At 65.4% G+C, this 56521-nt stretch carries 55 protein-coding genes, 1 tRNA gene and 1 pseudogene (1 of these 57 cut by a window edge); 31 read left to right on the top strand and 26 right to left on the bottom strand.

The window, feature by feature from the left end; all coding sequences use genetic code 11:
- The 6 genes in view from rho to H5395_RS10965 are tightly spaced (at most 9 nt apart) and all read left to right on the top strand, a layout consistent with a single transcriptional unit that may run on beyond the window.
- On the top strand, positions 1-519 hold the final stretch of the coding sequence (gene rho, locus H5395_RS10990) for a transcription termination factor Rho (RefSeq protein ID WP_182792682.1). Its footprint begins 753 nt before the window's first position; the window shows 519 of its 1272 coding nt (coding positions 754-1272); the start codon falls outside the window, past its left edge; its stop codon occupies positions 517-519.
- Positions 520-526: 7 nt separating this feature from the next.
- Positions 527-1777, top strand: a complete 1251-nt coding sequence (gene mnmE, locus H5395_RS10985; protein ID WP_182792619.1) for a tRNA uridine-5-carboxymethylaminomethyl(34) synthesis GTPase MnmE — start codon at positions 527-529, stop codon at positions 1775-1777.
- A 9-nt stretch (positions 1778-1786) separates the two neighbouring features.
- The gene (gene mnmG, locus H5395_RS10980) at positions 1787-3646 is read left to right on the top strand and encodes a tRNA uridine-5-carboxymethylaminomethyl(34) synthesis enzyme MnmG (RefSeq protein WP_182792618.1); all 1860 of its coding nucleotides are present in this window, start codon (positions 1787-1789) and stop codon (positions 3644-3646) included.
- Entirely contained in the window at positions 3643-4221 is a 579-nt protein-coding gene (gene rsmG, locus H5395_RS10975; RefSeq protein ID WP_182792617.1) for a 16S rRNA (guanine(527)-N(7))-methyltransferase RsmG, read from the top strand. Before mnmG ends, rsmG begins: the two co-directional genes overlap by 4 nt.
- The gene (locus H5395_RS10970; RefSeq protein ID WP_182792616.1) at positions 4214-4999 is read left to right on the top strand and encodes a ParA family protein; all 786 of its coding nucleotides are present in this window, start codon (positions 4214-4216) and stop codon (positions 4997-4999) included. Before rsmG ends, H5395_RS10970 begins: the two co-directional genes overlap by 8 nt.
- Positions 4992-5870, top strand: a complete 879-nt coding sequence (locus H5395_RS10965) for a ParB/RepB/Spo0J family partition protein (RefSeq protein ID WP_182792615.1) — start codon at positions 4992-4994, stop codon at positions 5868-5870. The genes H5395_RS10970 and H5395_RS10965 overlap by 8 nt, the downstream gene beginning before the upstream one ends.
- A 3-nt stretch (positions 5871-5873) precedes the next feature.
- Here the strand turns inward: H5395_RS10965 and hemW are convergent, their stop codons facing one another.
- Genes hemW through rph form a run of 3 tightly spaced genes read right to left on the bottom strand, consistent with a single transcriptional unit; the run spans position 5874 to position 8352 of the window.
- Entirely contained in the window at positions 5874-7037 is a 1164-nt protein-coding gene (hemW, locus tag H5395_RS10960; protein ID WP_182792614.1) for a radical SAM family heme chaperone HemW, read from the bottom strand.
- On the bottom strand, positions 7034-7642 hold the full coding sequence (gene rdgB, locus H5395_RS10955) for an RdgB/HAM1 family non-canonical purine NTP pyrophosphatase (protein WP_182792613.1): 609 nt from the start codon (positions 7640-7642) through the stop codon (positions 7034-7036). Before rdgB ends, hemW begins: the two co-directional genes overlap by 4 nt.
- The gene (rph, locus tag H5395_RS10950; RefSeq protein WP_182792612.1) at positions 7639-8352 is read right to left on the bottom strand and encodes a ribonuclease PH; all 714 of its coding nucleotides are present in this window, start codon (positions 8350-8352) and stop codon (positions 7639-7641) included. The genes rdgB and rph overlap by 4 nt, the downstream gene beginning before the upstream one ends.
- Before the next feature lie 78 nt (positions 8353-8430).
- On the opposite strand from rph, the gene hrcA reads away from it, so the two are divergent.
- From hrcA to H5395_RS10895, 11 genes and pseudogenes are all read left to right on the top strand, one after another.
- A complete protein-coding gene (hrcA, locus tag H5395_RS10945; RefSeq protein ID WP_182792611.1) occupies positions 8431-9486 on the top strand; it encodes a heat-inducible transcriptional repressor HrcA in 1056 nt (351 codons plus the stop codon).
- A 93-nt stretch (positions 9487-9579) separates the two neighbouring features.
- Entirely contained in the window at positions 9580-10056 is a 477-nt protein-coding gene (locus tag H5395_RS10940) for a nucleotide exchange factor GrpE (protein ID WP_234450963.1), read from the top strand.
- Between the two features lie 83 nt (positions 10057-10139).
- Positions 10140-10733 (top strand): S-(hydroxymethyl)glutathione synthase, encoded by a 594-nt coding sequence (gene gfa / locus H5395_RS10935; protein ID WP_182792609.1) that lies wholly within the window; start codon positions 10140-10142, stop codon positions 10731-10733.
- A 95-nt stretch (positions 10734-10828) separates the two neighbouring features.
- Complete coding sequence (locus tag H5395_RS10930; RefSeq protein WP_182792608.1) at positions 10829-11956, top strand: S-(hydroxymethyl)glutathione dehydrogenase/class III alcohol dehydrogenase; 1128 nt, start codon at positions 10829-10831, stop codon at positions 11954-11956.
- Positions 11957-12035: 79 nt separating this feature from the next.
- Positions 12036-12683 carry an ATP-dependent Clp protease proteolytic subunit gene (locus H5395_RS10925; protein ID WP_182792607.1) on the top strand — a complete coding sequence of 216 codons (648 nt, stop codon included), beginning with the start codon at positions 12036-12038 and terminating at the stop codon, positions 12681-12683.
- Positions 12680-13201, top strand: coding sequence for a GNAT family N-acetyltransferase (locus H5395_RS10920; RefSeq protein ID WP_182792606.1), 522 nt, complete (start codon positions 12680-12682; stop codon positions 13199-13201). The genes H5395_RS10925 and H5395_RS10920 overlap by 4 nt, the downstream gene beginning before the upstream one ends.
- On the top strand, positions 13198-14031 hold the full coding sequence (gene fghA / locus H5395_RS10915; RefSeq protein WP_182792605.1) for an S-formylglutathione hydrolase: 834 nt from the start codon (positions 13198-13200) through the stop codon (positions 14029-14031). The genes H5395_RS10920 and fghA overlap by 4 nt, the downstream gene beginning before the upstream one ends.
- Before the next feature lie 171 nt (positions 14032-14202).
- Positions 14203-15999 (top strand): annotated as a pseudogene (locus H5395_RS10910) (methanol/ethanol family PQQ-dependent dehydrogenase); the annotation flags it as partial.
- A gap of 466 nt (positions 16000-16465) precedes the next feature.
- Entirely contained in the window at positions 16466-17182 is a 717-nt protein-coding gene (locus H5395_RS19480; RefSeq protein WP_182792604.1) for a c-type cytochrome, methanol metabolism-related, read from the top strand.
- 2 nt (positions 17183-17184) lie between these two features.
- A complete protein-coding gene (locus H5395_RS10900) occupies positions 17185-18003 on the top strand; it encodes a substrate-binding domain-containing protein (RefSeq protein WP_182792603.1) in 819 nt (272 codons plus the stop codon).
- A complete protein-coding gene (locus H5395_RS10895) occupies positions 18000-18527 on the top strand; it encodes a rhodanese-like domain-containing protein (RefSeq protein WP_182792602.1) in 528 nt (175 codons plus the stop codon). The genes H5395_RS10900 and H5395_RS10895 overlap by 4 nt, the downstream gene beginning before the upstream one ends.
- Here H5395_RS10895 and H5395_RS10890 read toward each other — a convergent pair.
- Both H5395_RS10890 and H5395_RS10885 read right to left on the bottom strand, forming a co-directional pair.
- Positions 18524-19456 carry a PQQ-binding-like beta-propeller repeat protein gene (locus tag H5395_RS10890; RefSeq protein ID WP_182792601.1) on the bottom strand — a complete coding sequence of 311 codons (933 nt, stop codon included), beginning with the start codon at positions 19454-19456 and terminating at the stop codon, positions 18524-18526. The two genes, H5395_RS10895 and H5395_RS10890, sit on opposite strands and share 4 nt — an antisense overlap.
- Positions 19453-19998, bottom strand: a complete 546-nt coding sequence (locus H5395_RS10885; RefSeq protein ID WP_182792600.1) for an SRPBCC family protein — start codon at positions 19996-19998, stop codon at positions 19453-19455. The genes H5395_RS10890 and H5395_RS10885 overlap by 4 nt, the downstream gene beginning before the upstream one ends.
- 251 nt (positions 19999-20249) lie before the next feature.
- Between H5395_RS10885 and H5395_RS10880 the strand changes: the two genes are divergently transcribed.
- The 7 genes from H5395_RS10880 to H5395_RS10850 all read left to right on the top strand — a co-directional run bounded on the left by H5395_RS10880 (position 20250) and on the right by H5395_RS10850 (position 25951).
- Positions 20250-21398, top strand: coding sequence for an ABC transporter substrate-binding protein (locus H5395_RS10880; protein ID WP_182792681.1), 1149 nt, complete (start codon positions 20250-20252; stop codon positions 21396-21398).
- Positions 21399-21404: 6 nt separating this feature from the next.
- On the top strand, positions 21405-22367 hold the full coding sequence (locus H5395_RS10875) for a YVTN family beta-propeller repeat protein (protein WP_182792599.1): 963 nt from the start codon (positions 21405-21407) through the stop codon (positions 22365-22367).
- 21 nt (positions 22368-22388) lie between these two features.
- Positions 22389-22946, top strand: coding sequence for a hypothetical protein (locus H5395_RS10870; protein WP_182792598.1), 558 nt, complete (start codon positions 22389-22391; stop codon positions 22944-22946).
- A 30-nt stretch (positions 22947-22976) separates the two neighbouring features.
- Positions 22977-23738: an ABC transporter ATP-binding protein gene (locus H5395_RS10865; RefSeq protein ID WP_370576443.1), complete on the top strand. Its 762-nt coding sequence runs from the start codon at positions 22977-22979 to the stop codon at positions 23736-23738.
- Complete coding sequence (locus H5395_RS10860) at positions 23735-24532, top strand: ABC transporter permease (protein ID WP_182792597.1); 798 nt, start codon at positions 23735-23737, stop codon at positions 24530-24532. Before H5395_RS10865 ends, H5395_RS10860 begins: the two co-directional genes overlap by 4 nt.
- Complete coding sequence (locus tag H5395_RS10855; protein WP_370576442.1) at positions 24529-25113, top strand: hypothetical protein; 585 nt, start codon at positions 24529-24531, stop codon at positions 25111-25113. The genes H5395_RS10860 and H5395_RS10855 overlap by 4 nt, the downstream gene beginning before the upstream one ends.
- Positions 25114-25180: 67 nt before the next feature.
- Positions 25181-25951, top strand: a complete 771-nt coding sequence (locus H5395_RS10850; RefSeq protein ID WP_182792691.1) for a hypothetical protein — start codon at positions 25181-25183, stop codon at positions 25949-25951.
- A 48-nt stretch (positions 25952-25999) separates the two neighbouring features.
- Here the strand turns inward: H5395_RS10850 and H5395_RS10845 are convergent.
- The 7 genes from H5395_RS10845 to fdnG all read right to left on the bottom strand — a co-directional run bounded on the left by H5395_RS10845 (position 26000) and on the right by fdnG (position 35095).
- Positions 26000-26095: transfer RNA gene (locus H5395_RS10845), tRNA-Sec, on the bottom strand.
- Complete coding sequence (selB, locus tag H5395_RS10840; protein WP_182792596.1) at positions 26096-28009, bottom strand: selenocysteine-specific translation elongation factor; 1914 nt, start codon at positions 28007-28009, stop codon at positions 26096-26098.
- On the bottom strand, positions 28006-29373 hold the full coding sequence (gene selA / locus H5395_RS10835) for an L-seryl-tRNA(Sec) selenium transferase (protein WP_182792595.1): 1368 nt from the start codon (positions 29371-29373) through the stop codon (positions 28006-28008). Before selA ends, selB begins: the two co-directional genes overlap by 4 nt.
- Positions 29373-30290, bottom strand: a complete 918-nt coding sequence (gene fdhE, locus H5395_RS10830; protein ID WP_182792594.1) for a formate dehydrogenase accessory protein FdhE — start codon at positions 30288-30290, stop codon at positions 29373-29375. Before fdhE ends, selA begins: the two co-directional genes overlap by 1 nt.
- 34 nt (positions 30291-30324) lie before the next feature.
- Positions 30325-31011 carry a formate dehydrogenase subunit gamma gene (locus tag H5395_RS10825; protein WP_182792593.1) on the bottom strand — a complete coding sequence of 229 codons (687 nt, stop codon included), beginning with the start codon at positions 31009-31011 and terminating at the stop codon, positions 30325-30327.
- A complete protein-coding gene (fdxH, locus tag H5395_RS10820) occupies positions 31011-32021 on the bottom strand; it encodes a formate dehydrogenase subunit beta (RefSeq protein ID WP_234450750.1) in 1011 nt (336 codons plus the stop codon). The genes H5395_RS10825 and fdxH overlap by 1 nt, the downstream gene beginning before the upstream one ends.
- Positions 32018-35095: a formate dehydrogenase-N subunit alpha gene (fdnG, locus tag H5395_RS10815; RefSeq protein ID WP_182792592.1), complete on the bottom strand. Its 3078-nt coding sequence runs from the start codon at positions 35093-35095 to the stop codon at positions 32018-32020. The genes fdxH and fdnG overlap by 4 nt, the downstream gene beginning before the upstream one ends.
- Before the next feature lie 211 nt (positions 35096-35306).
- Here fdnG and selD point away from each other — a divergent pair, with 211 nt between their 5' ends.
- A complete protein-coding gene (gene selD / locus H5395_RS10810; RefSeq protein ID WP_182792591.1) occupies positions 35307-36350 on the top strand; it encodes a selenide, water dikinase SelD in 1044 nt (347 codons plus the stop codon).
- 9 nt (positions 36351-36359) lie between these two features.
- On the opposite strand, the gene H5395_RS10805 is transcribed toward selD, so the two are convergent.
- Together H5395_RS10805 and efp are read right to left on the bottom strand one after the other, a co-directional pair.
- Complete coding sequence (locus H5395_RS10805) at positions 36360-36803, bottom strand: hypothetical protein (protein ID WP_182792590.1); 444 nt, start codon at positions 36801-36803, stop codon at positions 36360-36362.
- Between the two features lie 61 nt (positions 36804-36864).
- A complete protein-coding gene (efp, locus tag H5395_RS10800) occupies positions 36865-37431 on the bottom strand; it encodes an elongation factor P (RefSeq protein ID WP_182792589.1) in 567 nt (188 codons plus the stop codon).
- Between the two features lie 77 nt (positions 37432-37508).
- On the opposite strand from efp, the gene epmA reads away from it, so the two are divergent.
- Positions 37509-38546 carry an EF-P lysine aminoacylase EpmA gene (gene epmA, locus H5395_RS10795; RefSeq protein ID WP_182792588.1) on the top strand — a complete coding sequence of 346 codons (1038 nt, stop codon included), beginning with the start codon at positions 37509-37511 and terminating at the stop codon, positions 38544-38546.
- Between the two features lie 245 nt (positions 38547-38791).
- On the opposite strand, the gene H5395_RS10790 is transcribed toward epmA, so the two are convergent.
- From H5395_RS10790 to H5395_RS10750, 9 genes are all read right to left on the bottom strand, one after another.
- Complete coding sequence (locus H5395_RS10790) at positions 38792-39421, bottom strand: response regulator transcription factor (RefSeq protein ID WP_182792587.1); 630 nt, start codon at positions 39419-39421, stop codon at positions 38792-38794.
- On the bottom strand, positions 39418-40722 hold the full coding sequence (locus H5395_RS10785) for a histidine kinase (RefSeq protein ID WP_182792586.1): 1305 nt from the start codon (positions 40720-40722) through the stop codon (positions 39418-39420). Before H5395_RS10785 ends, H5395_RS10790 begins: the two co-directional genes overlap by 4 nt.
- Before the next feature lie 49 nt (positions 40723-40771).
- Positions 40772-41461 (bottom strand): ribulose-phosphate 3-epimerase, encoded by a 690-nt coding sequence (gene rpe / locus H5395_RS10780; RefSeq protein ID WP_182792585.1) that lies wholly within the window; start codon positions 41459-41461, stop codon positions 40772-40774.
- Positions 41462-41788: 327 nt separating this feature from the next.
- The gene (gene mnhG / locus H5395_RS10775; RefSeq protein WP_182792584.1) at positions 41789-42151 is read right to left on the bottom strand and encodes a monovalent cation/H(+) antiporter subunit G; all 363 of its coding nucleotides are present in this window, start codon (positions 42149-42151) and stop codon (positions 41789-41791) included.
- Positions 42148-42429 carry a K+/H+ antiporter subunit F gene (locus H5395_RS10770; protein ID WP_182792583.1) on the bottom strand — a complete coding sequence of 94 codons (282 nt, stop codon included), beginning with the start codon at positions 42427-42429 and terminating at the stop codon, positions 42148-42150. Before H5395_RS10770 ends, mnhG begins: the two co-directional genes overlap by 4 nt.
- On the bottom strand, positions 42426-42911 hold the full coding sequence (locus H5395_RS10765) for a Na+/H+ antiporter subunit E (RefSeq protein WP_182792582.1): 486 nt from the start codon (positions 42909-42911) through the stop codon (positions 42426-42428). The genes H5395_RS10770 and H5395_RS10765 overlap by 4 nt, the downstream gene beginning before the upstream one ends.
- Positions 42908-44533, bottom strand: a complete 1626-nt coding sequence (locus tag H5395_RS10760; RefSeq protein WP_370576441.1) for a monovalent cation/H+ antiporter subunit D — start codon at positions 44531-44533, stop codon at positions 42908-42910. The genes H5395_RS10765 and H5395_RS10760 overlap by 4 nt, the downstream gene beginning before the upstream one ends.
- Positions 44530-44874: a Na+/H+ antiporter subunit C gene (locus tag H5395_RS10755; RefSeq protein ID WP_182792581.1), complete on the bottom strand. Its 345-nt coding sequence runs from the start codon at positions 44872-44874 to the stop codon at positions 44530-44532. The genes H5395_RS10760 and H5395_RS10755 overlap by 4 nt, the downstream gene beginning before the upstream one ends.
- Positions 44874-47852, bottom strand: a complete 2979-nt coding sequence (locus tag H5395_RS10750) for a monovalent cation/H+ antiporter subunit A (protein ID WP_182792580.1) — start codon at positions 47850-47852, stop codon at positions 44874-44876. Before H5395_RS10750 ends, H5395_RS10755 begins: the two co-directional genes overlap by 1 nt.
- Positions 47853-48532: 680 nt before the next feature.
- Between H5395_RS10750 and H5395_RS10745 the strand changes: the two genes are divergently transcribed.
- The 4 genes from H5395_RS10745 to H5395_RS10730 all read left to right on the top strand — a co-directional run bounded on the left by H5395_RS10745 (position 48533) and on the right by H5395_RS10730 (position 53374).
- Positions 48533-49801 carry a tyrosine-type recombinase/integrase gene (locus tag H5395_RS10745; protein ID WP_370576440.1) on the top strand — a complete coding sequence of 423 codons (1269 nt, stop codon included), beginning with the start codon at positions 48533-48535 and terminating at the stop codon, positions 49799-49801.
- Between the two features lie 588 nt (positions 49802-50389).
- Positions 50390-50599: a helix-turn-helix domain-containing protein gene (locus H5395_RS10740; RefSeq protein WP_182792579.1), complete on the top strand. Its 210-nt coding sequence runs from the start codon at positions 50390-50392 to the stop codon at positions 50597-50599.
- On the top strand, positions 50596-52707 hold the full coding sequence (locus H5395_RS10735; RefSeq protein ID WP_182792578.1) for a phage/plasmid primase, P4 family: 2112 nt from the start codon (positions 50596-50598) through the stop codon (positions 52705-52707). The genes H5395_RS10740 and H5395_RS10735 overlap by 4 nt, the downstream gene beginning before the upstream one ends.
- A 133-nt stretch (positions 52708-52840) precedes the next feature.
- The gene (locus tag H5395_RS10730; RefSeq protein ID WP_182792577.1) at positions 52841-53374 is read left to right on the top strand and encodes a helix-turn-helix domain-containing protein; all 534 of its coding nucleotides are present in this window, start codon (positions 52841-52843) and stop codon (positions 53372-53374) included.
- Between the two features lie 147 nt (positions 53375-53521).
- Here H5395_RS10730 and H5395_RS10725 read toward each other — a convergent pair whose 3' ends face one another.
- The 3 genes from H5395_RS10725 to H5395_RS10715 form a co-directional block, all read right to left on the bottom strand.
- Positions 53522-53704 carry a hypothetical protein gene (locus H5395_RS10725; protein WP_182792576.1) on the bottom strand — a complete coding sequence of 61 codons (183 nt, stop codon included), beginning with the start codon at positions 53702-53704 and terminating at the stop codon, positions 53522-53524.
- Positions 53705-53717: 13 nt separating this feature from the next.
- Entirely contained in the window at positions 53718-53957 is a 240-nt protein-coding gene (locus H5395_RS10720; RefSeq protein WP_182792575.1) for a hypothetical protein, read from the bottom strand.
- A 319-nt stretch (positions 53958-54276) separates the two neighbouring features.
- Positions 54277-55566, bottom strand: a complete 1290-nt coding sequence (locus tag H5395_RS10715) for a sorbosone dehydrogenase family protein (protein ID WP_182792574.1) — start codon at positions 55564-55566, stop codon at positions 54277-54279.
- 399 nt (positions 55567-55965) lie between these two features.
- Between H5395_RS10715 and H5395_RS10710 the strand changes: the two genes are divergently transcribed.
- Entirely contained in the window at positions 55966-56475 is a 510-nt protein-coding gene (locus H5395_RS10710) for a hypothetical protein (RefSeq protein WP_182792573.1), read from the top strand.
- The last annotated feature ends 46 nt before the right edge of the window (positions 56476-56521 follow it).

The following is a 56521-nucleotide window of genomic DNA, read 5'->3' as shown; positions in this document are numbered from 1 at the left end:
ATCGAAAAGGCAAAGCGGCTGGTCGAGCACAAGCGGGACGTGGTGATTCTGCTGGATTCGATCACGCGCTTGGGGCGGGCATTCAACACGGTCGTGCCCTCCTCGGGCAAGGTGCTGACGGGAGGTGTCGATGCAAATGCGTTGCAGCGGCCCAAGCGGTTCTTCGGCGCCGCGCGGAACATCGAGGAAGGTGGTTCACTGACGATTATCGCAACGGCGCTGATCGATACCGGCAGCCGCATGGACGAAGTGATCTTCGAGGAATTCAAGGGCACCGGCAACAGCGAGATCGTGCTGGACCGGAAGGTGGCCGACAAGCGGGTCTTCCCTGCGATGGACATCCTCAAGTCGGGCACCCGCAAGGAAGAGCTGCTTGTCGATCAGAAGGATCTGCAGAAGACCTATCTGCTGCGGCGCATCCTGAACCCGATGGGCACAACGGATGCGATCGAGTTCCTGATCTCGAAGCTGAAGCAGACCAAGACCAACGCCGATTTCTTCGAATCGATGAACGCCTGAGAATGGCATGTCCACGATCTACGCCGAAGCGACGCCTCCTGGCCGAGGCGGAATCTCTGTTGTCCGCCTGAGCGGACCCGAGGCGCGTCTGATTGGCGAGGCCCTTGCCGGACCGCTGCCCGAGGCTCGCAGGGCCGAGTTGAGATCTCTGCGGGATGGCGAGTTGATCGACCGGGGCCTGGTCATTCGTTTCGACCAGGGATCGAGCTTCACTGGCGAGGAGGTCGTCGAGTTCCAGATCCATGGCGCCCCCGTCGTGGTGCGTCGGCTTGAAGCGGCATTGCGGCGGCATGGCGCCCGTATGGCGGAACCCGGAGAGTTCACCCGCCGAGGGCTGATGAGCGGCGCAATCGCCTTGAGCGAGGTCGAAGCCCTGTCCGATCTTCTGTCCGCCGAAAGCGAGGCTCAGCGTCAGCAGGCGATGCGGGTCATGTCGGGCGAGCTTGTCCGATGGACCGAGAGCCTGCGCGAACGTCTTGTCCGAGCAGGAGCGTTGATCGAGGTTTCAGTGGATTTCGCCGATGAGGAAGTCCCTGAAGACGTTCCAGCAGAGGTGTTTGATCTGCTGAAAGGTGTCCGTGGCGATATTCTGGCGGCACTTGCCGGCTATCCTGCAGCTGAGCGGATACGGACAGGTTTTGAAGTGGCGATCGTCGGTCCTCCGAATGCGGGCAAGTCATCCTTGCTGAACCGGATTGCAAGACGGGAATTGGCACTGGTCAGCGATGTTGCCGGAACGACCCGCGATGTGATCGAGCTTCATACCGATCTTGGAGGATTGGCGGTCACGTTCCTGGACACGGCGGGACTTCGGAAAACGCAGGATCATGTCGAATTCCTGGGAGTCGAGCGGGCGCTGGATCGGGCGCGTAATGCAGACCTGAGAATACACCTGTCTGAAGATGGACAACCTGTCCAGGATCTTCTGCGGCATGATGACTTGGTTCTTCGTACCAAGGCCGATCTCGGGGGAGATGGGATCTCGGCTGTTTCCGGTACGGGCATTCCCAAGATGTTGGAAGAGATCAAGGATCGGCTGAGTCAACGCGTGGCCGGGGCTGGCGTCATCACGCGGCGACGGCAGGCAGAGTGTCTGGAGAGTGCAGCGGAAGCGCTTGACATGGGATCTGATCTGCATCCCGAGCTGCTTGCAGAGACTGTGCGGCATACGTCACAGCGGCTGACCGAGGTTGTTGGTCGCATCGCAGTGGATGATTATCTTGACGAGATCTTCTCACGCTTCTGCATAGGGAAGTAGGTGCTTCACGTGAAACATTTTGATGTTGTTGTGATTGGGGCAGGTCATGCGGGGCTTGAAGCTGCAGCTGCCGCGGCCCGCTTAGGAGTGTCAGTGGGCCTTGTGACGATGCGTCCCGAGGACGTGGGAACCATGTCGTGCAATCCGGCGATCGGTGGTCTCGGGAAAGGGCATCTTGTCCGGGAAATAGATGCACTGGATGGGTTGATGGGTCGTGTCGCAGATGCTGCAGGGATCCAGTTCCGTCTTCTCAACCGGCGCAAGGGGCCTGCGGTTCAGGGGCCACGGGTCCAAGCTGACCGCGTATTGTACCGGACAGCTGCCGCCGCAGAACTTGCCAAAGTTTTAGGGCTTGAGCTTGTAATTGGCGAAGTGTCGTCCCTTACCATTGAGAACATGCGGATTAAGGGTATAATCCTGGCCACAGGCGACGAAATCAAATGCGCTACAGTGGTCGTGGCCGCAGGCACCTTCTTGAATGGGGTGATCCATATCGGGGATGTCACTCGACCGTCTGGCCGGTGGGGGAATGATCGTTCTGCAGGCTTGGCGGCAGCCTTGCTTGAACTGGAACTTCCACTCGGGCGCTTGAAAACCGGAACACCTCCAAGGTTGTTGCGCAGTTCCGTAGATTGGGACAGCCTGCAGCAGCAGCCGGGAGACCGTCATCCAGTCATGATGTCTTTCATGACTGTTGCACCGGAAGCACCTCAAGTTGCATGTGCGATCACCCACACGAACGAAAGAACCCATAAGATCATTCGCGAAAATCTGCATCAATCAGCGATGTATGGTGGCCAGATCGACAGCAAGGGCCCACGCTATTGTCCGTCTGTGGAAGACAAAGTGGTGCGGTTCTCTGAAAAGACCAGCCACCAGATCTTTCTTGAGCCTGAAGGTCATGACAGCGAACTGGTCTATCCCAACGGGCTTTCAACCTCTCTGCCAGAGATAGTTCAACTGGAATATGTAAGATCGATTCGGGGCCTCGAAGCCGCCGAGATTGTTCAACCAGGCTATGCGATAGAATACGACTACATCGATCCCCGGGCCTTGCACCCGACGTTGGAGTTGAAGTCGGTCAGTGGCATTTATCTTGCCGGTCAGATCAATGGAACCACAGGCTATGAAGAAGCGGCAGCCCAAGGGTTGGTAGCTGGTCTCAATGCGGCACTCTCCGCTCAAAGCAGACCACCTGCTGTGTTCAGCAGGACGGAAAGCTATATCGGGGTGATGATCGACGATCTACTAACGCGTGGCGTGACGGAACCTTATCGGATGTTCACGTCGCGGGCAGAGTTCCGTCTTTCCCTTCGAATCGACAACGCGGATCGACGTCTGACTCCGAAAGGGATTGAATGGGGTCTTGTGGGGGAAGAACGTGCAACAAGATTCCAAGAAAAGCTGAAACGCTTCAAGAACGTTCAAAGGTCCTGTCAGGCTATCAGCTTTACACCACAGGAACTCGGAAGGCGTGACATCATTGTTCGGCAAGACGGAAACCGTCGGACGGTCTTCAGTCTCTTGGGCCAGAGTGACGTAGATTTTTCCAAAATCGTACCTTTGTTGCCGACCGACATCGCTGGTGACAGGGAAGCTTTAGATCTTGTCTGCAACGAAGCGATGTATGCGCAGTTCACAGAGCGGCAGCAGCGTGATGCGGCCGACATTCGCCGATATGAAAGCCTCCTCATTCCCGCCGAACTCAACTTCGATGAAGTGGCAGGATTGTCCAAGGAATTGCGCATGAAACTGGCCGGTCATCGACCCGCAAACATCGCTCAAGCCGCTATAGTTGAAGGTATGACTGCGGCAGCGCTGAGCCTTCTGATCGCCCTTCTACGTACGCGATCGGGAACTGCGGCATGAATGCTTCACGTGAAGCGAAGCTGGAGCAGTATGCAGCACTGATCAGAAGATGGAACCCAAACATCAATCTCGTGGCACGGTCTTCCGTCGATGATCTTGAAACGCGCCACATCCAGGACAGTCTTCAACTGAACGATCTCGCACCGTCCACTCAAGGCTCATGGCTGGATATCGGCAGCGGCGGGGGATTGCCGGGCCTGATATTGGCCATTTGCCGCCCTCAGAACCCTTTCCGGCTTGTGGACTCGGATAACCGCAAGGTTGCTTTTCTGCAGACCGTTATCCGCGAGTTATCGCTTTCGAATTGCACGGCCGAGGCAGCGCGCATTGAAAACCTAGCTCCCGCGCAGGCTCTCATCGTTAGCGCGCGTGCGCTTGCACCTCTCAACCGCCTCATGCCATATCTCGACAGGCATCTGGCGCCAGAAGGAACCGCTTGGCTCATGAAGGGTCGCAGTTGGCAAACCGAACTTGATCCCGCGCGAAACTCTTGGCGCTTCGAGTTGCAGGTCCATCCAAGCAATACAGAGGACGGCGCGGCCATCCTGCAGATCTGGAATGTTCAGCATGTTTGACCGCACCATCATCGCCATCACCAACCAGAAGGGCGGAGTCGGAAAGACGACCACAGCCATCAACCTTGGCGCTGCTCTGGCTGAAATCGGCGTGGATGTCACCATCATCGACCTTGATCCCCAAGGAAATGCCTCCACCGGCTTGGGTGTTGATCCCGACAAACGTGAGACCACCAGCTACGATCTGCTGACCGGAGAGGTCGAGTGGATGAACGCACGTCATCCGACCGGCTTGTCGAACCTGACCATCGTTCCGGCCACGCCCGACCTTGCATCGGCCGAACTTGACATTGCCTCGCGGGCGCGCCGGACGCATCTTCTTGCCGATGCGTTGCAGCAGGCGACCGGCACCGTGCTGATCGACTGTCCCCCGGCCCTTGGCCTGCTTACCCTTAACGCGATGGTTGCTGCGGACAGCGTGATCGTGCCTCTTCAAGCTGAGTTCTATGCCTTGGAAGGACTTTCGCAACTTCTACTGACAATTCGGGAAGTCAGAAGCTCTGCCAATCCACACCTGCGGATCGAGGGTGTTCTTCTGACCATGGCGGATTCACGGAACAACCTGTCGCAGCATGTCGAGGCAGATGCCCGCAAGACATTGGGTTCGCTTGTTTTCAGAACAGTGGTGCCCAGGAACGTCCGGGTTTCAGAGTCACCATCTCATGCTCTGCCAGTGATTCACTATGACCCATCTTCCAAGGGCAGCGCTGCTTATCGCGCCTTGGCAAATGAACTGATCGACCGGAATCGGGATCAGGGAAAGGCAGCACATGGCTGATCCAAAACCCCGTAAGGGAGGCCTTGGACGAGGCCTGTCCGCGCTCATGGCCGATGTCGAACTGTCGCCGGGAACCCAGTCGCGCAGCACCCTGAATGTTCCTGTCGAACAGCTCATCCCGAACCCGGACCAGCCACGCCGTCAGTTTGACCCCGAAGCACTGGCTGAACTCGCGGCCTCCCTGCGCAATCGCGGCGTGCTGCAGCCTCTGATCGTCCGTCCTCACCCGAGTGAACCGGATCTCTACCAGATCGTTGCCGGAGAACGCCGGTGGCGTGCGGCCCAGATTGCCCAGTTGCATGAACTTCCGGTTCTTGTCCGTGAGCTGGATGATACGGAAGTCCTGGAAGTGGCCCTTATCGAAAACATTCAGCGTGCCAACCTCAATCCGATCGAAGAGGCGGCTTCCTTCCGCCAACTCATGGATCGGTTTGGCCATACTCAGGAAAGGCTCGCGGAAGCCTTGGACAAGAGCCGCAGCCATATCTCCAACCTGCTGCGGCTGCTGAATCTGCCCGATCAGGTTCAAGGCTTTGTGCGGGATGGAAAAATCAGCGCAGGCCATGCGCGGGCGCTTATCACCGCGCCAGATCCCATCGCCATGGCGCGAAAGGTGATCGACCGCAACCTTTCCGTGCGAGAGACAGAGGCCCTCGCCCGCCAAGTGGCGGAACGTCCCGCACCTGTTCCGAAGCAGGAGAAAGACAACAAGGATTCGGATACCCGTGCCTTGGAAGCAGATCTCTCGGCCCATCTCAAGATGCGCGTCCGGATCGACCATGCCGGTCAAGACGGTGGACGGGTGACGGTGACATACCACGATCTGGAACAGTTGGATCGTCTGTGCCAACTCTTGGGCGCTGGTGCCTGATACTCAGGCGAGTGCCCGCAGGATCGCATTCAATACCGGGCGACCTTTTGTTGTCACCTGCAATCGACCGGGTGCCAGGTCGATCAATTCCAGTTCGACCAGTTCTGCGATGACATTGTCTGAAAGGGGTTTTCCAGCAAGACGCGCATAGCGGACCAGATCCAGACCTTCCGCCAGTCGCATCGACATCAGCAAGTATTCCGTTGCCTGTTCGTTCCGCGGCACTGGCACGCGTGGAACTTCTCCGGCACCTTTGCGGACAGCTTCAAGCCAAGCGCCGGGCGCGCGGGGGGCCTCGGTCGCCCAACGACAGCCATTCAACGTCAGCCGTCCATGCGCCCCGGGTCCGATACCGGCCCAATCGCCCTGCCGCCAGTAAACCAGATTGTGCCGGCTCTCGGCCCCTTCCTGCGCATGGTTCGACACTTCATAGGCCGGAAACCCGTTGGACAGGCAGATTTCCTGCGTATCCAGATACATATCTGCTGCGAGGTCATCATCGGGAAGCCCCTTCAAGCCACCCGCCGCCGCGCGGGCACCAAAGGCAGTACCGTCCTCGATCGTCAGTTGATAAAGCGACAGATGATCCACCGCCATCTCCAGCGCTTCTCGCAACTCGGCCCTCCATGCTGCCCGGGTCTGAGCCTGCCGCGCATAGATCAGGTCGAAACTCACCCGAGGGAAGCAGGCCCGTGCAACCTCGAAGGCGGCGCGTGCTTCGGAAACACTGTGCAATCGCCCAAGCCGCCGCAGGTCGGCGTCATTCAACGCCTGCAGGCCCATGGACAGGCGATTGACGCCAGCCTCTGCATAGCCCTGAAAGCGGCCGCGTTCGACACTGCCCGGATTGGCCTCAAGGGTGATCTCGATGTCATTGGCAAAACCCCAGCCCGCCCGAGCTGCATCGATCACAGCGCCGACCACCTCCGGCTGCATCAGCGACGGCGTGCCTCCGCCAAAGAAGATGCTGCGGAGAACGCGGCCCTTTGTTTCCTCCGCAACCCGGGCGATTTCCAATCGGTAGGCTTCCAGCCACCTGCGCTGGTCAATCACCGCCGCAACATGACTGTTGAAATCGCAGTAAGGGCATTTGGACGCGCAGAAGGGCCAGTGGACATAAAGCCCGAAGCCGCCATTCAGCCAATCCTGCTCTGCAGACTCGTTCACGCCTCCAGCATCGCCTTGAGCTTGCGGAATGCTACCGCCCGGTGGCTGATCGCATTCTTCTCGTCTGCCGTCATCTCGGCATAGGTCCTATCGTGACCCTCTGGCACGAATATCGGGTCATAGCCATGCCCCAACTGCCCGCGCGGCGGCCAGACCAAGCGCCCCGGCGCAATGCCCTCGAACACCTCCTCATGCCCATCCGGCCACAGCATCAGCAATGTCGCCCGGAACTGGGCGGTCCGGGGCTCCGGCACGCCGCGAGCCTCAAGCTCGTTCCATGTCCGCTGCATGGCCTGCATGAAATCGCGCCCGTTCGGTGTTGCTGCCCAGTCGGCGGTATGCACCCCCGGCGCGCCGTCAAGCCCGTCCACGGTGATCCCGCTGTCATCGGCCAGCACCGGCAGCCCGGTGGCAGACATTGCCGCCCGCGCCTTGATGCGCGCATTCCCGACAAAGTTCGTTTCCGTTTCCTCAGGTTCATCCAGGCCCATACCGGAGGCCCCAACAACCTCGATCCCCTGCGGCGCGAAAAGCGCCCGCATCTCCTCCAGCTTGCCGGGGTTATGGGTCGCGACCAGCAGCTTCCTTTCCAGAAACCGTCTCACGATACGGCCGCCTTCTGCGCCGCGACCAGTTCGGCCACCCCCTTCTCGGACAGATCGAGCAGCGTGATCATCTGATCGCGGGAAAAGGCCGAGCCTTCCGCCGACATCTGCACCTCGATCAGGCGCATTCCTCCGGTCAGCACGAAGTTCCCGTCCGTGCCGGCCTCGCTGTCTTCCGCATAATCCAGGTCCAGTACCGGCTGGCCTGCATAGATGCCGCAGCTCACCCCCGCGACATGGTCCAGGATGGGGTCGCTGGCAATCAGCTTCGCATCCAGCAGCCGGTTCACCGCCAGCCGCAACGCCACCCAGCCGCCGGTGATAGCCGCGCAGCGGGTTCCGCCGTCGGCCTGGATCACGTCGCAGTCGATCACGATCTGCCGCTCTCCCAGGGCAAGCCGGTCCACCCCGGCCCGCAACGCCCGCCCGATCAGGCGCTGGATTTCCTGCGTGCGGCCGGATTGCTTTCCTGCCGCAGCCTCACGGCGATTGCGGCTGTGGGTCGCCCGCGGCAGCATCCCGTATTCCGCCGTCACCCAGCCCTGACCGGTTCCGCGCAGGAATGCCGGCGGCTTTTCCTCGATCGAGGCCGAGCACAGCACATGCGTGCCCCCCATGCGGATCAGGCAGGACCCCTCGGCATGGGTCATCACCCCGGTTTCGATTGAAATCGGGCGCAGTTCCGCTAACTTCCGGCCAGAGGGTCGCATAAGTGATCCTTTCCGGCCCTCGGGCCATCTTTTTGACTGCCGCAAACTAAAGGCTCCGTCCCGGTCCCTGCAACCCGAATGCCCCAGCCTCCCGATCTCTTCGCCGATCTGAACGACCGCTCGCGCGAGGTTTTCCGCAGGGTGGTCGAAGCCTATCTTGAAACCGGAGAGCCGGTAGGATCGCGCACGCTGACCCGCGGGATGCCGGTTTCCGCCGCCACGATCCGCAACGTCATGCAGGATCTGGAATACATGGGCCTGCTGGAAAGCCCCCATGTCTCGGCCGGCCGCTTCCCCACCCAGCGTGGCCTGCGCCTTTTCGTCGACGGCCTCATGGAGGTTGGCCCTATCGGTCCCGAGGACCGTTCCCGCATTGCCGAGATCATGGGCGACGTCCCCTCCGAGACCGGGGCGATGCTCGACCGCGTCTCCACGGCGCTGTCCACCATCACCCGGGGCGCGTCCGTCGTGCTGATGCCGAAGCAGGAGGAAGCGGCCCTCAAGCATATCGAGTTCGTCAGCATCGGACCGGACCGTGCCCTGGTGATCCTCGTCTTCGCAGATGGACGGGTGGAAAACAGGCTGTTCACCCCCCCGCAGGGGCAGACGCCCAGTTCGCTGCGCGAGGCGGGAAACTTCCTTTCGGCCCGGGGCGAGGGGCATACGCTGGCCGAGTTGCGCCGGGACATGGCCCTGCATCTTTCCCGCGCCCGTCAGGAACTCGACACCCTGGCAGCCCAGCTTGTCGAGACCGGGCTGGCCTCTTGGGATGCCGATGCGCCGGACCCGAGGCTGATCGTCCGGGGCCGCGCCAACCTGCTGGATCACGAGGCGGCCGACCTTGACCGCATCCGCAGCCTTTTCGACGACCTGGAACGCAAGCGCGACATCGCCCGTTTCCTTGAACTGGCGGAAGAGGGGCAGGGCGTGCGGATCTTCATCGGCTCTGAAAACGAGCTTTTCTCACTTTCGGGTTCCTCTCTCGTCGTTTCGTCCTATATGAACGCTGACCGCAAGATCGTGGGCGCGGTGGGCGTGATCGGGCCGACGCGCCTGAATTACGGCCGGATCGTCCCGATCGTCGATTACACGGCCCAGCTTGTCGGCAAGGTCCTGTCCGACCGCAAAGGATGAGAAATGAACGATACGCAGAATCCCAATGATCTGTCGGAATTGCCGCTGGAAGACCTGTCGCAGGACGGCGATCTGTCCCTTGATGAACCCGTCATGGACGGCGAAGACCCGCGCATCGCAGCTTTGACGTCCGAGCGAGACGAGCTGCGCGATCGTTTCATGCGCGCCCTTGCCGATGCCGAGAATGCCCGCAAGCGCGCCGAAAAGGACCGCCGAGAGGCCGAGAACTACGGCGGCTCCAGGCTCGCGCGCGACCTTCTTCCGGTTTACGACGCGCTGACCCGCGCCATCGATGCGGCCGACCGCAGCGTCGCGCCCGAACTTGTCGAAGGCGTCGAACTGACCCTGCGCGAATTGCAGAACGTCTTTTCCCGCCACGGCATCCAGATCATCGCCCCGGTCATCGGCGACCGCTTCGACCCGCTTCTGCACGAGGCGATGTTCGAGGCGCCCGTTTCCGGCACAAAGGCGGGGGACATCATCCAGGTCATGGTCAACGGCTTCATGCTGCATGATCGCCTGTTGCGGGCGGCCCAAGTCGGCGTCTCGTCGCAGCCTGCTGTCAACTGAGACCGGCAGCAGTTACAACCTTCGGCGGACTTGATCGCGGGGGCCGAGCCCGTCACCTTCTTCAAAGGTCAAGGAGGACGGCCATGGCAGACACCTCGGGAATCAGGATCCACCCCGCTGTCGATGACGGCATCAAGGCTTCGCATCAGGACTTCGCGGGGGACGAGCTTACCTGCAGATGCAGCTCGAACCCCGTCCGCGTCCGCGTGGGCGGGCAGACGGCGCATAACCATGTCTGCGGCTGCACCAAGTGCTGGAAGCCCGAGGGTGCGCTTTTCAGCATGGTCGCCGTAGTGGGACGCGACGCCATCGAAGTCGTCGAGAACGGCGACAAGCTGCAGATCGTCAACAAGGAAGCTCCGATCCAGCGCTATGCCTGCCGCGACTGCGGCACTCACCTGTATGGCCGCATCGAGAACACCGAGCATCCCTTCTACGGGCTCGACTTCGTGCATACCGAGCTGTCGGACAAGGAGGGCTGGGCCGCGCCGGAATTCGCGGCTTTCGTGTCCTCGATCATCGAAGCCGGTGTGAACCCCGAGCGGATGCCGGCGGTCCGTGCCCGGCTGCGGGAACTCGGCCTTGAACCCTATGACGCGCTGTCGCCGCCGCTGATGGATGCGATCGCGACGCATGTCGCAAAGAAATCTGGCAAGTTCAACACGTTGAACGTGTGAGATCTGCCGCCTGATCCAAGCCCCCGAAGGGCCGGCCTTTGCCGGCCCTTTCGGCATGACACCCGGCCTGACGGCCGGAACCCAAGGAGAGATTGATGAGAACTCGTGCCGCCGTCGCGCTGGAAGCCGGCAAACCGCTGGAAATCATGGAAGTGAACCTTGAAGGCCCAAAAGCCGGCGAGGTTCTGGTCGAGATCAAGGCCACCGGCATCTGCCACACCGACGAATTCACCCGCTCGGGCGACGACCCCGAAGGCATCTTCCCCGCCATCCTCGGCCATGAGGGCGCGGGCGTGGTGGTCGAGGTCGGCGCCGGCGTCACCTCGGTCAAGCCGGGCGACCATGTGATCCCGCTTTATACCCCCGAATGCCGCCAGTGCGCCTCCTGCCTGTCGGGCAAGACCAACCTCTGCACGGCGATCCGGGCGACCCAGGGCCAAGGCCTGATGCCCGACGGCACCTCGCGCTTCTCGATGCTGGATGGCACGCCGATCCACCATTACATGGGCTGCTCGACCTTCTCGAACCACACCGTGCTGCCCGAGATCGCGGTGGCGAAGGTCCGCGAGGACGCGCCCTTCGACAAGATCTGCTACATCGGCTGCGGCGTGACGACCGGGATCGGCGCGGTCATCAACACCGCCAAGGTGGAAATCGGCGCCAAGGCCGTGGTCTTCGGCCTTGGCGGGATCGGCCTGAACGTGATCCAGGGCCTGCGTCTTGCCGGCGCCGACATGATCATCGGCGTGGACCTGAACAACGACAAGAAGCCGATGGCCGAGAAGTTCGGCATGACCCATTTCATCAACCCGAAAGAGGTCGAGAACGTCGTCCAGGAAATCGTCAACATGACGAAGACGCCTTTCGACCAGATCGGCGGCGCCGACTACACCTTCGACTGCACCGGCAACGTCAACGTCATGCGCCAGGCGCTGGAATCGGCCCATCGCGGTTGGGGCCAGTCCATCGTCATCGGGGTGGCGCCTGCGGGGGCCGAGATCTCGACCCGCCCCTTCCAGCTTGTTACCGGGCGCGTCTGGAAAGGCTCGGCCTTTGGCGGCGCGCGCGGGCGCACGGACGTGCCGAGGATCGTGGACTGGTACATGGACGGCAAGATCGAGATCGATCCCATGATCACCCACACCCTGAAGCTTGAAGACATCAACAAGGGCTTCGACCTGATGCACGCCGGTGAATCCATCCGGTCGGTCGTCATTTACTGATCCTTCAGGGATGCTTAGGTAAGACTGCGGCGGGGCCCGGACCGGGCGTCCCGCCGCAATGCCGAAAAAGGATGATCCCATGCTGCGCCCCTTCCCGCCCCACCGCCTTGATGATGACGACGACGAGGAAGAGGATGAGCCCCGCGAGGACCGCCAGAAGGGCGAGGATCTGGGCCTTCCGCAAAGCCCCTCGATCGACAAGCTCTACTTCCAGTCCCGCACGGTGATCGTCGCGGGCACGATCAACGACAAGCTGGCGCAGCGCACCGTCTCGCATCTGCTGGCCCTGGCAGAGGACAGCGACAAGCCGATCAACGTGCTGATCTCGTCGCCCGGCGGCCATGTCGAATCGGGTGACATGATCCATGACGTGATCAAGTTCATCCGCCCGACCGTGCGCACCATCGGCTCGGGCTGGGTCGCGTCGGCCGGCGCGCTGATCTTTGTCGGCGCGGAACGGGAAAACCGCTACTGCCTGCCCAACACGCGCTTCCTGATCCATCAGCCCTCGGGCGGGATCGGCGGCACCTCGACGGACATGATGATCCAAGCCGAACAGGTCCGCCTGATGCGCGACCGCCTGAACCAGATCTTCGCCGACGCCACCGGCCAGCCGGTCGAGCGGATCGAGAAGGACACCCAGCGCGACTTCTGGCTGAACACGCAGGAGGCGCTGGACTACGGCCTGCTGGGCAAGGTTATCCGCAGCATGGACGACCTGAAATGACCCCTGACCGGGCGGATATCCGTATCCGCCCTGCCACTCCCGCCGACCACGACGCGATCTGGGCAATCCTCGAGCCCGTCTACCGTGCGGGCGAGACCTACTGCGTCCCGCATGACATCTCGCGCGAGGATGCGCTGGCCGACTGGTTCGCTGCCCCCTTCACCGTCTTCGTCGCGGAAGACCAAAACCGTATCCTGGGCACCAGCCACGTCGGCCGCAACCGCCCCGGCGGCGCTTCCCATGTCGCCAATGCCAGTTTTGCCACCGCACCCGAGGCCCGCAGCCGCGGCGTGGCGACAGCGCTGGTTTCCCATGCCAAGGACTGGGCGCGGGCGCAGGGCTTCCGCGCGATGCAGTTCAACTTCGTTGTCGCCACCAACGCCGATGCCGTCCATTCGTGGCAGAAGGCCGGGTTTGCCATTGCCGGCCGGTTGCCCCAAGCCTTTCTTCATCCCGCCCAAGGCTATGTCGATGCCTTGGTGATGTATCACGACCTGACCGAAGGAGCCGAGACGTGACCCTAGAAACCCTGTCCGAGAACCGCAGCTTTGGCGGCACCCAGGGCGTCTATCGCCACAAGTCGCAGGCGACCGGCACCGACATGACCTTTGCCGTCTACCTGCCACCTGCCGCCGATTACGGGCCGGTCCCGGTGCTGTGGTATCTCTCGGGCCTGACCTGCACGCATGAGAACGCCATGACCAAGGCCGGCGCCCAGCAGGCGGCGGCCGAGGCAGGGATCGGGCTGGTCTTCCCTGACACCTCGCCCCGCGGCGAGGGCGTCGCCAATGACGAGGCCTATGACCTCGGCCAAGGCGCGGGCTTCTATGTCAATGCCACGCAGGACCCTTGGAAGCCGCATTTCCGCATGTGGGACTATATCGTGGACGAACTGCCGGGCATCGTCTTCGACAACTTCGCGCTGGACCGCGAGGCGCAAGGCATCACCGGCCATTCGATGGGCGGCCATGGCGCGCTGACCATCGCCATGACCCATCCCGACCGCTACCGCAGCCTTTCGGCCTTTGCGCCCATCGTCAACCCGACCGAATCGGACTGGGGCCGCAAGCAGTTCACCGCCTATTTGGGGGAGGATCGCGAAAGCTGGAAGCCGCATGATTCGACCCTGCTGATGGTCGAAAAGGGCTACCCGGGCGAGATCCTGATCGACCAGGGGGCAAACGACCAGTTCCTCGACCTGCTCAAGCCCGAAACGCTGGCCCAGGCGATGGCCGCACGCCGCCAGCCGGGCTGGCACCGGATGCAGCCGGGCTATGATCACAGCTACTGGTTCGTCCAGACCTTCATGGCCGACCATGTCCTGTGGCACGCCGAGCGGATGGGTTGATTTTCCCCGATCTCACCGGCGGGATGCCGAACTTTCCCGCCGGCCTGCCGAAATCACTAAGACTTTCCGGCTAGCCTTGTTCTAAGCCGTTGACGTATCGGATTTGGGCGGGAACTCTCTCTCAAGCCCGCGCCGCTTTCGAACGGCGCTGGCACAAAGGGGAGGGAGACGATGAAACTCACGCTGACCGGCGCCGGCATGGCGCTTCTGCTGTCCAGTTCGGCCATCCTGGCCAATGACAGCGTCCAACAGGCCATTGCCGATCCCGGCCAATACGCGATCCAGACTCTCGACTACGCGAACACCCGCTATTCGCCGCTGGATCAGATCAACCGGGACAACGTCGGCGACCTGCGCGTCGCCTGGACCTTCTCGACCGGGGTGCTGCGCGGGCACGAGGGCGCGCCGCTGGTGATCGACGGCATCATGTATGTGCACACGCCCTTCCCGAACAACGTCTTCGCGCTGGACCTGAACGAAGACGGCAAGATTCTGTGGCGCTATGAACCGCAGCAGGACCCCGAGGTGATCGCGGTCATGTGCTGCGACACGGTGAACCGGGGCCTCGCCTATGCCGACGGGATGATCCTGCTGTCGCAGGCCGATACCACCGTCGTCGCGCTGGACGCCAAGACAGGCGAACAGAAATGGGCGACCAAGATCGGCGACCCGGCCATCGGCGAGACGCTGACCGCGACCGTGATGCCGGTCAAGGATAAGGTCATGGTCGGCATCTCGGGCGGCGAATACGGCGTGCGCGGGCGGCTGACGGCGCTGAACCTGGCCGATGGCACCGAGGCATGGAAGGCCTGGTCCATGGGCCCGGACGAGGAAATGCTGGTTGATCCGCAGAATACCATGCACCTTGGCAAGCCGATCGGAGAGAACAGCTCGCTCAACAGCTGGGAAGGCGACCAGTGGAAGATCGGCGGCGGCCCGATCTGGGGCTGGATGTCGTATGACCCGGAACTGGACCTGATCTACTACGGCACCGGCAACCCCTCGACCTGGAACCCGTCGCAGCGCCCGGGCGACAACCGCTGGTCGATGACGATCATGGCCCGCGATCCCGACGACGGGATGGCCAAGTGGTTCTACCAGATGACGCCCCATGACGAATGGGACTATGACGGCGTCAACGAGATGATCCTGACCGACCAGGACTTCAACGGCACCCAGCGCAAGCTGCTGACCCACTTCGACCGCAACGGCTTCGGCTACACGATGGACCGCGAGACGGGCGAGCTGCTGGTGGCCGAAAAGTTCGACCCCGCCGTCAACTGGGCAACCCATGTCGAGATGGACCCCAACAGCGACCAGTACGGTCGCCCGCAGGTGGTCGCGGAATACTCGACCGCCCAGAACGGCGAGGACGAGAACACCACCGGCGTCTGCCCCGCCGCCCTTGGCACCAAGGACCAGCAGCCGGCCGCCTTCTCGCCCAAGACCAACCTGTTCTATGTCCCGACGAACCACGTCTGCATGGACTACGAACCCTTCCGCGTGGCCTACACGGCGGGCCAGCCCTATGTCGGCGCCACCCTGTCGATGTATCCCGCGCCGAACAGCCATGGCGGGATGGGCAACTTCATCGCCTGGGACAACGTCGCGGGCGAGATCAAATGGTCGCTGCCGGAACGTTTCTCGGTCTGGTCGGGCGCGCTGGCGACCGCCGGTGACGTGGTCTTCTATGGCACGCTGGAAGGTTACCTGAAGGCGGTGGACGCGGAAACCGGGGAAGAGCTTTACCGCTTCAAGACGCCGTCCGGGATCATCGGCAACGTCATGACCTACACCCATGACGACAAGCAGTATATCGGGGTTCTGTCGGGCGTGGGCGGCTGGGCCGGGATCGGCCTTGCGGCTGGCCTGACCAACCCGAACGAGGGTCTGGGCGCAGTCGGCGGCTATGCTGCGCTGTCGGACTTCACCGAGCTTGGCGGCCAGTTGACCGTGTTCGAGCTGCCGGGCGACACCCGCACGGCGCAGGCGACCAACACCGGGACGGCAACGGATGCCGGTTCGGACAGCGCCGCCGACCCGGCGGCCGTGGTGCCCGCGCCCTCTGATCCCTCGGCCCCCGCCGAAGGCGAGGGCGCCGGCAAGTCCACCGCCACCGGCGGTGTGCCGATGGAACCCGCGGCTGACGCGGCTGCGGCTGGAACCGACGCCACCACGCCGGGCGCTGATCCTTCCGCTCCGGCGGAAGGCTTGGGCGCAGGCAAGTCGACCGCCACCGGCGGGGTTCCGATGGAGCCCGCGGCCGATGCCGCCGCCACGGGACAGGCCGGCACCACCGCACCTGCAACGTCGAACTGAGAACAAGCGCGGGACCGTCGCACAAGACAAAAGTGTGACTATGCGAACGCCGCCCCGAGGATAACCTCGGGGCGGTCTCACCCGTCAGGGTGAGCAACCTGGGAGAGAGAACCGAATGATCGCAAAGACCATGCGCGCCGCGGCCGTTGGTCTCGTCTGCGCTTCTGCCGCCATCGCGCAGACCGCCGAGACCCCGCCTGCCGCCAATCCTGCCGCCGACGCAGCCCCCTTGGCAGCGACCGAACCGAACCGCGGCGCCTCGACGCCGATCCCCGAGGGCGCGACCTCGGTCGAGATGAAGGCCAATGCCGCCGGGTCCGCCGTCGCGACCGGAGAAGGAGAAGTTACCGCCGGCCAGACCATCGGCGTTGTCAAGCCGACGGTGCCGGGGCTGGACCTGACCGCCGATCACATGGAAAACGGTCGTTGGTACAATGCCGAAGGCATCCCGGTCCCCAATATCGAGAACGGCGTCGTCGATTATGCGACCTTCTCGGGGTATCGTCGCTATCACGCTGAATGCCACGTCTGCCACGGCCCGGATGGCGAGGGTTCGACCTATGCCCCGGCCCTGAAGGATTCAGTCATCCACCGGATCGACTACTACCAGTATCAGGAGGCCGTGGCCTCGGGCATCTACAACGTGAACAACGCGGCCAACCAGGTGATGCCGGCTTTCGGCACCAACCGGAACGTCTGGTGCTATGTGGATGACATCTACGTCTATCTGATCGCCCGCGGCACCGAGGCGATTCCCCGTGGTCGCCCCGCCAATCGCGCCGACAAGTCCGACGAGTTCGCCGCGCAGGAAGCTTCCTGCATGGACGGCTGACCATGTGCCCGATCCGCATCCTGCGGCTGGCGGCGGCCCTGGCGGTTCTTGCCGGTGCCGCCGGGGCGCAGGTGGCCGACCTGCGTTCGACCACCGCGCTGCGCGTCTGCGCGGACCCGGCGGCGGTGCCGATGTCGGCGCAGGACGGCTCGGGGTTCGAGAACCGGATCGCCGGGCTGATCGCCGAACGGCTGGACCTGCCGGTCCAGTATTTCTGGTTCCCGCAGGGGATGGGCTTCATCCGCAAGACGCTGCTCGACGGCAACTGCGACGTGGTGATCGGCTTTGCCCAGGGCGACGAGCTGGTGCAGAACACGAACCACTACTACACCTCGGTCTATGGCATCGTGACCCGCAAGGATGGCGAACTGGCCAGGGTGGACCGCCTGAGCGACCCGGCGCTGAAGGGGCGTGACCTCGGCGTGGTCGCGGGCACGCCGCCCGCGTCCCACATGGCGCGGGCCGGGCTGGCCAAGGACATGCGGGGCTGGGACCTGTTCGTGGACCGGCGGATCGAGGATCCGGTCGGCGACATGCTCAAGGGCGTCCATGACGGCACACTGGATGCCGCCGTGCTGTGGGGCCCGCTGGCCGGACCGCTGGTCAAGGCCGACCCGGACCTGCAGTTCACGCCGCTGCTGAAGGAGGAAGAGGCGCCGCGGCTCTTTTACCGCATCACCATGGGCGTCCGTCCCAGCGACCAGGAATGGAAGCGGGAATTGAACAGCCTGATCCGCCGCAACCAGGACGAGATCAACGCCATCCTGCATGAGGCCGGAGTGCCGCTGGTGGACGACTACGGCCAGCAATTGCTGCCATGAACCGGCTGGTGGCGGGGCTGGCGCTTGCGATGCTGGCCAGTCCCGCCATGTCCGCCCCGCCCGAGCCTGCGGGTTTCCATGGAGAGCCATACCGCTCGCCCGTGCCAGAGACGCTGGCGGGGGCAACCGTGCTGGACCTCGCGGAGCTGCAGGACTGGCGGGCGCAGGGAGCGGTGCTGATCGACGTGATGCCGCAGGTCCGCAAGCCCGAGAAGCTGCCCGAGGGCACCCTCTGGCGGCAGCCTTCCCATTACACCATTCCCGGCGCGATCTGGCTGCCGGACACCGGCTATGACCGGCTTGCGCCCCAGGCCGAGGCTGCGTTCTATGCGGCGCTCGACCGGCTGACCCGGGGCAACCGGGCGGCACCGCTGGTCTTCTTCTGCAAGGCCGATTGCTGGATGAGTTGGAATGCCGCCAAACGCGCCGTCCTGCGCGGCCACGTCCGCGTCGGCTGGTTCCCCGGGGGCACCGACGTCTGGCTGGCCGAGGGTGAGGATCTCGTTCCCGCCACCTCTCCCTAGCGGTCGGGGCCGACGAACAGCCCGAAGGATCGCGGGCCAGATGGCACGTCGATCACCCGCTCGATGCTCAGCGTCTCGCCGTCGATGATCGACAGTTCGTCGCTGTCCCAGCTTGCGACGGCGATGCGGCGACCGTCCGAAAGGGCGGCGATCCCTTCCGGGTAATCCCCGATTCCGATGCTGCCGAGCGTCTCCAGCGAAACCGGGTCGAACACCGTCACCGTCCCTGCATATTGATCGGTGACAAAGCCCCTGCCTGCCGCGAAGGCCAGGCCATAGGGATGATCGCCCGTGGCCACGCTGCCGACCCGCGCGCCTGTCGCCGCATCCAGCACCGTCACGCTGCGGGATTGCACATCGGTCGTCCAGAAGCGCCGGTCATGGAAGACCACGGCATAGGGATGGCTGCCGGTGCCGGCCTTCCACAGCGCCTGCCCTGTCGCCGCGTCGAAGCCCGACACCCGGTCATCGTCACGATCCGCCACCGCCACGATCCGGCCATCATCCGACAAAGCCACGCCCGCCGGGGCCTTGCCCGTGGGCGCGGACCAGATCTCGCGCTGGCCCGAGGGGTCGAGCCGCCTCAGCCGCGCCCCATACCAGTCCACAGCGAACAGATCGCCATCGGGCGCAAAGGCCAGCCCGAAGGCGCCTTCGCCCAAGCCCACCTGCCCCAGAACCGCACCGCCCGTGTCCAGCAGCGTCAACTCGCCCGTTTCGGCGGCGATGACAGCCGCCCGTCCCCGCGCCGCATCATAGGCGACCGGGGCCGGCGCGTCCGGCACGGGAACCACCACTCGGACCGTGCCGGAATCCAGTTCGACGATCGCGACTTCATTCGCGCTCTGCGCCGTGACGAAGGCGATGTCCTCTGCAGCGGCACCCATCGCGGCCAGTATCAGCAGCCCGGCCGCAACGGCGCGGATCACTGCGCCCGGCCGTGCTTTTCTACCAGCGCGTCCAGCCCGGCACGGTAGATGCCGGTAACGGCCGCGACCGCCGCCTCGTCGTTCAGTTCGGGCGGCGGCTCGTTGTTGGGATAGCCGCGGTAGAAGCCGCCCTTCCAGACCACCTCGGCCTTGCCGCCCGCGTCCTTCACGCAAAGGGTCGAGGCATAGTTCGTCACCGGAAGAACCGTCACCTCCACTTGGGTGATCATATAGGCGTAGCAGCGCTTGTCCGGCTGCCACTTGGTCAGTCGCTCGGTGATCGTCGGATCACCCTCGGCGTTCAGGTGCAGCACGCGGGTCGAGCCGTCGGGCGTGGTGGCATCGGCCGAGGTCAGTTCGGTTCGCGCGATGGCCGGATGCCAGGACATGTCGTCGAAGCGGCCGATCTCGGCCCAGACCTCGTCGGGGGTGGCGTCCAGCGTTTCGGACAGTTCCAGCTTGAGGCGCACAGGCCCATGCGCCTGCGCCGCGCCGCAGGCGACCAGGGTCGCGGCGGCAGCCAGCGCGAGAACGGATTTCATGCAAGTCTCTCCTGATGGATCGTGCCGCGGGCGCCTCGCCAAGGCGGAATGCGCGCGGCCTGTGGCGCGCAGCTTAAGCACGTCGCGCCGCGCGTCCATCAGCCGAAGGTGGCAGGCAAGTTCGGCAAGCGGCGGGGGAAGGTTTGGCAGGTTGCATCGGCGGCTTCACGCCTCAAGACTGCGGGCCGGAGGAGGAGTCCATGCGTTCACCCGTTTCCCTGGCGGCGCTGGCGCTGCTGGCGTTTTCGGCAATGCCGGCGCTGGCGCAAGCACCGGCCCAAGCCGAGCCGCAACTGATCCGCGCGGCCGTGCTGCGCGTCGATACGCCCGACCTGCCGCCGATCTCGCGGCTGGAACTGCCGCCCGAGGACATCGGCTTTGCCGGCGCGCGCCTCGCGATCGAGGACAATGACACCACCGGCCGCTTCATGGGACAGGATTTCGACGCGGTCGAGGTCGCCGCCACCCCCGAGACCGCCGGGGAGGAACTCGACCGGCTGCTGGGCGAGGGCATCCAGTTCGTCGTCCTGCTCGCCGACGACGAAACGACCGTGGCCCTTGCCGATCAGGCCGGCGACCGTGCGCTGGTCTTCAATGCCGCCGCCCGCGGCGACGCCCTGCGGGGCGAGCAGTGCCGCGCCAATCTCATCCACACCGCGCCCAGCCATGCGATGCTGGCCGACGGGCTTGCGCAGTTCCTGATGTGGAAGCGCTGGCCGCGCTGGTTCATCGTCCACGGCAGCCACCCCGAGGATCTGGCGCTGGCCGAGGCCTACCGCCGCGCCGCCACCAAGTTCGGCGCGCAGATCGTCGAAGAACGCGAGTTCACCGATACCGGCGGGGCGCGCTCCACTGATTCGGGCCATGTGCAGGTGCAGGCGCAGCTTCCGGTCTTCACCCAGCGCGCGCCTGACCATGACATCATGATCACCGCCGACGAGAACGGCGTCTTCGCGGGCTACATGCCCTATCACACCTGGGACGCGCGACTGGTCGCGGGTTCGGCGGGCCTTGTTCCCCGAAGCTGGCATCCGGCGCTTGAGGCCTGGGGCGCGACCCAGTTCCAGAACCGCTTCGAACGCCTAGTGAACCGTCCCATGCGCGAGGAGGATTACCAGACCTGGATCGCACTGCGGATGGTGGGCGAGGCCGCGACCCGCACCCAGTCCGCCGACCCCGCTGCCCTGCGCGACTATATCCTGTCGCCCGATTTCCAGATCGCGGGCTTCAAGGGCCAGAAGCTGACGGTCCGCGACTGGGACCACCAGTTGCGCCAGCCGATCCTGCTGACGACGGGGCTGCTGACGGCCAGCGTCAGCCCGCAGGACGAATACCTGCACCAGACCAGCCCGCTGGACACCCTGGGCATCGACCGCCCCGAAACCGCCTGCACCTTCTGAGGGACCATGAGACACGCACTCGCCATCCTGTTGCTGACGACGATCGCCACGCCCGCCTTGGCCAACAAGGTCTATGTCTCGAACGAAAAGGGCAACGACGTGACCGTCATCGACGGCGACACGCTGGAAGTTCTGGGCCATTACCCGGTCGGCAACCGCCCGCGCGGCATCACCATCAGCCCGGACGGGACAGAGCTTTACGTCTGCGCGTCCGACGACAACCTCGTGCGCGTCTTCGACCCCCAGACGATGGAGGAACTGCACACGCTGCCCTCGGGACCCGACCCGGAACTGTTCGTGCTGCACCCCTCGGGCAACCCGCTTTACATCGCCAACGAGGACGACAACCTCGTGACCGTGGTCGATACCCAGACCCACAGGGTTCTGGCCGAAATTCCCGTGGGGGTGGAACCCGAGGGCATGGGCGTCTCGCCCGATGGAAAGGTGGTCATCAACACGTCGGAAACGACGAACATGGCCCATTTCATCGACACCGACACCTACGAGATCACCGCCAACGTGCTGGTGGACAGCCGCCCGCGCTTTGCCCAGTTCTCGGACGACGGCTCGCGGCTGTATGTCAGTTCCGAAATCGGCGGCACGGTCAGCGTGATCGACCCGGCCACGCAGGAAATCACCAGGAAGATCAGCTTCGAGATCCCCGGCGTGTTGCCCGAAGCCATCCAGCCGGTCGGCGTGCGCGTCACCTCGGACGGCAAGAAGATCTTCGTGGCCCTCGGCCCGGCGAACCGGGTCGCGGTGGTCGATGGCGACAGCCTTGAGGTGACGGATTATATCCTCGTCGGCCAGCGGGTCTGGCAACTCGGCTTCACGCCGGACCAGAAACATCTCTACACGACCAACGGCAATTCCAACGACGTCACGGTGATCGACGTGGCGACGAATACCGCGATCAAGTCGATCCCCGTGGGCCAGCAGCCCTGGGGCGTTGTCGTCGCGCCGAACTGATCAATCACAGGGAGAAAAAACATGACCAGACTGCTGACCGCCGCCATGCTGGCGGCCCTGCTCGGCACGCCCGCGCTGAGCCAGACCGCCCCCGCCGAACCTGCCGCCGACGCGCCGCAGGTGGCGCAGGCCGCACCCGAGGCCGAGGGCGAGGATGACGACGACGAGGCAGAGGAAGCCGCTGCGCCCCTGACCCAGGTCCAGCACCACGATTACGGCCCCTCGGGGATCATGACGCGGTCGAACCGCGCCGATCTGGCGCCGCTGACGCTCGCCTCGGGGCAGCCGGTCGCGGGTGAGGAATATGCGCTGCAGTCGGGCGGCTTCTACCGCCTGCCCATCGTGGCTGATGGCAGCGCGGAACTGGCGCTCTCGGGCGGCGACTTCTTCCGTGCCATTTGGATCAACGAGGTCGTCATCAACGACATCGAGATCCGCCCCATGGGCGTCCACTCGATCGAGTTCGACGCCGCGGGCGAGGCGCTGATCAGCTTCATCGCCATCCAGCCCGGTCGCTACACGCTGTCGATCCCCGGCTCGTCGGGCGAAAGCCAGCAGGCGGTGTTCAACATCCGCTAGAGCCTTGACGGGAGGGCGGCGGTTGTCACGATGGCCGCCCGAGTTCTTCCGTCCCGGCCCATGACCACGCCTGCGCTTCACGTCCAGAATGTCAGCCACAGCTTCGGCCCCGTCCGGGCGCTGGATGACGTGTCGCTGGTGGTGCCGCGCGGGGGCTTCACCGCGCTTCTGGGCGTGAACGGGGCGGGCAAGTCCACGCTCTTCAACCTCGTGACGCGGCTTTACGCCAATCGCTCGGGCGTGATCGAGGTCGCGGGCCACGACCTGCGCCGCCAGCCGACCGAGGCGCTGCGGCGGCTGGGGGTCGTCTTCCAGTCCCGCGCGCTGGATGCCGACCTGACGGTCCAGCAGAACCTGATGTATCACGCGGCCCTGCACGGCATCAGCCGGGCAAGGGCGCGGCCACGCATCGCCGAGGTGCTGGCCCAAGTCGATCTGGCCGACCGCGAGGGCACCCGCGTCTCGGCCCTGTCCGGCGGACAGGTGCGCCGGGCCGAGATCGCCCGCGCCCTGATCCATGCCCCCGAGCTTCTGCTGCTGGACGAGGCGACCGTGGGCCTTGACGTCAAATCCCGCGCCGAGGTGCTGGCCCTGACCCGCCGCCTGATCGCGGATCAGCAGGTCTCGGCCCTCTGGGCGACCCATATCCTTGACGAGATCGAGCCTTCGGACGGTCTGGTGATCCTCCACCGCGGCCGCGTCCTGTTCACCGGCACCGCGGGCGAAGCCGCTGCCGCAGCGGAAGGCGATCTAACCCGCGCCTTCCTCCATCTGACCGGGGTGCCGGGATGAGTGGCTGGACCACGGCCTTCGGCGGCATCAGTCGGCGCGAGACGCTGCGCTTCGTCAACCAGCGCGGCCGCTTCCTTGCAGCACTCGTGCGGCCGCTGGTGTGGCTCTTCATCTTCGCGGCGGGCTTCCGGGCGGTCCTGGGCCTGTCGATCACGCCGCCCTATCAGACCTATGTGCTGTATGAGGTCTATGTCACCCCCGGCCTATGCGCGATGATCCAGTTGTTCAACGGGATGCAGTCCTCGCTGACGATGGTCTATGACCGCGAGACGGGCGCGATGCGGACACTGCTGGTCAGCCCCTTCCCGCGCTGGTTCCTGCTGGGATCGAAGCTGGTGGCGGGCGTGATCGTCTCGATCATCCAGGTTTACACATTTCTGCTGATCGCATGGCTGTGGGGCATCCACCCGCCGCTCTGGGGGCTTGTCGCCGTTCTGCCCGTGCTGGTCCTGTCGGGGCTGATGCTGGGGGCGATGGGGCTGTTTCTGTCATCCGCCATCAAGCAGCTGGAAAACTTCGCGGGCGTGATGAACTTCGTCATCTTCCCGATGTTCTTCGCCTCCTCGGCGCTTTACCCGCTATGGCGGATGCGGGAATCCTCGGTGCTGCTGTATGACATCTGCCGCTTCAACCCCTTCACCCATGCGGTGGAACTGATCCGCTTTGCCCTTTACCTCCAGGTCAACTGGCTGTCCCTTGGGGTGGTGCTGGGCTGCCTTGCGCTGTTCTTCGGCGGCGCGGTCATGATGTATGATCCGGGCCGCGGGATCGGCGTCCGGCGAAAGGGGGGATGATGCGCTTTCTCATGCTGTTGGCGGCGCTGGCGGCCGCGCCGGCCCATGCTTTCACGCCCACGCCCGACTGGCCCTGCGTGCAGGCGCGCCAGCCGCATCTGTCGCTGGGGCAGGTCTGGACCGGACCGCCACCGCATGAAGCTGCGCGTGAGACGCCCGAGATCGCCGCGCTGGCCGAAAGGCTGGCGCAGCGCCGGATGCCGGTCGAGGAAGCCACCGCCGCCATCGACGCCTTTGCGCAAGGCAAGGATGCCGAGACGCTCGCCATGCTGATGCAGGCGGTCTTCCAGCGCATCGACGCGCAGCGGTCGGCGATCATGGGGGGCATCTCGCGCTATGGCCACCGGCAGGTGGCGCTGGCCGAGCGGGTCGAGGCCCGGCGCACCCGCATGACGGAACTGCAGGCGGCCGAACCCCCAGATTTCGACGCCATCGACGCCGAGGAGGAGGCGCTTGACTGGGACATGCGCGTCTTCACCGACCGCCAGCAGAGCCTGACCTATGTCTGCGAGACCCCTGTGATCCTGGAACAGCGGCTGTTTGCGCTGGGACGGGCCATCGCGGCGCATCTTCCGCAATGAGCCGGTGACGCACGGAACCCGCGGTGATAGTCTGGGTTGAACCGGATCAGCCTGAAAGAGTCACCCGATGACCAAGCGCATCACTGTTCTTTTCCTTGCAGCCGCGCTGACGGCCGGCCCCGCGCTGGCCCAGACGGCTCCCGGCGGAACCTCTGCACCGGCCGGGGCCCCGGCGACCGCGGCACCCGCCGCCACTGCTGCGGCCGCAACGACGCCTGCAGCCGCGCCTGCGGCAGCCGCTGTCGCGACGACAGAGCCTGCGGCCCCGCAGTTCACGCCGGTTCCCGTGAACGATCCCCATGTCCCCGCGCCGATCGCCGCCCGCGCGGTGGCCTCGGACTACACCCCGCCACCCGCGCCGGTGGTCGAGGCCGCGCAGACCGTCAACACCGCCACCACCTCCGCCCAGCCGACCCCCACGGTCGCCGGCGTGCCGGTCGAGCCGGCGCAGACGGCAATGCCGCAGACCACGGTGCAGGCGATGACCACTCCAGCCCCCGGTGACACGACCGCGGCCCAGGCGCTTGCCACCAGCAACACGCCGCCCATCGAGACAGCGCAGGGCGCGGTTCCCGCCGGAACCGAGGCGGCGGCAGCCATCGAACCGCCCTCGGACCAGTCCACTGCCGGCTCGGCCGAGGCGGACGAAGGTGTGGCGACTGCCGCCACCACGCCCGACCGCGCCACCGGCGACGGCACCGCGCCGGGCAACGCAGGCTCGACGGGCTGGACAGGGGGCCTGGGCGGCTCGCAGATCGGGACCAACACGGCGGGTGCTGTGCCCGAATCCAAGACCTGGCAGCCCCCGACGGCGCGCGGCCTCGACCTGCAGGGCTGAAGCGCGCGAATGACAAGGCCCCGCCGATCCGGCGGGGCCTTTCGCATCTGGCGGAGGAGAATGGGAGTCGAACCCACCCGGGACAGGCGCGCTGCCCCAACCGGATTTGAAGTCCGGCCGCCCCACCGGGGACGATTCTCCTCCTCAGCCGAAAAGATCGGCGCGATGGGGATTGATGCGCCGCAGATCGCCGCGACGCAAGGTGACCCCCTGCCTATCATAGAAGTCGAGGATCTCGATAGCCACCTTGCGGCCGTTCTGCAGGCGGTCACGAAAGGCTGCGGCGGTGACCCAGCCGTCCGGGGCCTCGGCCTGAACATCGGCGATGATGCGGACCATCTCGGCGGTGGTCGGGCGCAGGAAGAAGTGGTCGTTGCGGATCTGGTCCACGCGCCCCTGACGCGCCGCCATCCGCAACACGCGGCGCACATCGGCCTCGGGCACGTCCCATTCGGTCGCCATGTCGCGCACGCGCGGCGGGCGGAAGCGCGCCTCGCCCGACAGTTCGGGCAGGATGCGGGCGTAAAGCGCCTCGTCCTCCTCGGACAGCCGCACGACATGGCCGGGCAGGCGCAGGAAGGCCCCTTCGGCCACGATGTCGCCCGCCGCGATCCGCTCGGCCACGAAAGCGGCGAAGGCCTCTTTCGGCAGGCGCGGGGTCAGCGCCAGCCGCAGCCGCTCGCGCCCCAAGCCCTGCATCTCGGGCGAATCCTCGTGAAAGCGGGCAAGGGCGTCCAGCATCCCCGCTACCAGCCCCCTGTGGGTCAGAGGCGACAGCGCGACCCTTGCAGCGCCTGATTCCAGCACCCTGACGCCTTCGGTCACCCGCTTTGCCTCGTCTGGGCCAAGGGCGCGATCGCGCAGGAAGGCTGTCAGATCGACCACATGAGGGGGTGCCGCCAGCATTGCCTGCAGCGCTTCGGCCGGATCGGGGCGTGCGGCTGCCTCAAGCTGCGCCAGCCGTTCGGGCGTGCGGCGGCGGCGAGCGGGCGCGCGCAGGTCGAGGAAGGCCCCGCCCCCGATGGTGCGCCGGGCCGAGACGTCGCGCAGGATATAGCGGTCGCCCACAGCCGCGGCGATGGGCTGGTCCAGGACCAGTTGCACCGGCCCCTCGGTCCCCGGCGCTAGCGGATCGGCCAGCGGCACGATCCGCGCCCCGACCTCGGCTGCGCCGCTGTGCAGGCGGGCAGGAAACCATGTGCCGATGGGACGCGCTTCTGATCCCAGCACCCGCAGGCTGGCGTCGATTCGCTCGGTCGGCGCGTGCAGCGCGGGGTCCACAATCATGTCGCCGCGGTGAATCGCCTCGCGTCCGATGCCCTCACCCGCAAGGTTCAGGGCGCAGCGCTGGCCGGCCACGCCAACCTGGACCGGCTGGTTCTGGGCATGGATCGCCCGCACCCGCGCGGTCAGCGCCCGCGGCGAGACCATGACCGTGTCGCCAACCGCCACCCGGCCCGCCAGCACCGTGCCGGTGACGACCGTGCCCGCCCCCTTCAGGATGAAGCTGCGATCCACGCCGAGACGGAAGCGCGTATCCTCGGCCTGTTCCGTGGTCTCGGCCTCGGCTTCGGCCAGAGCCGCGCGCAAGGCCTCGATTCCTTCGCCGGTGAGGGTCGAGACGGGGATGATCGGCGCGCTCTCCAGTCCCGTGCCGTCCAGCAGCGCCTCGATCTCGGCGGTGACAGCGGCGCGGCGGGCGTGATCGGCGAGGTCCGCCTTGCTCAAGCCCACGATGCCGCGGTGGACCCCCAGCAGGTCGAGGATCGCCAGATGCTCGCGCGTCTGCGGCATCACCCCGTCGTCTGCGGCCACGACCAGCAGGGCAAGGTCGATGCCGCCCGCGCCCGCCAGCATGGTGTGGACGAAGCGTTCGTGCCCCGGCACGTCCACAAAGCCGGTAATGCCGCCGCCGCCCAGATCGGCATAGGCAAAGCCCAGTTCGATGGTGATGCCGCGCGTCTTTTCCTCGGCCAGCCTGTCGGCATCGACGCCGGTCAGCGCCCGGACCAGCGCCGTCTTGCCGTGGTCGATATGCCCCGCCGTCCCGACGATCATCGCGCCGCCAGCGCCCCCAGCAGCGCTCCGTCATCTGGCAGGCAGCGCAGGTCCAGCAGCAGCGCGCCCCCCTGGATGCGGCCGATCACCGGCAGCGGCAAGGCGCGCAGCCGCGCGGCCAGCCGTTCCGGCGCATCACCGCCCTCGCCCGTGAAGGCCAGCGCCGCCGAGGGCAGGGTTTCCACCGGCAGCGCGCCCGAACCGATCTGGCTGGAACAGTCCACCACCTCGACCCGCCAGTCGGGCAGCATCGCCGCAATCGGCGCCAAAAGCCTTTCCGCCTGCGACGCGATCTCGTCGCGCGGGCGGGTCAGCATCCGCAGGGTCGGCAGCCGCTCGGCCAGCCGGTCGGGGTCTCGGTAAAGCCGCAGCGTGGCTTCGATGGCGGCAAGGCGGATCTTGTCCAGCCGCAGTGCGCGTTTCAGCGGGTTGCGGTTGATCCGGGCGATCAGGTCGGCGCGGCCGACGATGAAGCCCGCCTGCGGGCCACCCAGCAACTTGTCGCCGGAAAAGGTCACGATGTCCGCCCCCTCGGCCACCGCCTGCCGCACGGTGGGCTCGGCGGGCAGCCCCCAGCGCGTCATGTCCAACAGCGTGCCGGACCCGAGGTCGTTCAGCATCGGCACGCCTGCCGCCTGCGCCATCCCCGCGACCTCGGACGGGGGGACGACGGCCGTGAAGCCCTCGATGCGGTAGTTCGAGGGGTGGACCTTCATCATCAGCGCCGTATCGGGCGTCACTGCGCCCGCGTAGTCGCGGGGATGGGTGCGGTTGGTGGTGCCGATCTCGACCAGACGGACACCCGCACGGGCCATGATGTCGGGGATGCGGAAGGCACCACCGATCTCGACCAGCTCGCCGCGCGAGACGATGGCCTCGCGCCCTTCCGCCAGCGCGTTCAGTACCAGCAGCACGCCGGCGGCGTTGTTGTTGACCACCGTGGCAGCCTCGGCCCCGGTCAACTCGCAGATCAGCGGGGCGACCAGCGCGTCACGCTCTCCGCGCCGACCGGTCGCAAGGTCGAATTCCAGCGCAGCAGGGGACCGCATGGCGGCGCTTGCGGCCTCGATGGCGGCCTCGGCCAGCACGGCCCGGCCGAGATTCGTGTGCAGCACCGTGCCGGTCAGGTTCAGCACGGGGCGAAGGGCGCTTTGCGCGGCTGCCTCCAGGGCCTCGTCTGCGCAGGACGCAATCGCGGCGCCGTTAGGTGTCGCGCCGCCGGTGCGGACGGCATCCCGCGCCGTTTCCAGCGCGGCCCGCAGCGCATCGGTTGCAAGCGCACGACCGTGGCGCGCGACCAGCGCCTGTCCCTCGGGCGAGAACAGCAGACGATCGACCGAGGGCAGGGACCGCAGCCCCTGCATCAGTAGCCGATGAGGAAGGGGTTGAACCCGGCCCGGCGCCACTTGCCGTCCCGCATCAGCGCGTCAAGCCCCAGGCTCGCCACGTCGTCGGCGATGGGTTCCAGCGCGGGGTTCTTGTTCTGGGCCATCTGCTTGACCCAGGATTCGCATTCGTCGCAGGTCTCGGCCTTGACCTGCGCCTCGCCCGTGCCGTCGTCCACCGCCTGGAAGGCGATGCCCTTGGTGGAACCGCAGTTGAGGCACTTGACCCGCACCTCGTTCCACAGGGTCTGGCAGCAGGCGCAGGCGGCATAGCGGGTGCCCTCGGCCCCCATCACGCCGGTGATGATCGAGCTTGCGGGCTTGCCGCCGCAGGCCGGGCAGACGCCGGTGCGGATGGCGACCAGTTGGTCCGCGTCCAGCCGACCAGCCAGCCGCGCCATGTGAACCTGCACGGCGGCGGCCACGAACAGGTGCGGCGCGGCGCTGTCTTCCGGCACCACGTCGTCCATGATGTTGGATACCAGCCAGCGCCGGTCCTCAGCCGTGGCCGCTCCAAGCGCATCCAGCGCCAGCTTCGCCTGCGCCGGCATCTCGATCTCGCGCGCCGCCCTGACCAGCGTGTCCAGCGTCTGCGCCAGCAAGGGGTCGTCGATCAGCGCGTGACGGTCGAGCGGCGGCATCCGCGCGGCGCGGGCCATGGCGATCCGGTCCTCGGGCAGCGCCTGCGGCTGGGGCAGGTCACCGACCAGCTGCGCCTGCACGCGGCACAGCGCCGCGAGGAACAGAAGATAAGGGGAAAGGTTCGAGCCAACGGCCAGCCGTTCGAAACGTTCGGCGCGCTGGATGAACAGCCGCGCGGGCTTTGGCAGAATGGCGAGCGGCGGCGTGGGGACGCCGCCGATTATCTCGGGTTGAGCTTCGATACTGTCGGACATGACGCCTCCTTGGGCCGGACCGGCCACCGAAGGCTTACTCTGCCGGTTTCGCGCCCTGACGTCTAGCCAGTTCCCGCAGCCATTTCCGGTGGTGCCGCCACGACCAGCCGCCGGTCACGGTGCCCCGTGTCATCGCCCGCAGCGTGCCGCGCGTCCACAGCGCCGCGAAGATGTGCAGGATGAACACCAGCACGATCAGCACGGCCGAAACCGAGTGGACAAAGATTGCCAGCCGCCGCGTTTCCACCGACACGATGTCGGGAAAATACTGGTACCACATCATGATGCCGGTGATCAGCAGCACCAGGATCAGCCAGAACATTCCCCAGAACACGCTTTTCTGCCCGAAGTTGTACTTGCCAAGTTCGGGCAGCCGCTCGTCATGTCCTGTGATCACATCCTTGATGTTGCGGGTCCAGACCAGGTCCTCGCGCCGGATGATGTTCAGATGCACGAGCTGGACGAACATCCCCAGGAAGCTGATCGACAGGGCGATGCCGACGAAGGGATGCAGCCAGCGGGTGTTCTGCCCGCCGCCGAACAGGGCCGTCAGCCCGAACAGCGACGGGTGGAAGAAGGCGAAGCCCGACAGCATCAGCACGATGAAGCAGAGCGCGGTGAACCAGTGGTTGATGCGGGTGAAGGTGACGTAGCGCCTCACCTCCACCGGCTCCATCTGGACAATGGCGTCCGTGGGTTCCGAGAACTTCGGTTCGACCATCAGGCGTTCCCCCGATCGTCTGGCCGTGCCACCGGGGCGGCGGCCAGCTCTTCCTGAACCAGTTCGCGCGCCTCGACCTCGTCCTCATGGCTGACCTTGTTGCCCCGGTGGAACAGCGCCATCGCGGCCGCGCCCACCGCCGCAAGACCGACGGCGGCGATGCCGACAGGCTTGGCCGGGCCCTTCCAGTTCTGCACCACGTCCGAGATCTTCGGGTCTTCCGGCAGGTCGTTGTAGATCGTCGGCTTGTCGGCGTGATGCAGCACATACATCACATGCGTTCCGCCCACGCCCGCCGGGTCATAGAGACCGGCGTTGTCGTAGCCGCGCGATTTCAGGTCCTCGATCCGTTCGGCGGCAAGCGACTTCATGTCCTCCTTGGTGCCGAAGGTGATTGCCTGGGTCGGACAGGCCTTGGCGCAGGCCGGGCCTTGGCCGACGGCCACTCGATCCGAGCAGAGCGTGCATTTCTTGACGACATGCTTCGTCGGGCTGAGCCGCGGGATGTCGAAGGGACAGCCCGAGATGCAGTAGCCGCAGCCGATGCAGTTCTCGCTGATGAAATCCACGATGCCGTTGGAATACTGCACGATCGCGCCGGGGGCCGGGCAGGCCGTGAGGCAGCCCGGTTCCGTGCAATGCATGCAGCCGTCCTTGCGGATCAGCCATTCGAAATCCCCGGTTTCCGGGTTGTCGTATTCGGCGAACCGCATCAGCGTGTACATTTCGGGCGTCAGGTCGAGCGGGTTCTCGTAGATCCCCACGTTCGACCCGATCTCCGGGTTGGTGTCGTTCCATTCCACGCAGGCGGACTGGCACGCCTTGCAACCGATGCACTTGCTGACGTCGATCAGCTTTGCGACCTCGGTCAACTGCCGCGGGCTTTCCGCGACCGGACCCCCGGCCGAGGAACGGATCACGTCCCCCTGGCCGAGGTTGGCGGGCATGGGCTGGGTCGGCGGGTTCGCCACCGCCGTGCGTGGGCTGTCCATGTTGGGTGATGTGGTCACGACATGGCCTCCCCGACGGCAGGTTCGATGTTGACGAGGAACGCCTTGAACTCCGGCGTCTCGATATTGGCGTCACCGACAAAGGGCGTCAGGCTGTTCGGCCCCCAACCCTTCTTCGCGGCACCCACGAAGCCCCAGTGCAGCGGGATGCCGACGACATGGACGGTCTTGCCGTCGCAGATCATCGGCTTGATCCGCTTGGTGACCAGCGCCTTGGCCCAGACCTCGCCCCGCTTGGACCAGACCCGCACCCGGCCGCCGCGCTCGATGCCCTTCTCGGCGGCCAGCTGTTCGCTGATCTCGACGAAGAACTCGGGCTGCAACGCGGCATTCACCTTGTTGTGCTTGGTCCAGTAGTGGAAGTGCTCGGTCAGGCGGTAGCTGGTTGCGACGAAGGGGAACTCGTCCGAGGTGCCCAGTTGGGCCACGTCCGATTCGAACATCCGCGCCACCGGGTTACCCCGCATCCTGGCGTTGAAGACGTTCTGAACGGGGCTTTCAAAGGGCTCCATATGGGTCGGGAACGGCCCGTCGCGCATCATGCCCCGGCTGAACAGGCGCGAGACGCCTTCCTGGTTCATGATGAACGGCATGACCTCGCCCGGCGGTGCGGTGGGCGAGATGTCGGGAATGTCGTTCCCTTCCCACCGCTCGCCGTTCCAGGTGATGATCGGACGCGAGGGGTCCCAAGGCTTGCCTTCGAGGTCGGCCGAGGCCCGGTTGTACAGCGTCCGCCGGTTCAGCGGCCAGGCCCAAGCCCAATTGAGATGGACACCCATGCCGCTGGGGTCGGAATTGTCCCGCCGTGCCATGTTGTTGCCATCCTCGTTGTAGCTGCCGGAATAGATCCAGCAGCCCGAGGCCGTGGTGCCGTCATCGCGCAGTTCCGCGAATGACTTGACCTGCTGGCCCGCCGCGGTCAGCAGCCGCGTCGGGTCCGCCGGGTCGAACACATCCGCCAGCGCGCTGCCGTTCATCTCGCGCGCGAGTTCGTGCGGGTTGGGCTCGTGCTCGTCGGCATAGGGCCAGGTCATGTTGAGGATCGGGTCCGGGAAGGCCCCGCCCTCGGTGCGGTAAAGTTCGCGCACCCGCAGGAAGATCTGCGACATGATCCAGACGTCGTTCATCGCCACGCCGGGGCTGTCGGCAGCCTTCCAGTGCCACTGCAGCCAGCGGCCCGAGTTCACCAGCGCGCCCTCGTCCTCGGCAAAGCACGAGGTCGGAAGCTGGATCACCTCGGTCTGGATCTGGGACGGGTCCACGTCGTTGTAGGCCCCGTGGTTTTCCCAGAAGCGCGCCGTTTCCGTTTCCAGCGGGTCCATGACGACCAGCAGCTTCAGCTTGGACAGGGCCGAGGTGTTCTTGTTGCGGTTGGAGAGCGCCAGCAGCGGGTTGAATCCCTGGCAGAAGTAGAGGTTGACCCTCCCCTGATCCATCAACTCGAACATCCGCAGCATGTCATAGGCCGGCACGTCCAGCTTGGGCAGGTAGTGATAGGCCCAGTCGTTGTCCGCCTGCGCCGCATCCCCCCACATGGTCTTCATCCAGGAAACCATGAACTTGGGATAGTTCTGCCAGTAGCTGGTCTGACCCGGAAGCAGCGGCTTGAAGGCCCGCGACTTCATGTAGGTATCCCAGTCGGGTTCCTTTTCCGTCGGGATGTTCAGGTATCCCGGGATCAGGTTCGACATCAGCCCCAGGTCGGTCAGGCCCTGGATGTTGGAATGCCCGCGCAGCGCGTTCATCCCCCCGCCCGGCACCCCGATGTTGCCCAGGATCAACTGCAGCATCGCCATGCCGCGGATGTTCTGGGCGCCCTTGGAATGCTGGGTCCAGCCAAGCGCATACATCGAGGTCATGGTCTTCGTGGGCGAAGAACATTCCCCGATCATCTCGGCGATCTTCAGGAAGCGGTCCTTGGGCGTGCCGGTGATCCGCTCGACCATCTCGGGCGTGTAGACGTCCACATGGGCTTTCAGCAGGTTCCAGACGCAGCGCGGATGCTGGAAGGTCGGGTCTGTCAGCACATAGCCGTCGGGGCCGATCTGATAGTCCCAGCTCGACTTGTCGTAGTCGCGCTTTTCCTCGTCATAGCCGGTGAACAGCCCGTCCGACCAGCCGAACTCTTCCTTCACGAGGAACGAGGCGTTGGTGAAGGCCTTGACGTATTCCCACTGAACCTTGTCGTTCTCGATCATCCAGCGGATGAGGCCCATGAGGAACGCGATGTCGCTGCCGGGACGGATCGGGGCATAGTAATCGGACACGGATGCCGTGCGCGTGAACCGGGGGTCCACGACGATCAGCTTGGCGCCGCGATGATGCTTGGCCTCGGTCACCCACTTGAAGCCGCAGGGATGCGCTTCGGCGGCGTTGCCGCCCATGACGACCACGAGGTCGGTATTCTTGATGTCGGTCCAGGAGTTCGTCATCGCTCCACGGCCAAAGGTCGGGCCCAAACTGGACACCGTGGGGCCGTGTCAGACGCGCGCCTGGTTGTCGAAACCTACAATTCCCATGGACCGGACGACCTTGTAGGTCAGCCAGGCCGTTTCGTTGGTGGTTGCCGAAGCCGCCAGGAAGCCGGTCGTCGTCCAGCGGTTCACCGGCACGCCAAGCTCGTTGGTGGCCAGGAAGTTCGCGTCGCGGTCGTCCTTCATCGCGCGGGCGATGCGGTCCAGCGCCTCGTCCCACGAGATCGGCTCGAACCGGTCGGAACCGGGACGGCGGACCATCGGCTCGGTCAGGCGGGTTTCCGCGTTGACGAAGCCCTGCAGCGCCGCACCTTTCGGGCACAGCGTTCCGCGGTTGACCGGGTGGTCAGCGTCGCCCTCGATATGGACGACCCGGCGCTTGCCGGACTCGTCGGGGCGGGCGTAGATGATGATGCCGCAGGCAACCGAGCAATAGGGGCAGGTGTTGCGGGTCTCGGTGGTCTGGGCTAGCTTGAAGTCGCGCACATGCGCGAGTTCCGCTGCCTCTGCCCCGCCGAAGCCCATGGCCCCCAGCGATGTTGCCGCGACTCCCGCACCCGCCAGCTTCAGGAAGCCGCGACGTGAGAGGTCGATGTTCATTCGATCCCTCCTATTGCCTGTCGATCAGATAGGTCTATCCATATTGGTATGCTTTTGTGCGCTGAGTCAACCGGCATGGGCGCGTGGCGCCATGTGATCACAGCGATGTTGGATCGCCGTGGCCCGGTCTTGGTCGCACTTGGGGCCGGGGCGTGAACTCGGCCGGGCAATCTGCTAGGAAGATTCCCGACAGGTTGCAAGGAGCCTTGAAATGAACGTCCCCTCGATCCGCCTTTCCCAGTTGTCCCATGGCGGCGGCTGCGGCTGCAAGCTCGCGCCGGCCGTGTTGCGCGAACTGCTGGCCGACCAGCCGGTGGCACAGGTTTTCCCACAGCTTCTGGTCGGGACGGAAACGGCGGATGACGCCGCCGTCTGGCAGATCGACGACAGGACCGCGGTGATCGCCACGACCGACTTCTTCATGCCGATGGTGGACGACCCCCGCGCCTTCGGCCGGATCGCGGCTGCCAATGCGATTTCCGACATCTACGCCATGGGGGGCCGCCCGATCATGGCGCTGGCGATCCTTGGGATGCCCATCGACAAGCTGCCGGTGGAGACGATCCGCGAGATCCTCGACGGCGGCCGGTCCATCTGCGCCGAGGCCGGCATCCCGGTCGCGGGCGGCCATTCCATCGACTCGCCCGAGCCGATCTACGGGCTGGCCGTGATCGGGCTGGTGGACCCCGCGAAGCTGCGCCGCAACGCCAGCGCGCGGCCGGGCGACAGCCTGATCCTGACCAAGGGGCTGGGCGTCGGCATCTATTCCGCCGCGATCAAGAAGGGCGCGCTGGATCAGGCGGGGATCGACGAGATGATCGCCTCGACCACGCTTCTGAACCGGATCGGGGTGGAACTGGCCGAGGACGAGGCGATCCACGCCCTGACCGACGTGACCGGCTTCGGCATCCTCGGCCACGGGCTTGAGATGGCGCGGGGCTCGGGCGCCAAGGTGGTGATCGACCGCGCCGCGCTGCCGTTGCTGTCCCGCGCCGAGGAACTGGCACAGTCCGGTCACGTCACAGGGGCCTCTACCCGCAACTGGGCCGCCTACGGGTCCGAAGTGACGTTGCCCGAAAACACGCCCGACTGGCGCCGCGCCCTGCTGACCGACCCGCAGACCTCGGGCGGGCTGCTGGTTGCGGTGGCACCCGAGGCAGCGGACGGCTGGGTGCAGCGCTTGCGTGATGCGGGCTATCCGCTTGCTTCGGTTGTCGGGCGGGTGGAAGAAGGCAGCGGCATCACCGTCGTCTGAGCGGGTTGCTCAGGGCTGGGCGATGCCGGTCTGGATCTCGGTGGGCTTGTCGGACCAGCGATACCTGACCTTGTAGCCCAGCTTGCCCACGCCCTTGCCGGGCCGGATCAGCACGTCGAAGGACGCGGCCCCCGGTTCCGTGCCGCGGGCCTGCGCCACGCGGTATTCGCTGATGTCGGAACAGTTGTGCTTTCCGCCGCGCGGTGCGGGCGGCCAGGTCTCGGTCTGCGTCACCGGGTCGTAACGGGCGACCTCCAGCATCGACACGATGCGCCCGCCCAGCCGCAGCTTGCGGCAGATCTGGCGCAGGTCGGCCGGGATGGCGGCATAGTTCAGCGCGGTGACGCGCATCCGCCCCCAGCCGTCCCATCCGGTTGGGGCGGCCAGCACGACGGCTGCGAATTGCAGCGGCGGACGGTCCTCGACCCGCATCTGTCGCGCGGCGTTGAACATTGGCAGACATTCCTGGTGAATGAAGGCAGACGCCGGCGTGGACCGGCGCCCCCGAACGGCATCAGTCCTTGGCGCGTTCCACGTAGGAATTGTCCTCGGTGTTGATGACGATGCGGGTGCCCACGCCGATATGGGGCGGCACCATCACCCGCAGGCCGTTGTCCACCGTGGCGGGCTTGTAGGAGGAGGAGGCCGTCTGGCCCTTCACCACCGGCTCGGTTTCGGTGATCTCGACCGTGATCCGCTGCGGCAGGGTCATGGCGATGGGCAGGCCGTTGTAGACCTGCAGAAACACCCGCATGCCTTCCTGCAGATAGGCCTTCTGGTCGCCGATCATGTCGGCGGCGGCCACGACCTGCTCGTAATTCTCGGGTTCCATGAAGTGGAAGCCCTCGCCGTCCTCATACAGGAAATCGTAGCCGCGTTCGTCCACATGGGCGCGCTCGACCTGCTCGGTCGTCCGCCAGCGTTCCGAGACCTTGGTGCCGTCCGAGATGCGGCGCATGTCCACCTGGGTAACAGGCGTGCCCTTGCCGGGATGGAAGTTCTGGGCGGTAAGGACGACATAGAGCTTGTCGTCGATCTCGACCACGTTGCCTTTGCGCAGGGTGGATGCGATGACTTTCACGGGCGTCTTTCTTGCGATGGGGGAATGCGTGGATTATCGGCGCGCTCCTTAGCGCAGACTTGTGGAAATCGCCAGAGATGACTGAAACGCCCTGGTGGGACGCGCGCAGGCATGCCGACCGCCGCCCCCTGCTGCTGGCCCGCAACCGCATACAGCGCAGGGTCCGCGACTGGCTGGACGAGAACGGGTTCACCGAGGTCGACCCCGCTGCGCTGGCGGTCAGCCCCGGCAACGAGGCGCATCTGCACGGCTTTTCCACCGACGCCATCGGCAACGACGGGGTCGCGCGGCGGCTGTATCTGCACACCAGCCCCGAATTCGCCATGAAGAAGCTGCTGGCGGCGGGCGAGACCCGCATCGCCGCCTTCTCCCACGTCTGGCGCAACCGCGAGCGCGGCGCACTGCACAGCCCCGAGTTCACCATGCTGGAATGGTATCGCGCGGGCGAGCCTTACGAGACCCTGATGGACGACTGCGCCGCCCTGCTGCGGATCGCGGCCGAGGCCGCGGGTTCGACGGAACTGCGCTTCCGCGGCCACCGCTGCGACTTCTTCGCCGCGCCCGAGCGGCTGTCGGTGGCCGACGCCTTCCAGCGCCATGCAGGCCTCGACCTGCTGGCGACGGTCAGTGCGGATGGCGCGACTGACCGTGACGAGCTGGCGCAGCAGGCGCAGGCAGCGGGACTGCGGGTCGCCCATGACGACACCTGGTCCGACATCCTCAGCCGCGTTCTCGTGACCTTGATCGAGCCGCATCTGGGCCACGGTCGCGCCACCATACTCGATCGCTATCCCGCGCCCGAAGCCGCGCTCGCCCGGCGCGCCGGGGATGACCCCCGCGTGGCCGAACGCTTCGAACTTTACGCCTGCGGGGTGGAACTGGCGAACGGCTTCGGAGAACTGACCGACCCCGCCGAGCAGCGCCGCCGCTTTGCCGCCGAGATGGCCGAAAAGGCCCGCGTTTATGACGAGGCCTATCCGCTGGACGAAGATTTCCTGTCGGCGCTGGCCCATGTGCCGCCCGCTTCCGGCATTGCGCTGGGCTTTGACCGGCTGGTGATGCTGGCGACCGCCGCGCCCCGGATCGACGAGGTGATGTGGACGCCCGTGCCCTGAGGACGCGTCACGCCCACGTCACGGCCATCCCGCATCCCTGTCACCCATGCCGCCCAGCCAGCGCCTCGACGGATCATGGGAATGTGTCGATGCGCCTGCACCACAGCCACATCATCGTCGCCAATGACAACAACCTGCTCTTTTCGGGCGGGCACGAGATCGGGCGGGCCGCGGACAATGAGTTCATCCTGCTGCCGGTGCCCTGACTGCTGGCCGCCCGCTGAGAGCATGGCCTTCCCGTCCGGTCAGCCGCGTTCCAGCGCATGGCGGATCAGGCCGGTCATGTTCGCAACGCCCAGCTTGCGCTTCAGCGTCGAGGTCGCGTTGGCGACGGTCTTGTAGCTGACGCCAAGCTGGTCGGCGACCTCCTGCAAGGACCGGCCCTCGCCCAGCAGCGCCAGCACCTGATCCTCGCGGTCGGTCAGCGCGGCAAGGCTTTCGGCCCCCGCGCGGCGGGTCGCCAGCGCCAGGGCCTGCCGGGGCGACAGGTAGAACTCGCCCGCTTCCAGCGCCCGGATGGCGGCGTTGAACTCCTCGGGCGGGGCGTTCTTGGACAGGAAGCCCTGCGCGCCCTCGGCCAGCGCCCGGGCGGCGAAGCCCGCCTGGTCGTTCATGGAAAACATCAGGATCGAACTGTTGGGCGAGCGTTCAAGGATCGGGCCGATCAACGACAGCCCGCCCGCGCCCGGCAGCGAGATGTCGAGGATCACGATGTCGGGGCGGTGATCGTCCAGCAGCGCCAGCGCCTCGTCCCCCGACATGGCCTTCAGCACGCTTGCATAGCCAAGGTCGGCCAGCAGCCTGCCGCAGCCCAGATGGGTGATCGGGTGGTCGTCCACGACCATGGCGGTGCGGGTCAGGGGCTGGTCCATCATGCAGGCTCCGGCAGTGTCGCGCGAAGTGTGACACCCTTGGAACCGTCCCGCACCTCGAAACTGCCGCCGAGCAGCGCCACCCGCTCGCGCATCCCGGACAGGCCGTTGCCTTCGGCGGCCCCGCCCCGCCCGCGCCCGTTGTCGGACAGGCCGACCTGCCAGCCATCCGCCCCGTGCGAGACGCTTGCCGTGACCCGGCTTGCGCCCGCGTGGCGCAGGGCGTTGGTCGTGCCTTCCTGCAGGATGCGGTAGATCGTCAGCGCCACGGCCTCGTCGGGCTCGGGCAGGTCGGGGGCGAGGTCGAGCGACCAGACGATGCCCTCGTGGCGCTGGGCGAGATCCTCGAACATGTCGGACAGGACCGTGGCCAGCGGCAGTTGCCCCACCGCCATCGGCCGAAGTCCCGACAACAGCGCCCTGTTCACATGGCCGATCTGGTCGGCGATGGCGAGGATGTTGCCCGCCCGGTCGCGCAGGCCGGGGTCGGTGGTGGCGTCGCGGATCGCCGCCGCCTCGACCCGCAGGGCGAAAAGGCAGGGGCCGTATTCGTCATGCAGGTCGCGGGCGACGGCCTTGCGTTCCTGGTCGCCCCGCTCGACCACCTGCCGCGACAGCCGCGCCCGGTCCGCCTGCGCCGCCGCCAGCGCCGCGCCCAGCCGGTCCACGTCGCCCGCCAGCGGCTTGAGGTCGGGGGTGCCCACCCCGCCGATGCGTGCCCCCGTGTCGCCATGCGCCAGCCGGTTCAGCACCGCCGAGACGCGCGCGAGCGGCCTGAGGCCCCCGCGCAGGATCACCGGGGTCAGCGCCAGTTGCGCCAGCCCCGCCAGCGCCAGCAGCAGGGCAAGGGTGCGGGCATCCTCCCACACCTCGGCGATCTCGGCCCCGGCATCCTCCGAGATGACGACATGCCCGCGCAGGTGGAAGTTCTCGATCACCGGAAGTTGGGTAGACCGGGTGCGGGGGGCGAGCAGGCGCACGAACCATTCCGGGGCGGGCTCGTCCTGGGTCGCGTGGGCAGCGGGGATCAGGGTGCGGCCCGTCGCCAGGTCATAGATCATGATCCGCGCGTGGCGGGGCTGCACCAGCCGGTCGGCCAGCGCGGCGGTCAGTTGCCCCGGCGGCACCGCGCCGATCAGCGTGGCGATGGTGGTGACGACAAGCTCGCGCGCCGCGCGCGTCGAGGCCTCGATCTCGGCCGCGACCGCCTGCCGGGCATTGGCCGCAAGCAATGCGCCCAGCCCGCCGACCAGCGCAAGCTGGACGACGAGGACCAGGGCCGCGATGCGAAGCGTCAGCGTCATCGCCCCGGATGTGACACGCCGCGCAAGGGCGGGGCAACCGGGCCGGGCGTCAGGCCAGCGCCGCCTCGGCCGCGGCGCGGATGGCGCGGATGTTCTCGCCGTAAGGGGCGCTGTTCGACACCGAGCCGCCCCGGAACACCGCCGAGCCCGCCACCAGCACATCCGCCCCTGCCTCGGCCAGCCGCGGGGCGGTGGCCGGATCGACGCCGCCGTCGATCTCGACATGCACGGGACGGTCGCCGATCATCGCGCGCAGGCGGCGGACCTTTTCGGTCATGTCGATGAACTTCTGCCCGCCGAAGCCGGGGTTCACCGTCATCACGCAGATCAGGTCGGCAAGGTCCAGCAGATGCTCGACCGCTTCGGCCGGGGTGCCGGGGTTCAGCGCCACGCCTGCCTTGGTCCCCGCGCCCCGGATCGCCTGCAGGGTGCGGTGGATATGCGGCCCCGCCTCGACATGGGCGGTGATGATGTCGGCGCCCGCCTTCGCAAAGGCGTCGATAAAGGGGTCCACGGGCGCGATCATCAGGTGGACGTCCATGACCGTGGTGACATGCTTGCGGAAGGCCGCGACGGCGGGGGGGCCGAAGGTGATGTTGGGGACGAAATGCCCATCCATCACGTCCACATGCACCCAGTCGGCGCCCTGATCCTCGACCGCGCGGATCTCGCGGCCGAAATCGGCGAAATCGGCCGACAGGATCGAGGGCGCGATCTTGATCTTGCGGTCAAAGTCCATGGAGGTCGTCCTTCCTGCGGCTGCCGTCCGGGGCGGGCCCGCCGGGAAAGACGCGGGCTCGCGCGGGTGTCGGACCGGGTCATAGTCCAGAGTTCCGCCGCAGTCACGCGTCGATCCCGCAAGAAAGGGTCCTTCGCCTGCAGCGGGCGACCGTCTTCCGCTCAGGTGGCCGCGGCGCGTGGGGAAGCCGGCATACCGGGCACGAGGTCATCTGCGGCTGGCAGCGCCTGCCGCTTTCCGGCCGCGTCCGGGGAAAGAAGGGCGGCATGAGCCTGCGCGGTTGCGGGGCCACTGCTCATCCCGCCGCTCTTGCGCCGGACGGCGTTTCTACTTCAGCGGCTCCTGCCGGCCTTCGGTGCCGCGGGGGGGGCGCCCTTCGGCGCGGTCGCGGTGCAGCGCGGCGCGGCCCAGCACCATCAGCGTCACCGGCATTGTCAGCATGATGAGGCAGCCCAGGAAGATCTCGTGGATCACCCAGCGCGAGCCCAGGGTGGAAAACATCAGCATCGAGCCGATCAGGATGCCCGCCGCGCCCCAGCTTGTCCCCAGGGTTGGGGCGTGCAGCCGTTCGTAGAAGCTGCCCAGCCGGATCAGCCCGATGGTGCCCAGAAGCGTCAGGACCGAACCCAGAAGGACGAAGCCTGCGATCAGGATGGCGATGACGGGGGGAATCTGGTCCAGATGGCTCATTCGATCACCTCGCCCCGCATCAGGAACTTGGCCATGGCGGCGGTGGCGACGAAGCCCAGGGTGCCGATGACCAGCGCCGCCTCGAACTGGTAGATGGTGCCCTGCTGCATCCCGGTGACGACCAGCAGCAGCATGGCGCACATGTACATGGTGTCCAGCCCCAGCACCCGGTCCTGCGCCCGCGGGCCGCGCAGCGCCCGCAGCACCGAAAGCACCACCGAGATCACCAGGCAGACCTGGGAAAAGGTGAGGACGACGGACAGGATCGTTGCGCTCATTCGAAGATCTCCATCAGCAGGGACTCGTAGCGGGACTTGATGGTATGGACCCAGTCATCCTCGTCCAGAAGGTCGAAGACATGCAGCAGCAGCAGGCCCTTGCGCGGTTCGTATTCGATCCAGGCGGTGCCGGGCGTCGCGGTCACGATGATTGCCAGCACCGCAAGCCCGTTCGGGCTGGTCATGTCCAGCGGGATGGGGACAAAGCCGGCGCGGCGCCGGCCGCCACGGCCCTGCGTCAGGATCAGCCCCGCCACCGCGATGTTCGAGCGGATGATGTCGCCGCCCACGCGGAAGAACAGCCGGATGATCTGGCGGGGCCGGCGGACCATGATCCGCTCGGGCGTGAGGCGGCGATAGGCGAGCCCGCCGAGGATGCCCGCGATCACGCCCAGCACAAACTGTCCCGGGGTGAAGCTGGTCAGCACCATCCACAGGATGGTCAGGACGACGGTGACGATGGGATGGGGGAACAGGGTCATGGATCGTCAGACCCCACCGGCGGTGCGGTCAGCACCCCCCCGATATAGACTTGGTTCTGGGTCAGCGCGTCGGCGGTGCGGTCGAGATAGCGCAATGCCGGTTCCGCCCGGATCGACAGAAGCACGACCGTTGCCACCAGCATCAGGATCGGCACGATCTCAAGCATCGGCAGCGGCGGTTCCTCGGTGTTGGCCCAGAGGCTCTGGATGCCCCAGCGGACCATCGCCACCAGCGCGCAGAAGCCCGTCACGATCAGCAGCACCACGAAGGCCCAGTGGCCCCACATGCCGGGCAGGACCTTGGCGCGCTCGACCGCGCCCGACAGCATCCCGAACTTGCCGAGGAACCCCGCCAGCGGCGGCAGCCCCGCCACCACCAGCACGCAGGCCAGGAAGGCCACGCCCAGCAGCGCGGTTGCGCCGGGGATGGCCCGGCCCTCGTCGGTGGGCTCGTCGATCTCTTCCTCGGGGTCGGCATAGGCCTCGGCGGTAATCGCCAGAAGCCCGGCGATGCCGCCTTCCTTGCGGCCGATGGGTTCCGCCAGCAGGAACAGCGCTGCGATGGCGATGGTCGAGGCGATCATGTAGTAAAGCGCCGCCGTCAGCATCGGCGCGTCGTCGTAGATCTGCGCCAGCCCGACGACCGCCAGCAGCGTCCCCGAGGACACCAGCACCAGGTTGCCGGTCATCCTGCCCAGATCCTGCGCCTGCAGCACCCCCAGCGCGCCGAAGATCATGGTGGCCATGCCGCCCGCCGCCAGCACGTTGGCGCCGAAGCCCGCAGATTCGCCTGCCCCCGCGCCGAAGAGCAGCAGGCCGAGGCGGATCACCACATAGGCCCCCACCTTTGTCAGCAGCGAGAAGACCGCCGCGACCGGGGGCGAGGCCGCGCCGTAGGCATTGGGCAGCCAGAAGCACAGCGGCCACATCGCCGCCTTGACAAGGAAGGCACCCGACAGCAGCGCCGCCGCCGCATGGACCATGGGTCGGTCGGCCTCGGACAGCCGCGGGATGCGGGACGCAAGGTCGGCCATGTTCAGCGTGCCTGTGGCCCCGTAGATCAGCGAGACGCCCAGCAGGAACAGCATCGCCGCGACGAGGTTGACGGCGATGTAATGCAGCCCCGCCGCCACCCGGACGCGGCCCGTGCCGTGAAGCAGCAGCCCGTAGGAGGCCGCCAGCATCACCTCGAAGAAGACGAACAGGTTGAACAGGTCGCCGGTCAGGAACGACCCGTTGACCCCCATCAGCAGGAACTGGAACAGGGGCGAGAAATGCTGCCCGTTCCGGTGCCATCCCGCGCCCGCATAAAGCAGCGCCGGCAGGGCGATGATGGAGCCGAGCAACAGCATGACCGCCGCCAGCCGGTCCAGCACCAGCACGATGCCGAAGGGCGAGGGCCAGTCGCCCAGCAGATACAGGGTGACCATGTTGCGCCCCATGTCGGCCGAGCCGCCGGCGCGGTCCACCAGCGCGATGGCGACGGCCAGCTGCAGCACGCAGGACAGGATGCCGATCCCCAGCTTCAGCCGCCGCTGGCGTTCGTCATACATCAGCATGATCCCCCCCGCGAGCAGCGGGATCAGGATCGGCAGGACGACGATATGGGCCGGAGAGATCACTGGCCGCGCTCCTTCCCGTCGACGTGGTCGGTGCCGGTCAAGCCGCGCGAGGCCATGATGACGACAAGGAACAGGGCGGTGGTGGCGAAGCTGATGACGATGGCGGTCAGCACCAGGGCCTGCGGCACCGGATCGGCATAGGCGTCGGGGTTGACGAAGCCCCCCTTGGGCATGATCGGGGCAGCCCCCGTGACCAGCCGGCCCATGGCGAAGATGAACAGGTTGACGCCATAGGACAGCAGGCAGAGGCCGACGATGACCTGGAAGGTGCGCGGCCGCAGGGTCAGCCAGACGCCGGATGCTACCAGCACGCCGATGCCAAGGGACAAGGTCAGTTCCATCACACGCCCTCCCGCTGTTGTTCCTGTTCCTCGTGGCGGTTTTCCTGCTCCTCCTTCGGGTCGGCGTCGGCTGCGGTCTCGCGCGCCCGCAGGCGGGACGAGCGCAGCGACTGGTGGGCGATGGCGATCTGGATCAGCACGGCCGCCCCCACTACCGTGGCGAAGACGCCGAGGTCGAAGATCAGCGCCGTCGCCGCCGGCACCTGTCCGATCACCGGCAAGGTGACATACTGGGCATGGGCCGTCAGGAACGGATAGCCGAACAGGAACGAGCCCATGCCGGTCGCCACCGCGATCACCAGCCCCAGCCCGATCCAGCGCACCGGCAGGATGGTGATGCGGCTTTCCACCCAGCGCACGTCCCTTGCCAGGTATTGCAGCAGCAGCCCGATGGCGAAGGCGACGCCGCCCGCAAAGCCGCCGCCCGGCAGGTCATGGCCGCGCAGGAACAGATACATCGACAGCGCCACGGTCAGTGGGAACATCCACTGCATGATGACCGAGGGGATCATCATCATCACGTCGTGCCGCGTGGGCTCGCGTTCCGCCTCGCGCTCGCGCTCGGGGTCGAGGGGGGGCAGTTCGTTGAAGGTCTGCTGCGAGGGCAGCGCCACGCTTTCCGGCGCCGGGCGGAAACGGCGCAGCAGCGCGTAGCAGGTCAGCGCCACGATCCCCAGCACGGTGATCTCGCCCAGGGTGTCAAAGGCGCGGAAGTCCACCAGGATCACGTTGACGGCGTTCGTCCCGCCACCCTCGGCATAGGAATTGCGGCGGAACCAGTCGCCGATGGTCAGCCCGGCGGGCGTGGTCATCACCGCAAAGGCGATGGCCGCGACGCCCGCGCCGCAGACGGTCGCCACCACGAAGTCGATGCCCCGCCGCCTGCGGGCGGTGAAGCGGTCGTCGCCCTCGATCAGCTTCATGCGCTTGGGCAGCCAGCGCAGCCCCAGCAGCAGCAGCACGGTTGTCATGATCTCGACCAGGATCTGCGTCACCGCGAGATCGGGGGCCGAGAACCAGGCAAAGGTCACGGCCGTCACCAGCCCGGCACCGCCCAGCAGCGCCAGCGCGGCAAAGCGGTGATACTTGGCCTGGATCGCCGCCCCGATGGCACAGGCGATCCCCCCCATCCACAGCAGCGCGAAGGTCGCGTCGAAGTTCTGCAGCAATCCTTCGGGCACCAGCCGCGCAGCGCCCCACAGCGTCGCCGCCGTCGCCCCGAGGCTGAGCAGCACCAGCAGCCGCAACTGCACCTGCAGGCGCGGGCTGCCGACCCGGCGATAGGCCCAGGCGGGCCACTTGCGGGTCAGCACCAGCATCAGGCGGTCGAAGACCTGCTGGCCGCGGACCAGCGACAGGAAGGCCGGGGCCTCGTTCGCCTCGGACAGACGCCGCGCCATCAGGAAATACAGGATCGTGCCCGCCACCAGGGCAACGATGCTCATTGTCAGGGCGACGTTGAAGCCGTGCCACAGTGACAGGCTGTAATAGGGCGCGTTCTCGCCCAGCACCGCCAGCACGCCCGCGTGCAGCGGACCGCCGATCAGGGCTGCGGGCCACAGGCCCACCAGCAGGACGATGGCGACCAGGAACTCGACCGGGCGGCGCATCCAGGCCGGCGGCTCGTGCGGTTCCTTCGGCAGGTCGGTGGCTGGGGGACCGAAGAAGACGGTGACGATGAAGCGCAGCGAATAGGCCACGCTGAAGGTGCTGGCGATGGTGGCGATATAGGGCAGGGCCGCGTCCAGCCATGTGCCGTTGTGCCAGTCGGCGGCCTCGGCGAAGAACATCTCCTTCGACAGAAAGCCGTTCAGCAGCGGCACGCCCCCCATCGCGGCGGCGGCGACGATGGCCAGCGCCGCGGTGCGCGGCATCGAATGGCGCAGCCCGCTGAGGCGGCGCATGTCGCGGGTGCCGGTCTCGTGGTCGATGATGCCCGCGGCCATGAACAGCGAGGCCTTGAAGACCGCGTGGTTCATGATGTGGAAGATCGCGGCCACGATCGCGCCGCCGCTGCCCATGCCGCACAGCGCGGTGATCAGCCCGAGGTGACTGATCGTCGAATAGGCCAGCAGCCCCTTCAGGTCGTTGCGCCACAGTGCGATCACCGCGCCCAGCAGCAAGGTCAGCATCCCGGTGCCCGCGACGATCCAGAACCAGGCATCGGTGCCGCCCAGCACGGGCGAGAAGCGGACAAGGATGAACACCCCCGCCTTCACCATTGTCGCGGAATGCAGATAGGCCGAAACCGGCGTCGGCGCCGCCATCGCGTTCGGAAGCCAGAAATGGAACGGAAACTGCGCCGACTTGGTGAAGGCCCCGATCAGGAACAGCCCCAAGATCCACAGATACCAGGGATGCTCGCGCACCCGGTCGCCCGCGGCCAGCACGTCGTCCAGGTGGTAGCTGCCGGCGGCATGACCCAGCAGGATCATCGCCATCAGCAGGCAGAGGCCGCCCCCGCCGGTCACGATCAGCGCCGTCCTCGCCCCGTCGCGGGCGGCGGCATTGTGGTTCCAGTAGCCGATCAGCAGGAAGGAAAAGAGGCTGGTCAGTTCCCAGAACACCACCATCAGGATGATGTTGCCGGAAATCAGCATCCCCACCATCGACCCCGCGAAAGCCAGCAGGAAGCCGTAGAACCGCGGCACCGGGTCCGAGGGCGACAGGTAGTAGCGGGCGTAGATGACGACCAGCAGCCCGATGCCGTAGACCAGAAGCAGCATCAGCCAGGAAAAGCCGTCCAGCCGCAGCGTCAGGTCAAGCCCCAGCGAGGGCGCCCATTCGATGCTGCGGGCCACAGCCTGCGCATCGGCCACATCCCCCATGACCGCGAACAGCGCCAGCAGCCCCGCGATCATCACGCCGCCCGCCAGCATCACCTCGGCGTTGCGGGCGGTGACGGGCATGGTGACGGCCAGGATCGCGCCCGCGAAGGGCAGCACCGCAAGCAGGAGAAGGAGGTTCTGGGCGAGCATTCGTCGGCGGCTTGCCTTTCTTCGTCCGGTTGCGGCTTGCAGCGCCGCGCGATTTGATCGACCTCGCGGGCCGGGTTCTGGGCGCGGCGCAGGGAAACGGTCCCGCCGCAAGCGCTTTCCGAAGGCCATCGCGGGGATGCCACCGGGCAGGCACGATGCGCACCTCCGGGCCGGACTATGCCCGCCCCTTGCGTATCCGCAAGGTCGGAAAACGGCCTCAGCCTGCCAGAAACTGCTTTGACGCCGAGCTACAGGGACAGTTCCGGGGCGTCAATCACCTGTCCCGGACAAACGGACTCACAAAAGCGCAAGCCGCCCCGGATGGTGCCGGAAGGCTGGCGCACGTCGATGTCGCAGGGGATTTCAGTGGTGAGCCCAACAGGATTCGAAAATCAAGGCGGTCCGCGGGACCCCGCGTCCGACGTCCAAATTCGGACGCTCTCGGACGTCGGACAGGCCACCTTAAGGCGAGCCGATTATTTCCAACGATTTCAGAAAGTTCAGTGGTGAGCCCAACAGGATTCGAACCTGTGACCCACTGATTAAAAGGCAGTTCAGATCTCCCCGCCTCGACGCTGGTTACCTGACAAGACCGGACATTTCTTGTTACATCTGAAGTGCGTACCGAAAAACCAATTGACGGTATAGGACACCTGGTGCCATCAGAAGGCATTCATTCAGTGACCAATCCGGTGACCAGCATGGCCAAGCTCGCAACCAGCAGCATCCCGAAGATCGAGGTTCCAGCCGCCGGGAAGACCTTCATCTTTGATGACCACAGAGACGCCCCGCGCGGATTTGCCCTTAAGGTCACGGCAGCAGGGTCGCGGGTCTTCGTCCTGCGCTATACCATTGACGGACGACAGCGGCTCAAGACCATCGGAGAGTGGCCGACGTGGAGCCTCGATGCAGCCCGCAAGGAGGCCCATACCCTGTTGCGCGGCATCGGGCAGGGACGAGATCCCTTGGAGGAGAAGCGCAGGCGACGGTCAGAGCCGACAGTCGCCGATCTGGCGGATGAATGGCTCAGGAAGCATGCAAGCGGTCTCAAGAGCGAGACGGACATCCGGCGCTACATCCTCAGCGACCTTGTTCCAGCTCTTGGTCGCCTCAAGGTCTCGGATGTGGGACGGCGCGATGTGATCGAGGTCGTGGAAAAGAAGGCGGAGCAAGCTCCGCGAGCGGCAGCTCAGCTTCTGCTCTATGCCAAGCGGCTTTTGGAATATGCCACTGACCGTAACATCATTCCTCTTAACCCTGTTGCGGGTCTCAAGCCCTCCGCAATCAAGGTCAGTGGTAGGCGCGATCCTCTCAAGACGACTGTCCGAGATCGAGTCTTAGACCAGGATGAGGTTAGGGCGTTCTGGAAAGGAATCGAGTCCAGCAACCTGCACAAGCTGACGGCATTGGCGCTGAAGATGATTCTCGTGACCGGGCAACGACCCGGAGAGGTCGCCGCAATGCGCTGGGATGAGATCGAGGGCGAGGTATGGACCATCCCCGCCCAGCGCCGGGGCAAGACCGAAACCGCCCATACTGTCCATATGACCGCAACAGCGCTGGCAATTCTTGCCGCGGCTAGGATGGAGGTCGAGCGACTGTCGAGGCGGCGCAGGACGACCGAGGCTGTTTATGTATTCGAGACCCGTCCGGGCAAGCCTCTAACTGTCGCCGCTCTGGATCGCGCTGTCGCTCGTGGGAGGGAAGGGGAGAGATGGACGCCCCACGATCTGCGGCGGACCATGCGGACCGGACTGTCTGCCTGCAAGGTCCGCCCTGACATTGCCGAACTGACCATCGGGCACACCAAGCGCGGGATCGTGGCGGTCTATGACCGGCACGGCTTCGAGGCAGAGCGGCGGGAGGCCTTGGAGGCTTGGGAGACATGGCTGCTGCAAATGGTCAACGACAATGTCGTCAGCCTGGCTGGCAAGAGATCATCGGCATAGGCAGAGAGGCCCGCCAACGAGCGACAGACGCGACCTCGTGAGGCCGCTTAAGAGGCGGGCAACCGAACCCGTCTCCCCATCTGCCGGGCTGGGATCGCTCCCGCTGAGCAGGGCGTCGGGAACCGCCTTCCCAAAAGATCAAGGACAGGACGCTGAAGCGCACTCTGCTGGCGAATAAGACGCTTGTCCCGCTTGAGGCGTCGCCGATTATCTGCTGCTGCCCTGCGACCGCTCCCCTTGGCTAACCTGAGCTGACCTCCGCCGTGCGCCAGGTGACCGGCTGCGCGGCCCGCGGCATTCCTTTACTCCCGGCGGATCTGAACCTCTCCTGATCGGGCCGCTGGCGAGTTGCTGAGCCATGGTCGGCACCGAACCACGCCGCGAATCTGATGGGGGATCCGTGCGCCATGCGACAACCAGCTTCCGTCCTCCGCCGCCGAAGGCAGTTTCCCGAAATCGGCCTTGACACTGAAAACTAACCACTTGTAAAGGCTAGTTATTTCCCGAAATCGACGGTTACAGAGCGCATCGAAGCCGCTATTCCTCTGGTTGTCCCGCACGGCGCTGGGACGATCACAGGAGTAAATCATGAATAGTACTAACCACCTGAAACCCGCGGACGTGGCGGCCCTTCTGGGCGTCTCACCCCGCACTCTCAGTCGCTGGCACGCGCAGCGGGTCGGCCCTGCACGATGCAAGCTCGGGCGCACGGTCCTGTATCGCAGGACGGCTGTCGAAGCCTGGCTCGAGAGCAACGAAACCCACCCCATCCATGCTTTCAAGGAAATGATGCAATGACCATGCTCAAGCATGCCCTCGATTACGCCGCCCACGGCTGGGCGGTCCTCCCGCTCCACGGCATCTCCGGCGGCCGCTGCACCTGCGGAAAGCCCGAATGCCGCTCTGCCGGTAAGCACCCGCTGATCAATGGCGGCTGTCACGCGGCAACCACCGATCCCGAGACCATCCGACGGTGGTGGCGCACCTATCCGGATGCCAACATCGGCATCGCCACCGGCAAGGTGTCTGGGCTGATCGTCATTGATGTCGATGCCGGTGAAGGCAAGACCGGGTTTGGAAGCCTTGCCGCGCTCGAGCAGAGGCACGCAGAACTGCCTGACGGTCTCCGTGTGCGCACCGGAAGCGGTGGTCTCCACATCTACTTGGCGGCGCCTCAGGCCGAGATCCGCGGCAGCGCGGGCACGCTGGCACCGAACATCGATATCCGCGCCGAAGGCGGCCTCGTGGTCGCGCCTCCGTCACGTCACATGTCTGGAAGCCCTTATTCCTGGAGGCACCCGCTGCCTGATACCATTCAATTGTCGAAAACCCCCGACTGGCTCGTGCAGGAACTGATCTTGCCGCGGCCTGCAAACACGAACGCTTCACATGGGCGATTCATGTCCAAGGGACAGCGCAACAATGACCTGACGAGCTTGGCAGGCTTTCTCCGGCACAAGGGACTCAGCGAAGAGGAAATCTTCGAAACCCTGCAAAGCGTGAACTCGACCAGGCCGGATCCTGTCAGCATCGATGAGGTCGCGGCCGTTGCACGCAGCGTGGCGCGGTACGAGCCCGGCGGTGCCCAGAGTGAGATGCATGATCTTCCGCAGTCGCGTGACGTGGCCGAAGCCATTTGGAATTCATGCCGTTATGTGGACCAGACGGGCTGGAAGGTTTACGACGGGCGCTCCTGGGTCCAGGACGTGAACGGCACACGCGCCAAGGAGCAGATCAAGTGCCAATTCGAAGCACTTATTGAGAAGGTGAAGGCCAGCGGCGATCCGGACAGGACCAAGGCAGCGCGGGCGTATCTCTCTAATGCCAAGATCAATGCCGTCATGGATCTGCTGAAGACTGACCCCCGCCTCCAAGCTGACGTAGCGGACTTCGACGCTCAATCTGGTGTGCTGAACGTGCGGAACGGCACGCTCGACCTGTCGACCGGCGAGTTGATGCCGCACGATCCCGCATATCTGCTGACCCAGGTTGCCAATGTCGAGTACGACCCCTTGGCGGAATGCCCGAACTTCGACTCGGTTCTGGCTATGGCGCTTCCGCCGGAACACCAGAAGTTCCTGCTCCGTTACCTGGGGTACGCGTTGCTGGGAGACCCCCAGGAGCAGGTGTTTGTTGTCCTCCACGGGGTAGGCGCCAACGGGAAGTCGACGCTGATCAATGCCGTGAGCCATCTGTTGGGGACGTACACCGCGAACGTCGAGCCGGCGACCCTGATCAAGCAGAAGGGTGATCGGATCCGCTCCGACATCGCGCGTCTGCAGGGCGTCCACCTTGCCGTGACCTCGGAGCTTGCCACGGGAGAGATCCTCGACGCAGCGCTCGTGAAGCGCTTCACCGGCAGGGACGTGATCACGGCACGGATGCTCTACGGAACCGAGTTCGAGTACCGGCCGCGTTTCTCGCTGGTCATGACGACCAACGCCTTGCCCGTGATCGATGGGGGAGACGCAGCTCTTGCCCGCCGCCTGATCCTGCTGCCCTTCTCCAGCGTGGTGCCCGAGGGCTGTCGGGATCCCGCCCTCGGCCGCAAGCTGGAGGGGGAGGCCTCTGGAATCCTGAACCGGCTGTTGCAGGGCCTGCATGAGTATCGAGATATCCGTCTGGCGGTGCCGCAGGACCTCAAGGCTGCTTTGTCGGCCTTTGTGGTCTCCTCGGACATGCTGAGCTCGTTTCTCGAGGAGGCGACTGAGCGGGTGGAGGGCGAAGCTGTCGGCGCGCGGGAACTTTACAGGAGCTACCGAAGCTGGTGCGAATCTAGTGGAATCCGAAACCTCAGCGCGCCACAGTTCCGGCAGGAAATGCTGAAGAAAGACTACAAGGCAAAACGGCTGAAGTCCGGGAACGCCTGGAGTGATCTGCGGCTGCGGCAGGCGCGCTTCTATTAAGCCAAGGGTGTAGGCGGTGTAGGTATTTTTCTGACTTTCCTGGAGAGGAAAGGACAGGAAAGGTTAGGAAAAAGGCTACACTGCCTACACCGTCAACAGCCGCCCAATCCATTTTGAAAAAACCGAGGAATATATGAACGAACAACCCGCAGCCAAGCTCTTCAAGGAACCAGCTTACTGGCCGCTGATCCCGCCCTGGTGGCTCCTGTCCTCCACCGAAGCCGCGGCCTTGCTGAACGTCAAGCCCGCCACGCTGCACAACTGGCGCATCCGCGGCTACGGCCCGCCTGCCTACCCCCCGATGTATTTCAAGCCAACCCAAGGCAACCCGCTCTACTACCAGTACGCGGCGCTGCGCAGTTGGGCCGCAAGCAAGCTGGGGCTGAGTTACAGCTTCGAGGATCAGTGTGACAGTTTCTTCTCGGAGATTGCTCCGGTCCTGAACGGAGGCGCCGGCTCGCTGCAGGTCAGGATGGATCTGTTCCACGAGATCTTCGAGGAACTGCGGCAGGGGGCCCTTCAAGGAGCCGCAGGCGGCATGATCAGCAAAAACCATATCCAGACCCTCGACGTCTATTATTCTCGGCAGCCCAAGCCACGGGGGAAACGGCCCCCGGGCAGCCGTAAGCGCTCCGGGTCGTTCCCCGGCAGCTTCCGGGTCCTGTGAGGACTAGGTGGTTTGGAGCCTTCAGTTCCGATCTGAGGAAGCGGGCGGGACTGTTGAGCAGATGGCCTTGGCTGTTCTGGTTGCCGACACCCTTGGCATCTTGGCTCTGAGGGCCAGGGATTCTGCCCCGTGGCAGTAAGGTCTCAATCAGTTCTGCCGGTCCGCATCACGCCAGACGCGGGCTCGGGCCTCTGCAAACGCGGCCATCTCCAGATTGATAGCGCGGACCTCGGCCGCCAAAGCGTGCATTTCGTCGCATAGGCGGTCCAGATCCTCGTGGAGTTCCAGCAGCGCTTCCAACAGCATTTCTTTGGTGACGGGCTCGGTCACGGTCCCTGGCCTCCTAGAGGAGCACGCCAAACAAGATATAAGTCAGGGCGCCAGCGATGATAGCAGCGCTCAGGCCCGCCTTGAAGCTATAGATCACGGGGCTGATCTCCGTCGGCTCGCGCTGGCGCGCGAGGAGTAGTTCCCCAGCTAGGAGCCTGTCGGCCTCGGCGTCCAGCTTGCGGGTCTCAGCCAGCAGTCGCTCGTAACTGGCACGGGCTTCCTGCTCGGGAGCAGGAACGCCTGTATCGCTCATGGTCTGGCCTCCCTTGCCCGTGTTTAACACAAAGTACCCAAATCAGTTGCGTCAAGGTCAACTCCCCATCTGCTTGCACCGCTAGGCCGGCGCGGGCAGCGGGGCTTTGCAGAGGCCTGTTGTCCCAAAGTGTGTGCGACTTGGCAGTAGGCAATAGCACAAGAGAGCGAAGACGATCCTCGCCGAAATCCCAAGCTGACGCCCATCGATCACCCCCCTCACCAACCGCGCAGGATGCTTGCAGCAGGTACCCTGCTTGGAGGAGGGCAATCTCGAACTGCCGACACCCCCCTCGAACGACGTGTAAGGTCCTTGACCGTCAGGCTGCGGTCACCCGCCAAATGATGTCACCGACGTCATCCGCCACCAGCAGGGAAGCCTGGTCGGGGCCCATCGCCACCCCGACCGGGCGTCCGAACGAGACCTTCTCGTCCTCGGACAGGAAGCCCCACAGGATGTCCCGCGGCGGCCCAGCCGGTTTGCCGTTTGCGAAGGGCACGAAGATCACCTTGTATCCGCTGAGGGTCGAGCGGTTCCAGGATCCATGCTGGCCGATGACCATGCCGTCCGGAAACCCGGGAAGCGTCCCCTCGGGCATCCAGCACAGTCCTAGGGAGGCAGTGTGGCCGCCAAGCGCATAATCGGGCGTGATCGCGCGAGATACCATCCCGGGGTCCTGTTCGACCCGATCATCCACGATCCTACCCCAATAGGCATAGGGCCAGCCGTAAAAGCCCCCGTCTTGGACGGAGGTCAGGTAGTCGGGCGGCGTCTCGTCACCCAAGCCGTCGCGCTCGTTCACGACGGTCCACAGCGTTTGGGTGGTCGGCTCCCAAGCCAGACCCACGGGATTGCGCAGACCCGAGGCAAAGATGCGGGCCGTCCCGGTCCGAAGATCAAGCTCCCAAATGGCCGCGCGGCCCTCCTCTGCCTCCATGCCGTGATCGCCGATATTGCTCAGCGATCCGACGCCGGCATAGATCCGTGTCTTGTCAGGAGAGACGATCAGGCTGCGGGTCCAGTGCCCACCCGGCTTGAACGTGACCAGCCTGCGTCCCAAGCCGGTCAGCCGCGTCGCTCCCTCCTCGTAGGGAAAGGCGTCGATCCCGTCGGTGTTGCCGACATAGAAGGTGCCCTCGACCAGCGCCATGCCAAAGGGCTGTTTCTGGCCGTCCAGGAAGACCTCGCGCTGCTCTGCTTTGCCGTCCCCATCCGCGTCACGCCAGAGCGTAATGCGATTGGCGCTTGCGCCCATGGCGCCCGCCCGGCGCATGGTCGCCTGAGCGGCACGATCCAGCAGGGTCTTCGGAGGTCCGGGCTGCTCCTTGGCTTCGGCGACCAGCACGTCACCATTGGGCAGCACCTCGATCCAACGCGGATGGTCGAGGTTCGCGGCAAAGGCATTGACCTTCAGTCCCGGCGCGGCCTCAGGGACCTGTCCGGGTGCCCAGCCCTTCGCGGTGGGCATCTTCAAGGTCATGATCCCCTGTTTTCTGGCTTCGGGAATCGCGGGGGCGTTGCCCACGGCCTGTGTTCCGGTTGCCCCGAAGCGCCGGAGCGCAACCATTGCGCCGCCAACAATGGCGGTCGCCCGTGCCATGAAATCCATGTCCTGCTCACCCTTGGAGGCTGAAGCGACAGTCTATCGCCAAGTGAAGCGCCGTCCAGCATTGCGCCCTTGCCCTCTCGGATTGCCGAGGACGGAGGATTTTCCATCCGGATAGCGGCCACGACCACCGCATTGATCGCCCCTTGGCCGCCGGTAGAGCGAACATATTTCTGCTTAGCAAGACGCCCAGAACCTACCGTCCAGGCGCAACGCAGCAACATTCCGGTTGGCACCATAGTGATGGAAAACGAAGCCAAGCTTCGGGCAAGAAGCAGGCGCTGCTGAAGCAGGCGCACAACGATTAACGGATGCCCCGTCACTCGATTAGTGAGACTGTAAACGTCATAAAGGCAGCATTAACTGCCGTGAAGCATAGAAGTCGAGAAATGAAGGATATAGATGACTCAAGGAAAAATGGTGGTCCTCAAGCCGGTAGTTTGGAACGACAATGGCTATCGCTGGCCTGCGGGGCGGATCGGGTCGAGCGGTTACACAAAGCTCAATGGATACGGCCATGAAGAGTGGAACGGCCGCGATGACTGGGTCTGGGACGGTTGGAAGGTGTTCCATACACAGGCCAAGGGAATGATGCTCGATTATGCAAAGACGGGTCGCCTCAGCATCATTATGACGGCTATAGTCGGAGGGAAGTTCTTCGCCGTCGGAGTCGGATGCAACATTTTCTACAACACGTCCGACGACGCAGCCGCCATTTCGAACGCGCTCGACCTTCCCAGCTATGTCGACAGAATGTGGGAGGTAGAATCGATCCGGATGGCTCATGGCACCAAGACTGCGTTCAATCGACATTGGTTGAAGCATCTGGACGGCGTTGTTGCAGAACTCTGCCCTCGGAAGGATTCACTGGAGTGGTCCAGCGGGTTAAGGGCCTGCCATGACCAGGCCTGAACCCACCCGCTACCGCACGACGAACTGGAAATCCTACAATGATGGG

The organism is Paracoccus sp. MC1854, from assembly GCF_014164635.1.
Lineage (GTDB): Bacteria > Pseudomonadota > Alphaproteobacteria > Rhodobacterales > Rhodobacteraceae > Paracoccus.
This window is presented reverse-complemented; position numbering and strand designations above follow the sequence as displayed.

Coding starts and splice junctions, on each gene's coding strand:
- mnmE (WP_182792619.1), top strand. CDS start 527: ATGTCCACGATCTACGCCGAAGCGACGCCTCCTGGCCGAGGCGGAATC.
- selA (WP_182792595.1), bottom strand. CDS start 29,373: ATGCAGGGGCTGCGGTCCCTGCCCTCGGTCGATCGTCTGCTGTTCTCG.
- H5395_RS10855 (WP_370576442.1), top strand. CDS start 24,529: ATGATGCGCTTTCTCATGCTGTTGGCGGCGCTGGCGGCCGCGCCGGCC.
- rph (WP_182792612.1), bottom strand. CDS start 8,352: ATGCGACCCTCTGGCCGGAAGTTAGCGGAACTGCGCCCGATTTCAATC.
- H5395_RS10900 (WP_182792603.1), top strand. CDS start 17,185: ATGTGCCCGATCCGCATCCTGCGGCTGGCGGCGGCCCTGGCGGTTCTT.
- H5395_RS10850 (WP_182792691.1), top strand. CDS start 25,181: ATGACCAAGCGCATCACTGTTCTTTTCCTTGCAGCCGCGCTGACGGCC.
- H5395_RS10755 (WP_182792581.1), bottom strand. CDS start 44,874: ATGGAACTGACCTTGTCCCTTGGCATCGGCGTGCTGGTAGCATCCGGC.
- H5395_RS10770 (WP_182792583.1), bottom strand. CDS start 42,429: ATGAGCGCAACGATCCTGTCCGTCGTCCTCACCTTTTCCCAGGTCTGC.
- H5395_RS10735 (WP_182792578.1), top strand. CDS start 50,596: ATGACCATGCTCAAGCATGCCCTCGATTACGCCGCCCACGGCTGGGCG.
- gfa (WP_182792609.1), top strand. CDS start 10,140: ATGGCAGACACCTCGGGAATCAGGATCCACCCCGCTGTCGATGACGGC.
- epmA (WP_182792588.1), top strand. CDS start 37,509: ATGACTGAAACGCCCTGGTGGGACGCGCGCAGGCATGCCGACCGCCGC.
- H5395_RS10805 (WP_182792590.1), bottom strand. CDS start 36,803: ATGTTCAACGCCGCGCGACAGATGCGGGTCGAGGACCGTCCGCCGCTG.
- H5395_RS10930 (WP_182792608.1), top strand. CDS start 10,829: ATGAGAACTCGTGCCGCCGTCGCGCTGGAAGCCGGCAAACCGCTGGAA.
- H5395_RS10715 (WP_182792574.1), bottom strand. CDS start 55,566: ATGGATTTCATGGCACGGGCGACCGCCATTGTTGGCGGCGCAATGGTT.
- H5395_RS10875 (WP_182792599.1), top strand. CDS start 21,405: ATGAGACACGCACTCGCCATCCTGTTGCTGACGACGATCGCCACGCCC.
- H5395_RS10965 (WP_182792615.1), top strand. CDS start 4,992: ATGGCTGATCCAAAACCCCGTAAGGGAGGCCTTGGACGAGGCCTGTCC.
- H5395_RS10940 (WP_234450963.1), top strand. CDS start 9,580: ATGGACGGCGAAGACCCGCGCATCGCAGCTTTGACGTCCGAGCGAGAC.
- fdhE (WP_182792594.1), bottom strand. CDS start 30,290: ATGTCCGACAGTATCGAAGCTCAACCCGAGATAATCGGCGGCGTCCCC.
- rpe (WP_182792585.1), bottom strand. CDS start 41,461: ATGGACTTTGACCGCAAGATCAAGATCGCGCCCTCGATCCTGTCGGCC.
- H5395_RS10720 (WP_182792575.1), bottom strand. CDS start 53,957: ATGAGCGATACAGGCGTTCCTGCTCCCGAGCAGGAAGCCCGTGCCAGT.
- H5395_RS10870 (WP_182792598.1), top strand. CDS start 22,389: ATGACCAGACTGCTGACCGCCGCCATGCTGGCGGCCCTGCTCGGCACG.
- H5395_RS10895 (WP_182792602.1), top strand. CDS start 18,000: ATGAACCGGCTGGTGGCGGGGCTGGCGCTTGCGATGCTGGCCAGTCCC.
- H5395_RS19480 (WP_182792604.1), top strand. CDS start 16,466: ATGATCGCAAAGACCATGCGCGCCGCGGCCGTTGGTCTCGTCTGCGCT.
- H5395_RS10710 (WP_182792573.1), top strand. CDS start 55,966: ATGACTCAAGGAAAAATGGTGGTCCTCAAGCCGGTAGTTTGGAACGAC.
- H5395_RS10730 (WP_182792577.1), top strand. CDS start 52,841: ATGAACGAACAACCCGCAGCCAAGCTCTTCAAGGAACCAGCTTACTGG.
- H5395_RS10925 (WP_182792607.1), top strand. CDS start 12,036: ATGCTGCGCCCCTTCCCGCCCCACCGCCTTGATGATGACGACGACGAG.
- H5395_RS10970 (WP_182792616.1), top strand. CDS start 4,214: ATGTTTGACCGCACCATCATCGCCATCACCAACCAGAAGGGCGGAGTC.
- H5395_RS10790 (WP_182792587.1), bottom strand. CDS start 39,421: ATGATGGACCAGCCCCTGACCCGCACCGCCATGGTCGTGGACGACCAC.
- mnhG (WP_182792584.1), bottom strand. CDS start 42,151: ATGAGCCATCTGGACCAGATTCCCCCCGTCATCGCCATCCTGATCGCA.
- selB (WP_182792596.1), bottom strand. CDS start 28,009: ATGATCGTCGGGACGGCGGGGCATATCGACCACGGCAAGACGGCGCTG.
- H5395_RS10885 (WP_182792600.1), bottom strand. CDS start 19,998: ATGAAATCCGTTCTCGCGCTGGCTGCCGCCGCGACCCTGGTCGCCTGC.
- H5395_RS10860 (WP_182792597.1), top strand. CDS start 23,735: ATGAGTGGCTGGACCACGGCCTTCGGCGGCATCAGTCGGCGCGAGACG.
- selD (WP_182792591.1), top strand. CDS start 35,307: ATGAACGTCCCCTCGATCCGCCTTTCCCAGTTGTCCCATGGCGGCGGC.
- H5395_RS10865 (WP_370576443.1), top strand. CDS start 22,977: ATGGCCGCCCGAGTTCTTCCGTCCCGGCCCATGACCACGCCTGCGCTT.
- H5395_RS10920 (WP_182792606.1), top strand. CDS start 12,680: ATGACCCCTGACCGGGCGGATATCCGTATCCGCCCTGCCACTCCCGCC.
- H5395_RS10785 (WP_182792586.1), bottom strand. CDS start 40,722: ATGACGCTGACGCTTCGCATCGCGGCCCTGGTCCTCGTCGTCCAGCTT.
- rsmG (WP_182792617.1), top strand. CDS start 3,643: ATGAATGCTTCACGTGAAGCGAAGCTGGAGCAGTATGCAGCACTGATC.
- H5395_RS10880 (WP_182792681.1), top strand. CDS start 20,250: ATGCCGGCGCTGGCGCAAGCACCGGCCCAAGCCGAGCCGCAACTGATC.
- H5395_RS10765 (WP_182792582.1), bottom strand. CDS start 42,911: ATGACCCTGTTCCCCCATCCCATCGTCACCGTCGTCCTGACCATCCTG.
- H5395_RS10825 (WP_182792593.1), bottom strand. CDS start 31,011: ATGGTCGAACCGAAGTTCTCGGAACCCACGGACGCCATTGTCCAGATG.
- H5395_RS10740 (WP_182792579.1), top strand. CDS start 50,390: ATGAATAGTACTAACCACCTGAAACCCGCGGACGTGGCGGCCCTTCTG.
- H5395_RS10750 (WP_182792580.1), bottom strand. CDS start 47,852: ATGCTCGCCCAGAACCTCCTTCTCCTGCTTGCGGTGCTGCCCTTCGCG.
- hrcA (WP_182792611.1), top strand. CDS start 8,431: ATGCCCCAGCCTCCCGATCTCTTCGCCGATCTGAACGACCGCTCGCGC.